General features: G+C 51.5%; 40 protein-coding genes (2 of these 40 only partly in view). 23 read left to right on the forward strand and 17 right to left on the reverse strand.

The window, feature by feature from the left end; translation table 11 throughout:
• A protein-coding gene (locus MKY86_RS02200) for a restriction endonuclease (RefSeq protein ID WP_083685334.1) crosses the window boundary here: on the forward strand, nucleotides 1-711 show its 3' portion. The gene continues 312 nt to the left of window position 1, outside the view; only the last 711 of its 1,023 coding nucleotides appear in the window; its start codon lies beyond the left edge, outside the window; its stop codon occupies nucleotides 709-711.
• 61 nt (nucleotides 712-772) lie between these two features.
• Here MKY86_RS02200 and MKY86_RS02205 read toward each other — a convergent pair whose 3' ends face one another.
• From MKY86_RS02205 to MKY86_RS02215, 3 genes are all read right to left on the reverse strand, one after another.
• On the reverse strand, nucleotides 773-3,664 hold the full coding sequence (locus tag MKY86_RS02205; RefSeq protein ID WP_076080325.1) for a DUF3427 domain-containing protein: 2,892 nt from the start codon (nucleotides 3,662-3,664) through the stop codon (nucleotides 773-775).
• A 1-nt stretch (nucleotide 3,665) separates the two neighbouring features.
• Nucleotides 3,666-4,064 (reverse strand): (deoxy)nucleoside triphosphate pyrophosphohydrolase, encoded by a 399-nt coding sequence (locus tag MKY86_RS02210; RefSeq protein WP_076080327.1) that lies wholly within the window; start codon nucleotides 4,062-4,064, stop codon nucleotides 3,666-3,668.
• A gap of 385 nt (nucleotides 4,065-4,449) precedes the next feature.
• A complete protein-coding gene (locus tag MKY86_RS02215) occupies nucleotides 4,450-4,533 on the reverse strand; it encodes a putative holin-like toxin (protein WP_219214875.1) in 84 nt (27 codons plus the stop codon).
• A gap of 1,024 nt (nucleotides 4,534-5,557) precedes the next feature.
• Between MKY86_RS02215 and MKY86_RS02220 the strand changes: the two genes are divergently transcribed.
• Both MKY86_RS02220 and MKY86_RS02225 read left to right on the forward strand, forming a co-directional pair.
• Nucleotides 5,558-6,661, forward strand: coding sequence for a slipin family protein (locus MKY86_RS02220; protein WP_076080349.1), 1,104 nt, complete (start codon nucleotides 5,558-5,560; stop codon nucleotides 6,659-6,661).
• Nucleotides 6,662-6,808: 147 nt separating this feature from the next.
• Nucleotides 6,809-8,260, forward strand: coding sequence for an IS1182 family transposase (locus tag MKY86_RS02225; protein ID WP_340825929.1), 1,452 nt, complete (start codon nucleotides 6,809-6,811; stop codon nucleotides 8,258-8,260).
• 150 nt (nucleotides 8,261-8,410) lie between these two features.
• Here MKY86_RS02225 and MKY86_RS02230 read toward each other — a convergent pair whose 3' ends face one another.
• The 5 genes from MKY86_RS02230 to MKY86_RS02250 all read right to left on the reverse strand — a co-directional run bounded on the left by MKY86_RS02230 (nucleotide 8,411) and on the right by MKY86_RS02250 (nucleotide 15,627).
• Nucleotides 8,411-10,168: a hypothetical protein gene (locus tag MKY86_RS02230; RefSeq protein ID WP_076085414.1), complete on the reverse strand. Its 1,758-nt coding sequence runs from the start codon at nucleotides 10,166-10,168 to the stop codon at nucleotides 8,411-8,413.
• 57 nt (nucleotides 10,169-10,225) lie between these two features.
• A complete protein-coding gene (locus MKY86_RS02235; protein ID WP_076085417.1) occupies nucleotides 10,226-11,116 on the reverse strand; it encodes a carbohydrate ABC transporter permease in 891 nt (296 codons plus the stop codon).
• An 11-nt stretch (nucleotides 11,117-11,127) separates the two neighbouring features.
• Entirely contained in the window at nucleotides 11,128-12,090 is a 963-nt protein-coding gene (locus MKY86_RS02240) for an ABC transporter permease (RefSeq protein WP_076085420.1), read from the reverse strand.
• Nucleotides 12,091-12,282: 192 nt separating this feature from the next.
• A complete protein-coding gene (locus MKY86_RS02245; protein ID WP_076085423.1) occupies nucleotides 12,283-13,848 on the reverse strand; it encodes a response regulator in 1,566 nt (521 codons plus the stop codon).
• A 12-nt stretch (nucleotides 13,849-13,860) separates the two neighbouring features.
• Nucleotides 13,861-15,627 (reverse strand): sensor histidine kinase, encoded by a 1,767-nt coding sequence (locus MKY86_RS02250; protein ID WP_076085426.1) that lies wholly within the window; start codon nucleotides 15,625-15,627, stop codon nucleotides 13,861-13,863.
• Nucleotides 15,628-15,842: 215 nt separating this feature from the next.
• Between MKY86_RS02250 and galA the strand changes: the two genes are divergently transcribed.
• Complete coding sequence (gene galA, locus MKY86_RS02255) at nucleotides 15,843-18,614, forward strand: beta-galactosidase GalA (protein WP_083685740.1); 2,772 nt, start codon at nucleotides 15,843-15,845, stop codon at nucleotides 18,612-18,614.
• Between the two features lie 181 nt (nucleotides 18,615-18,795).
• On the opposite strand, the gene msrAB is transcribed toward galA, so the two are convergent.
• From msrAB to MKY86_RS02280, 5 genes are all read right to left on the reverse strand, one after another.
• On the reverse strand, nucleotides 18,796-20,349 hold the full coding sequence (msrAB, locus tag MKY86_RS02260; RefSeq protein WP_340825935.1) for a bifunctional peptide-methionine (S)-S-oxide reductase MsrA/peptide-methionine (R)-S-oxide reductase MsrB: 1,554 nt from the start codon (nucleotides 20,347-20,349) through the stop codon (nucleotides 18,796-18,798).
• Nucleotides 20,350-20,367: 18 nt separating this feature from the next.
• The gene (locus MKY86_RS02265; RefSeq protein WP_076085432.1) at nucleotides 20,368-21,084 is read right to left on the reverse strand and encodes a cytochrome c biogenesis CcdA family protein; all 717 of its coding nucleotides are present in this window, start codon (nucleotides 21,082-21,084) and stop codon (nucleotides 20,368-20,370) included.
• A gap of 45 nt (nucleotides 21,085-21,129) precedes the next feature.
• Nucleotides 21,130-22,170 (reverse strand): sensor histidine kinase, encoded by a 1,041-nt coding sequence (locus MKY86_RS02270; protein WP_076085453.1) that lies wholly within the window; start codon nucleotides 22,168-22,170, stop codon nucleotides 21,130-21,132.
• Nucleotides 22,170-22,874, reverse strand: a complete 705-nt coding sequence (locus MKY86_RS02275; RefSeq protein ID WP_076085456.1) for a response regulator transcription factor — start codon at nucleotides 22,872-22,874, stop codon at nucleotides 22,170-22,172. Before MKY86_RS02275 ends, MKY86_RS02270 begins: the two co-directional genes overlap by 1 nt.
• A 75-nt stretch (nucleotides 22,875-22,949) precedes the next feature.
• Complete coding sequence (locus tag MKY86_RS02280; protein WP_076085459.1) at nucleotides 22,950-23,510, reverse strand: hypothetical protein; 561 nt, start codon at nucleotides 23,508-23,510, stop codon at nucleotides 22,950-22,952.
• A gap of 223 nt (nucleotides 23,511-23,733) precedes the next feature.
• On the opposite strand from MKY86_RS02280, the gene MKY86_RS02285 reads away from it, so the two are divergent.
• From MKY86_RS02285 to MKY86_RS02300, 4 genes are all read left to right on the forward strand, one after another.
• Nucleotides 23,734-24,891 (forward strand): 5-methyltetrahydropteroyltriglutamate--homocysteine methyltransferase, encoded by a 1,158-nt coding sequence (locus MKY86_RS02285; protein WP_076085462.1) that lies wholly within the window; start codon nucleotides 23,734-23,736, stop codon nucleotides 24,889-24,891.
• 872 nt (nucleotides 24,892-25,763) lie between these two features.
• Nucleotides 25,764-26,813 (forward strand): ABC transporter substrate-binding protein, encoded by a 1,050-nt coding sequence (locus MKY86_RS02290; RefSeq protein ID WP_076085465.1) that lies wholly within the window; start codon nucleotides 25,764-25,766, stop codon nucleotides 26,811-26,813.
• Nucleotide 26,814: 1 nt separating this feature from the next.
• On the forward strand, nucleotides 26,815-27,582 hold the full coding sequence (locus MKY86_RS02295; RefSeq protein ID WP_076085468.1) for a (2Fe-2S)-binding protein: 768 nt from the start codon (nucleotides 26,815-26,817) through the stop codon (nucleotides 27,580-27,582).
• A 51-nt stretch (nucleotides 27,583-27,633) separates the two neighbouring features.
• Nucleotides 27,634-29,355, forward strand: coding sequence for an AraC family transcriptional regulator (locus tag MKY86_RS02300; protein ID WP_076085471.1), 1,722 nt, complete (start codon nucleotides 27,634-27,636; stop codon nucleotides 29,353-29,355).
• A gap of 31 nt (nucleotides 29,356-29,386) precedes the next feature.
• Here the strand turns inward: MKY86_RS02300 and MKY86_RS02305 are convergent, their stop codons facing one another.
• Complete coding sequence (locus MKY86_RS02305; protein ID WP_076085474.1) at nucleotides 29,387-29,818, reverse strand: hypothetical protein; 432 nt, start codon at nucleotides 29,816-29,818, stop codon at nucleotides 29,387-29,389.
• Nucleotides 29,818-30,021 (reverse strand): helix-turn-helix transcriptional regulator, encoded by a 204-nt coding sequence (locus MKY86_RS02310; protein ID WP_036730779.1) that lies wholly within the window; start codon nucleotides 30,019-30,021, stop codon nucleotides 29,818-29,820. Before MKY86_RS02310 ends, MKY86_RS02305 begins: the two co-directional genes overlap by 1 nt.
• Before the next feature lie 169 nt (nucleotides 30,022-30,190).
• Between MKY86_RS02310 and MKY86_RS02315 the strand changes: the two genes are divergently transcribed.
• The 6 genes from MKY86_RS02315 (at nucleotide 30,191) to MKY86_RS02340 (ending at nucleotide 38,491) form a co-directional block, all read left to right on the forward strand.
• Nucleotides 30,191-31,924 (forward strand): ABC transporter ATP-binding protein, encoded by a 1,734-nt coding sequence (locus MKY86_RS02315; RefSeq protein WP_340825949.1) that lies wholly within the window; start codon nucleotides 30,191-30,193, stop codon nucleotides 31,922-31,924.
• On the forward strand, nucleotides 31,921-33,675 hold the full coding sequence (locus MKY86_RS02320; protein ID WP_076085480.1) for an ABC transporter ATP-binding protein: 1,755 nt from the start codon (nucleotides 31,921-31,923) through the stop codon (nucleotides 33,673-33,675). The genes MKY86_RS02315 and MKY86_RS02320 overlap by 4 nt, the downstream gene beginning before the upstream one ends.
• Nucleotides 33,676-33,748: 73 nt before the next feature.
• Nucleotides 33,749-35,296: a sensor domain-containing diguanylate cyclase gene (locus MKY86_RS02325; protein ID WP_076085483.1), complete on the forward strand. Its 1,548-nt coding sequence runs from the start codon at nucleotides 33,749-33,751 to the stop codon at nucleotides 35,294-35,296.
• A gap of 341 nt (nucleotides 35,297-35,637) precedes the next feature.
• Nucleotides 35,638-36,495, forward strand: coding sequence for a hypothetical protein (locus MKY86_RS02330; RefSeq protein ID WP_076085486.1), 858 nt, complete (start codon nucleotides 35,638-35,640; stop codon nucleotides 36,493-36,495).
• A 145-nt stretch (nucleotides 36,496-36,640) separates the two neighbouring features.
• Nucleotides 36,641-37,141, forward strand: a complete 501-nt coding sequence (locus MKY86_RS02335) for a hypothetical protein (RefSeq protein WP_340756915.1) — start codon at nucleotides 36,641-36,643, stop codon at nucleotides 37,139-37,141.
• Nucleotides 37,142-37,321: 180 nt separating this feature from the next.
• Complete coding sequence (locus MKY86_RS02340) at nucleotides 37,322-38,491, forward strand: DUF4317 domain-containing protein (RefSeq protein WP_036730773.1); 1,170 nt, start codon at nucleotides 37,322-37,324, stop codon at nucleotides 38,489-38,491.
• An 86-nt stretch (nucleotides 38,492-38,577) separates the two neighbouring features.
• Here MKY86_RS02340 and MKY86_RS02345 read toward each other — a convergent pair whose 3' ends face one another.
• Nucleotides 38,578-39,180, reverse strand: coding sequence for a DUF4304 domain-containing protein (locus tag MKY86_RS02345; RefSeq protein WP_083685744.1), 603 nt, complete (start codon nucleotides 39,178-39,180; stop codon nucleotides 38,578-38,580).
• 152 nt (nucleotides 39,181-39,332) lie between these two features.
• Between MKY86_RS02345 and MKY86_RS02350 the strand changes: the two genes are divergently transcribed.
• The 3 genes from MKY86_RS02350 (at nucleotide 39,333) to MKY86_RS02360 (ending at nucleotide 48,322) form a co-directional block, all read left to right on the forward strand.
• The gene (locus MKY86_RS02350; protein ID WP_143803892.1) at nucleotides 39,333-40,067 is read left to right on the forward strand and encodes a hypothetical protein; all 735 of its coding nucleotides are present in this window, start codon (nucleotides 39,333-39,335) and stop codon (nucleotides 40,065-40,067) included.
• A 298-nt stretch (nucleotides 40,068-40,365) separates the two neighbouring features.
• Complete coding sequence (locus MKY86_RS02355) at nucleotides 40,366-47,469, forward strand: S-layer homology domain-containing protein (protein ID WP_340825959.1); 7,104 nt, start codon at nucleotides 40,366-40,368, stop codon at nucleotides 47,467-47,469.
• A gap of 430 nt (nucleotides 47,470-47,899) precedes the next feature.
• The gene (locus tag MKY86_RS02360; RefSeq protein ID WP_076081971.1) at nucleotides 47,900-48,322 is read left to right on the forward strand and encodes an NUDIX domain-containing protein; all 423 of its coding nucleotides are present in this window, start codon (nucleotides 47,900-47,902) and stop codon (nucleotides 48,320-48,322) included.
• Between the two features lie 7 nt (nucleotides 48,323-48,329).
• On the opposite strand, the gene MKY86_RS02365 is transcribed toward MKY86_RS02360, so the two are convergent.
• On the reverse strand, nucleotides 48,330-49,271 hold the full coding sequence (locus MKY86_RS02365) for an AraC family transcriptional regulator (protein ID WP_076081970.1): 942 nt from the start codon (nucleotides 49,269-49,271) through the stop codon (nucleotides 48,330-48,332).
• Nucleotides 49,272-49,465: 194 nt separating this feature from the next.
• Here MKY86_RS02365 and MKY86_RS02370 point away from each other — a divergent pair, with 194 nt between their 5' ends.
• The 6 genes from MKY86_RS02370 to MKY86_RS02395 all read left to right on the forward strand — a co-directional run.
• Nucleotides 49,466-50,485, forward strand: a complete 1,020-nt coding sequence (locus tag MKY86_RS02370; protein WP_076081969.1) for a glycoside hydrolase family 88/105 protein — start codon at nucleotides 49,466-49,468, stop codon at nucleotides 50,483-50,485.
• Nucleotides 50,486-50,497: 12 nt separating this feature from the next.
• Nucleotides 50,498-52,672 (forward strand): 1,3-beta-galactosyl-N-acetylhexosamine phosphorylase, encoded by a 2,175-nt coding sequence (gene gnpA / locus MKY86_RS02375; RefSeq protein ID WP_076081968.1) that lies wholly within the window; start codon nucleotides 50,498-50,500, stop codon nucleotides 52,670-52,672.
• Nucleotides 52,673-52,719: 47 nt separating this feature from the next.
• The gene (locus MKY86_RS02380; protein ID WP_076081967.1) at nucleotides 52,720-52,995 is read left to right on the forward strand and encodes a type II toxin-antitoxin system Phd/YefM family antitoxin; all 276 of its coding nucleotides are present in this window, start codon (nucleotides 52,720-52,722) and stop codon (nucleotides 52,993-52,995) included.
• Between the two features lie 83 nt (nucleotides 52,996-53,078).
• Complete coding sequence (locus MKY86_RS02385; RefSeq protein ID WP_076081966.1) at nucleotides 53,079-54,926, forward strand: N-6 DNA methylase; 1,848 nt, start codon at nucleotides 53,079-53,081, stop codon at nucleotides 54,924-54,926.
• A gap of 216 nt (nucleotides 54,927-55,142) precedes the next feature.
• A complete protein-coding gene (gene yaaA / locus MKY86_RS02390) occupies nucleotides 55,143-55,901 on the forward strand; it encodes a peroxide stress protein YaaA (RefSeq protein WP_076081965.1) in 759 nt (252 codons plus the stop codon).
• A gap of 240 nt (nucleotides 55,902-56,141) precedes the next feature.
• Nucleotides 56,142-57,671, forward strand: partial view of a HEAT repeat domain-containing protein gene (locus MKY86_RS02395; protein ID WP_076081964.1) — the 5' portion only. The gene runs 1,854 nt beyond the window's last position; 1,530 of the gene's 3,384 nt are visible here — the first part of the coding sequence; its start codon is at nucleotides 56,142-56,144; the stop codon falls past the right edge of the window.

The following is a 57,671-nucleotide window of genomic DNA, read 5'->3' on the forward strand; positions in this document are numbered from 1 at the left end:
TATATTACGGATAAGCCGCAAATTCGCAGAGTAAATTGGGAGGGGACGGTATCTAGAGATGTTTTGTCAGCCAGTGCTCGGAATACGCTTGGTTCTATTATGACTATTATTGCTATACCCAATGAAGTTCAGAAGGAATTGCTCAAGCAAATGGCAGCTGGTCAGTCAGTTATTAATTCATCGGATCAAATAAAAGAGCCTGTGAAAGCTGAGACAGAGGAGGAGGCTGAAGAATTAGAGATTATCAAGGACGATGTCATTGAGAAGTCCAACGAGTTTATTAAGGATAAGATTGCTAAGTTAGACTGGGAGCAAATGCAGGAACTCGTGGCAGGCGTACTCCGAGGAATGGGGTACAAGACGCGAATCTCTCCTAAAGGGCCGGATCGAGGAAGAGACATTTTTGCATCTCCAGATGGTCTAGGGCTTGAAGAACCCAGAATTATAGTGGAAGTAAAGCACCGTTCAGGCAGTATGGGATCTAGTCACATACGTAGTTTTACCGGAGGATTAAGAATAGGGGATCGGGGGATTTATGTATCTACTGGTGGATTTACCAAAGAAGCCAAATATGAAGCAGAACGATCAAATATCCCTTTATCGTTAATAGACTTGGATCTACTAGCGGAGTTAGTAACGCAATATTATGATCAATTTGATTCAGAGACACGGACGTTAATACCGTTAAGGAAGATATATTGGCCGTTATAAGTTTGGGGTTTTTAGATAACTAAGGATGTGGTGTATCCACATCCTTAGTTATTGATACATTCTAAGATTTAGTCAAATACCCGTACAACTTACTCTCAACAGCATTCTCTAATAGCAGATTCATATGCACTACCGATATAGACTCATTATTCTTGTCCAGCATAGATGCTTGTACAGCGCTCGATTGATCGGGATGTGCTTTACCTAAGTAGTAGAATTCGGTTCCTTCGGCATCATCTTTTTTAACGAAAACATGAAGGTCGATCTTTAAGCGGTCTGCCTCAAGAATCGTTTTAACCTCCTCTGATTCAAGTGTTCGTCTACTTCTAGTTGACCACGTTAGTACCTCTGCGTTGATGAAGTTTTCTTGATATTTCGTACTTGCTTCGATTTCATCCTGTTTGTGATAGGTCACAAAGATTGGGCAAGTCTGATGTTTTGTTTTATAGCCATAAATAGTTGAGCCCTCATCATTACTCCAATTCAAAAGTTTACAAGAATCTTTTCTGGAATACTTCTTGTATAAAGTTAAGGGTTCGCTACAATCGTACTGTTCATTTTTATGAAATGCAGTCTGAATAATATCAATGACCATTTCTCTAAAATACATGTTATTCTTTAGCGAATTAGCCAACATTGGGTGGAAAACATAATTTTGAGATGGATCAAATTGCACTACAGCTGTTTCTCCATATTTTTTTCTTGTAGGTTCAGTGAAAAAAGATAGGTTGAGTACACGAGTGACAGAATCAATAGTTCTGGAATCTGCTGGGCATCCATCATCTATAAGGGCATTCATATACTCGATCGGAGTAACACTATCTCCAGAGAGAAGTAAGTTTATTAATATAATTTCATGCCTGCGTTTTCCATTTAGAATCTCTTCCGATAGCATCGCTATATAACTTTTCTCGTGCTCTGATAAGATGGGAATATTTTCTTTAATCTTTTGTAGAAAGTGATAATAGCTTGAATGCTCATCAGTGAATATAAGCGGATCAATTGAGTTCGCTTCAATGAAATCCATTAGTTTGGGTATTCGATTAAGGCGATTTTTAAGTTGAGAGTAAGATTCTTTAAGAATCTTGAGTGCTGTTAGATTGCTATTACTAATCGAGCGATAAATTTGTTGAAGGGCAATTTCTTCGAAGTTAATGGTTGAGATGCCCTTAATATAACTGGTGTCCTTCATATGACGACGAATATTATCCTTGTTTTGAGTCTTGTCTCCAGACAGGGCTACAGGAATCAAATAATTATTTTTGTAGTTACCAATAAAGTCGATAATCGTGACGAACTCTTTATTAGGATGCTTACGTAAGCCACGTCCTAGCTGCTGAACAAACACTATACTGGACTGAGTTTGACGAAGCATCACAACTTGGTTAATACAAGGGATATCTATCCCTTCGTTGAAAATATCTACAGTTAAAATATAGTCTAGGTCACCTGATTCAAGATCAGTTACACAGCGCTCCCGTGTTTCTTGACTATCACTCCCAGTCAAAGCTACTGTACGATAACCGTTCATATTTAGAATGTTAGACAGCTCGATAGCTTCTTCTCTGCGACTACAAAAGATTAAGCCCTTTATGGCTTCCCCTGAGTAACCGTAATATTCAATCTTTTCAATTAAATAAGATACTCTTTCATCTGTGACTAACTGGGAGAATAGAGTGGTATCATCAACGATTTGGCCATTGTATTCAAAGTCAGTAACGCCAAAATAGTGAAATGGACACAACATATCTTCTTCCAAAGCTTCTTGAAGGCGGATTTCGTAAGCAATGTTGTAGTCGAATAGTTCATATATATTAAATTCATCAGTGCGTTCTGGAGTTGCTGTCATGCCCAGTAGGAACTTAGGTTTGAAATATTCGATAACTTTAAGGTAGGAACGTGCTCCGGCTTTATGAACCTCGTCAATCAAAATATAATCAAACGCCTCAGGATTAAAATTACTTAATGAGGAGTCCTGAGAGATGGTTTGAATTGTAGCAAAGAGGTACTTGGCCTCTGTTTCTTTACTGTTTCCAGATAAAATACCAAAATCACTGTCCGTACCGCCTAGAATTCGCTGATAATCGGCCAAAGCTTTATGCAAAATTTGTTCTCGGTGTACTACAAATAGCATTCTACTTGGAGCAAAGTTCTTCACGTCAAATGCAGAGAGATAGGTTTTTCCTGTCCCAGTAGCTGAAATAATAAGTCCTTTTACTGCTCCAGTTGAGCGCAACTCTTTTAGATTTTGTAGAGCGTTCTCCTGCATTCTATTAGGTGAGACTAAAGCAGATGCAGTTTGAGGAAACATTTCAGGAGTTAAGGGCGCTGCTAGTCGATCATTACGAGTAACCTTTTGAACCTCTTCATAAAGGATTTGATATAATTCGATCCATCTATCGGTAAGTAGAACAGCATTAAGCCATACTTTTTCAAACTCACTATGGAACTGCCCAAGAAGGCCCCCATGTTTAAATGAGGTTAATTTCACATTCCATTCATAGTTGGCTTTTAATGCAGCGGCAGTCAAATTAGAGCTTCCCATAATGATTGTTGAATGATCTTCATGTTGAAAAACGTAACCTTTAGCATGAAAACCACTTAAATCGGTCAACCGAACTTCTACATTCGTTATTTTTAACAACTCTCTATATATTTTTGGTTTGTTAAAGTTTAGATAATTGGAGGTTAGGATTTTACCACTAATCCCTCTTGATTTCAGATCAGCTAAATGCGACTTAAGGGTGGCTAAGCCACTCTCCGTAATAAAGGCAACAGAAATAATGAAAGAGGAACAACGGTCTAGTTCCTCTAACAAAGGCGTAAGAACATAATCATTAGTGTCCTTATTATTGACTAACAGTTTTGGCTTATATTTATCTGGCGAATCCTGTTGATGGTCAATAAAAGCCCAGCTTAATGAACTGTTTAAATGTAGAAGGGGATTGTCCATTTCATTTCCCCAGTGCTTCTTGAATTTTTTTTACAGCAGGAATATCGGCAGGCGCCCATTCTAAAGACATCAATTCATTAGCAGCTAACCATTGTATGGCAACATGTTCAGTTAAGGTTGGTGTACCTTTTAATAGATTACAATAAAAAGTAGTGAGATGAACAAAACCAAAGTCATATTCGTACACAGTGGTCTCGATTGCTTCACCAATTTCGATTGTGCAGTTCATTTCTTCATCGATTTCTCGTTTTAGTGCAGACTGTGGTGTTTCACCGTCCTCAATTTTCCCGCCTGGGAATTCCCACATGTAGGCCAATGCTTTGCTGGCTCCCCGCTGTGCACAAAGTATCTTTTCATTTTCAATGATCACAGCACCAACAACATGGATATGTTTTTTCATTAGTTAGTTCCCTCCGGTTATGCAGCTTAATGAGAAAGATATGGATTCTGCATTGATAATACTATTTTAGTATACTTTCATGAATGTTTACATACTGCATATAAGGAAGAGTCCGACCGGCAGAATACCCTATGGAGGCAGTACAATTTTGCGGGACTGGAGTAAGTTGCTTCTTTTCGATTGCTTGGACATTTTTTCTGTAACAGAACTGAGATTTTTTTACTTTATGAAATGATTTGTGGTATAGTAAAGGCAGAAAAAACGTAGAATACAAAGAGAGCCGTGCAGCGAACACGACTCTCGGAGCAATAGCCGCTTCTAAGGGCGGCGGCTTCAGATGAGTAAGACAGTTAAAGAATAGACCGCTACCCTTCAGAAGGGCGGTCTATTTCTTTTTGAGGTAATTTAGCAGCGCGATAATGAACATGCCGAACATGAACATCAGGGACAATGCTTGATAAACCTCCATTGGCTTCACCTAAAAGCTTTCGCAGAAAGCTACTTCGTAAGCATCAGCTTTTCCGGGAGATTAGCCGACCGCCCATATAAGCCTTTCTATTGCTTCAGCGATTATACCATGAATGGAAATATTTGAATATACGAACAGCGCAGACTCTTCCAATGGATCTCGCCGGAGGAGTGGGCTCAGGCTAATGAGAAGTTTTGAGAGAGTGGTGCAATAGGCAGAAGAAAGTATAATGAAAAAAGAGAGCCGTGCTGCTAACACGACTCTCGGGGCAATATCCACTTTTAAGGGCGGTGGCTTCAAGAGGTAAACCAGTCAAAGAATAGACCGATTCCTTTGGTGAGGGCGGTCTATTTTTTTGTAGTAATTTTTAATATACAAACGCAATCGCCATACCCAAGCTCAAAAGCAGGCTCCCCACCTGCTTTTGGGCTTTTTCCTGTGCCTCTTAAAATCCCCCTCTGGAAATTTATTCTCCCATCGTAATACTTCCGCCATGTTCGCCACGCTGGATATCAGCGATGATAGAGCCTGTAAGGTAACGCCAAGCGCGTTCATCCTACATCCGGTTCTTATCCGGGCGGGCGTAACGAGGCGGGGATCTCTGGTGATCCCGCAGTGCCGGCATGTATGTTACGGTATCCTGTACGGTCCGTCTTAGGTAAGAGCAACCAAGGGGTTCGATTCCCCGATCGCCTTCACAGCGACGTTGGTTACACTCGATTTCCATCGAGCCATAATTGAAGCACAATCTGAGTAAGGAAACCAATGGACAGAATCCCTGGCGGCTGGCATAGCGCTACTGTGGCAGGGCTTTGTAATCCGTGGATACCGGCAGCAGAGAAGCAGGGTAGAGTGGGGCAAGGACAGAAGGGAACGAAGGCTTACTGAAGTATAGGTTAGCTTCGGACCTCAGGCAGTCCTCCCGGATCTCCCGGCAGACTGCCTGTCTCAAACGTGATTCCGTCCGGATCCGCAGCGGGATTCTGTCATCCATTGGTCAATCATGAAGGGGGTAATACATATGATGTTGAAGCCAATCACGATTCAAGCGGACCAGCGCGGTCTGCTCTTTCATAAGGGAAGCTATGTGAGGCGGCTGCTGCCGGGAACGTATCGTTATTTCTCATGGACGCAGCATACGGTGGTGGTACTGGATATTGCCAAGCCTTTTAACGCCGGGGGCAAGGACCTGCAGCTGTTCTTACAGGATGATGAGCTCCTGCGGGAGCTGGAGGTGGTGCGCGTACAGGATCATGAGAACGTGCTGCACTATGAGGATGGTCAATTCATGCAGCTGCTGAAGCCGGGGGTGTATGCGTATTGGAATCTGCTGAGGAAGCACACCTTCGTACACACGGACATCCGTGTGCCGGAGCTGCCAGCGGGGATCGACCGCTCGATCATCGCGCGGCTGACACCGTATGTGCAGAGCTGCGAAATCGCCAGCTACGAGCAGGGATTCCTGTTCTATGATCATACACTACAGCGGGAGCTTACGCCGGGGAAGTATTATTTCTGGAAGGGACCGGTCTCGGTGCTGACCAAGAAGGTCGATCTGAGACAGCAGCAGATGGACCTGCTCGGCCAGGAGATGATGACCGAAGATAAGGTGACGCTGCGCCTGAACTTCGTCTGCCAGTACCGGATCGTAAGCCCGCACCGCGTGCTGGAGATGAAGGATTTCGATGAGCAGATCCACATCCAGCTTCAGCTCCTGCTGCGGGAGTATGTCGGGACGCTGAGATTGGACGATCTGCTGAAGCGAAAAGAGGATGTTGCCTCCTTCATCCTGGACCGTATCCGGGAGAAGGAGGAAGAGTTCGGGGTGCGCTTCCTTGGGGCGGGGGTGAAGGATGTGATTCTGCCGGGAGACATGAAGGACATTCTGAACACTGTGCTGCTCGCAGAAAAGAAGGCCCAGGCCAACCTGCTGACCCGCCGGGAAGAGACAGCCTCCACGCGCAGCCTGCTGAATACGGCGAAGCTGATGGACGAGAATCAGACGCTGTTCCGGCTCAAGGAGCTGGAATTCCTGGAGAAAATCTGCGACAGAATCGGTTCCATCTCGGTTACGGGCGGCGGCGATCTGCTGGAGCGGTTAAGCTCGCTCATCGGCAGCAATAAGTAGACCACTTAAGTTATAAGTAAAAGACGCCCGGGAATGTCTCCGAGGCCACTGAAAAAGTCCATAAAGAACTGAAAGAGACATTCGACACAAAGAATGTCTCTTTTTTTCGATACAATTAAAGAATTAAATCAAAGGCTGGTGGTCTTCATGCTTCCTAAGCAGCAAAGTTTTATCTTGAGCCCGTATATCGAACTTTACAATATACTCATTCCAAAAGATAACTTGTTGCGGCGCATGGACGAGTTGGTGGACTTCAGCTTTGTTTATGAGGAACTAAACGAAAGGTATTGCCAAGATAATGGACGAACCGCGGTAGACCCGGTCCGAATGTTTAAATATCTACTGCTTAAATCCATTTATGACTTGTCTGACGGCGATCTTGTGGAACGCACCAAAACCGATTTGTCGTTCAAGTTTTTTCTACATATGGCGCCAGAGGAAGAGGTTATTGATTCTAGTTTACTGAGCAAATTTCGTAAGTTGCGGCTGAAAGATATGAAGTTGCTCGATATACTCATTGGTAAAACGGTGGAGATTGCCATTCAGCAAGGAATCATTCGCAGCAAATCCATTATTGTCGATGCTACCCACACCAAAGCCCGCTATACCCAAAAAAGTCCGCAAGAGTTGCTGCGAGAACGTTCCAAAAAGGTACGAAAAGCAATCTATGCCTTAGATGAATCTATGAAAAGTTCCTTTCCAGTGAAGCCCGTTACGAATGTACTGGAAGATGAAATCGGGTACTGCCAAGATCTCATTGAGGTCATTGAAAAGGACGGACGTTTTACCGGACTCCCCAAGGTCAAAGAACCCTTCAATCTATTGAAAGAAACCGTCGCTGACGATGTTGAACAGTTGCAGACTTCTACTGATCCAGATGCCAAAGTAGGCCACAAAAGCGCAGATTCCTCATTTTTCGGGTACAAGACCCATATCGCGATGAGTGAAGAGCGAATCATTACGGCAGCGACCATTACCACGGGAGAACGAAACGACGGGAAGGAATTGCAAACTCTTATTGAAAAGAGCAAAGCTGCGGGCATGAGCGTAGAGACAGTCATTGGAGACAAGGCCTATTCAGAAAAAGACAATATTGCTTACAGTACGGAGCAGGGCATTGAACTTGTGGCCAAATTACATCCACAGATTACGCAAGGAAACCGAAGAAAAGAAGACGAATTCGATTTTAATAAAGATGCGGGTATGTATGTCTGCAGAGCCGGGCATCTGGCCATTCGAAGAGCACGGCAAGGCAAAAAGGGACAGGGCAAAAACCAAAAGGATACCTACTTTTATAATATTGAAAAGTGTAAGCGATGTCCTTTAAAGGAAGGGTGCTACACAGAAGGCGCTCGGAGTAAGACCTACTCGGTAAGTATAAAGAGCAACGAACATGCCAAGCAAGCTGTGTTTCAGGAAAGTGAACCCTTTAAGGTCAAAGCGAAAGAGCGCTACAAAATAGAAGCCAAGAATAGCGAACTCAAACACAGACACGGGTACGATGTTGCATCTTCCACGGGTTTAGTTGGCATGGAGATTCAAGGAGCCATGGCGATATTCACTGTTAATTTAAAACGAATATTGAAACTCATGGAGTAACCAAAGTTGAAGAAATAGGTAAGAAAAAGACGACGTCCATTCGGAGAAACCGAATAACGTCGTCTTTTAAATACGTTTTTTTACTTTTTCTAAGAAAGGCTAGTTTTTCAGTGGCCTCAATGTCTCCCCGCAGCGTCTTTATTTGTTGACTTATTGATAAGTTCCAGTATACTTCGGCGATACCAGCTTAGTGCCGGTGGCTTCTTTGAGTTCCTGGACGCGGGTGTTCTTCGCGGCTTCGATATCCTTCAGGCCCAGCTTGTCAAGGGTGGCGAGGGCTTCGGTGTAGACGGATTCGAATTCGGCTTCACTTTTGGCGAAAATGATTTTGGGAACGATTTGTGCCCAGTAGACATTGATCTTCGCTTCAGCATTGGCTTCCTTGGAGCCGGGCTCATAGGCATCGAAAAGGTTGCCGGAATCCATAACGTCATTGCTGAACATATATTTGGCTGTGCCGGAGAAGAGCTTGTCCATATATTCGGTCTGCTCGGTCTTTTCGGCTTCTTTGACATCCTTCAGCCATACCTCATTAACCATCCACCAGATGGAGTCGAAGCCCCATTTCTTGGAGGCGGCGTTCCAGTCCTTATTGATCGCTTCCTCAATCTCGGGGTTCAGCTTGTATTTGCCGTCTGCCGTTACCGTGAAGGTCTCGCCTTCCTTACCGAAGCTGTTGACGGTCTGTCCATGCTCGCTGTACAGATACTCCAGGAACTGAATTGCGCGGTCCTGCTGCTTGGACTTTTTGTTAATGAAGGTCAGGGTCCAGCCCTTGTTGAGCGATCTGCCGTATTGCGGCAGCGTGCCTTCCTTGGACTGAATCGCGTCAACGGTTACATATTTCGCTTCCTTATCCGCTTGATAGAGATTGTTGACCGGGTCTTTGTAGTCGGCATAGCTGCCGATCTTCATGAAGATCGAGCCCTGCGTCATTTTCTCCGCAATCTGGTTGTGGTCGCTTGTGAAGTTCTCCAGCGACAGCAGATCTTCCGAATACAGCCGGTTGACGAACTTCAGCACGTTCTTGAATTCGCTGGTGCGGCGGACATCCGAATAAGAGCCATCCTCTGTCTCGCTAACGGCGCCGAAGGAGCCGCTCAGCACACTCAGGGAGTCGTTGATATATTTATCCTTATCGTCCAGATAGACTGGAATGACATCCATGCCGTTATATTTCACCCCGGCGGCCTTCACCTTCTTCAGCGCTGCAATCAGGGAATCCTCCTGCTGCAGGTCTTCCATAGTAATGCCAAGATCGTTCATGATGTCCTGGCGGACCAGAATCTGGCCGTTGGAGCGTTCATTGTAGAACTTCTTCACCCCGGGATACTGATCCAGCATCTCCGGGGATACATAGTAGTTCGGAATGGAGTAGAGATTGCCGTCCGGCTGGGTGTACCAGTCTACCATGGATGGCGGCAGAATGGTGGTCAGGTACGGATCATACTCCTCCATCAGCTTGTTAAGGGGAGCCACCGTGCCGCTGCTCATCAGCGTCTGGATCAGCGAGTTGCTGTTCCAGCGGTCCAGCGTGATAATGTCGGGCAGATTGCCGGTTGCCATCATCACGTTGAATTCGGAGTTCACATCATTCCCTGCGAGTACATAATCTACGCTGACGCCGGTCTCCCCGGTAATAAGCTTGTCTACATAGTTGTTCTGCGCATCCCATTTCTTGGAGTACCCCGGTACGCCTACATACCAGGACAAGGTGGCAGGCGCCGTGTTGGATTTCCAGCCGGGATCTGAGGCTGTTGCTGTATTTGCGCCTGTGTCCCCGCTGCCGGCAGTCGCTGTAGGCGACGGGGTGGTTTCGTTATTGGCGTTGCCCGCTTTGGAGCAGCCGGTTAATACGAGTGTCAGACTGAGACAGATGGATAATAAGGCCGTTGCTGTTTTCTTCATTTTTTTACCCCCAAGTTATCATCGTAAGCTATATGTTCATCCCACCTTAAGGCGGATTTATCCTTTGACAGAGCCAATGAGCATGCCCTTGATGAAATACTTCTGTACAAAAGGATAGATCAGCACAATCGGGAGCGATGCGGCGACCATGGCGGCCAATTGCAGGGTCGTTGTCGTAACGGTGCTATGCGACGTGCCGACGGTGCCCGACATATTAGCCAGCAGTAAAGCGGCTTCCGTGCTTTGAACCAATTTCAGGATATAGAGCTGGACCGTCTGCAGATGATCGCCGAACGTATAGATCATGGCGTCATAATAAGCATTCCAGTGGCCGACGGCCGTGAAGAGCGAGACCGCGGCGATCACGGGCTTGGACAAAGGCAGGATAAACTTGAAAAAGATCGTGTATTCCCCGGCGCCGTCGATTTTGGCCGATTCGATCAGCGCTTCCGGCAGCTCGGCGAAATAGGAGCGGAACAGTATCACGTTCCAGAAGCTGAACAAGGCCGGAATAATGAACACCAGGAAGTGATTATACAGCCCCAGCGAGTTGATCAGAATGAAGAACGGAATCATTCCGCCGCTGAGGTACATGCTGCTTAGTCCCAGCATGGAGTAGAATTTCCGGTATTTGAGGTTCCGGCGGGAGAAGGCGTAAGCGAACATAGCTGTAAACACAATATGGGTGAACGTACCGATCACCGTCCGGGCCACCGTAACCCCGAAGGCCCGGATCAGAGCGCTGTCGCTGAACAAAGCGCTGTAGTTGTCCCAGGTGAACTTCCGGGTGAACAGGTACACGCCGCCTCTGGCGTAGTCTGCGCCTTCGTTGAAGGAGCCGATCACGGAATACCAGAACGGATAGAGCGTAAATACAATCAGAATGAGCATAATCAGAACATTGCATGCATTGAACAGATGTTCCCGCCATGAGCGATCCTTAACCACGAGCGTACCCCCTAGAAGATTCCTCTTTTTGTTATTTTTTTGGCCGTGAGGTTGGCAAGATAGAGCAGGACGAGCGCAATGACCGTCTTCATTAAGCCAACAGCCGTAGCGTATTCCATACGGAACTCCCTGAGCCCCACCTTGTAGACATAAGTGTCAATGACCTCGCTGCTATCAATATTCAGAGGATTCTGAAGCACGAAGAACTGGTCGAAGCCGCTATTCAGGATATTACTAATGGAGAATACGAGTAAAATGACAATCGTGCCGGTAATGGACGGCAGCGTAATATGCCAGATGCGCTGGAAGCGTGTGGCCCCGTCCATGTAGGCCGCTTCATACATTTCCTGATCGATGCCCGCAATGGCGGCGAGATAGAGTATGGCCCCCCAGCCCAGCTCCTTCACGAGGTTCGTCAGCACCGCAAGCAGCCAGAAGTAATCCTTTTCCCCAAGGAAATGGATCGGCTCGGAAATGATCCCAAGCTGCAGCAGCACATAGTTAACGACACCGCTGCTCGGCGACAGAATGTTGATAATTAATCCGCCGAAGATGCTCCAGGAGATGAAGTGGGGCAGGTAAGTGACCGTCTGCGTCAGCTTCTTGAAATGCTGGGAGGTCAGTTCGTTGAGCATCAGCGCGAACAGGATGGTCAGGGGGAAGTTGATGAGCAGCCCCAATAAATTGATGCCCAGCGTATTGCGCAGCATATTCCAGAAGTTGATATCGTTCACGAACTCCTTGAAGTTAGCCAAGCCGACCCACTCTGCCGTAAAGATGCCTCTGATCCCTGTGACGATGTTGTATTCCTTGAAGGCAATCAGTACACCGTAGAGCGGAATAAATGTAAAGACGAGAATGAATATAATACCGGGAAGAATCATGGTCTGAAGCGACAGCTGATCCTTGTTCCGGAAGTTCCTGCCTGTGCCCGGGGATTTGCGCGCCGCGAGCGTAGCCTCTGAATCTGTCATCTGGCAACCTCTTTTCTCTTGTGCTTCATCAATTGTAAGCGGATTAAGAAAGCGATAACAGGATTGGAGGTTATGAAAAGGTATCATTATTCATCCTGAACAGACAAAAAGCCCCTCCTTTCGCGTGAGCGAAGCGGGGAGCCTGCGGTCATGAGACAGAGTGGGGCGGAGGAAGCACCGCTTAGGCTGAATTCACCGGGATTGCTTCTGGAATTCCTTCGGGCTGACCCCAAAATAGCTTTTGAAGACACGGGAGAAGTTCTTGGGGTTGCTGTAGCCGAGCTGCTCGGATACTGTATGGATTTTGACATTGAGGCCGCTGAGGGCCTGCCTGGCGTATTCCATCCGCTTCATCGTGACATAATCCTGGAAGTTGACCCCGGTGCTGTCCTTGAACATTTTACTGAAATAGTTATAGCTCATATTACAATAATTAGCGATAAAAGCCATGTTGATGCCGTTCAGCAGCTGCTCCTGCACATAGGTCTTGGCAATCTCCACTACATCGCCGGTGTGCACCAGACTCTCGCGGGCTTCGATCATGTGCAGGATGCAGGACTTGAGGTACAGCCGCAGGGCCTCGCTTCGTTCGAAGGTAGAGAAGTCGCGCTTCTGGCCGGGAATCCAGCCGATCGTGTGCAGAATGATATCGTAATTGTGGCGAATGCTGCTCATGCTGCTGCTCTTCAGGGCCTCTTCGTTAAAATAATGCTGGATCAGCGGGAGCACCTGCTCCCGGCGCCCCATATCGATCAGCTCCACCAGCGTTCTCAGATGCTCCGGCTTGATCCGATTGTCTTCCTTGTTCAGTGTGTCCTCGTACACAATAAGGCTATGCCGGGAGGCGGTCAGCTTGTACTGAAGCGTGTCCAGTGCGCTCTGGTAGGCAAAGGCCAAGCCGTTGGTGCGGCAACCGGACTCAACAGCACCGGCTGTCGCTCCCTGTGCTGCACCATCTGCGCAGTAGACCGCAGCACCGACAGCTACCGCGGCGGTGCCATCCGCCAAGAACGGCTGGAGCAGCTTGTGTATGCCGCCAGCATCATACAGCTGATCATTATAGTTGAGCCAGAGGACCAGGTCATTATGGCGGTTATAGAAGGGGAGCAGCGTAAGATGGGGCTGATCCCAATTGGCGGCCAGCAGGATATGCTCCCAGTTGCCGCTGGCGGAAGGCTCGTGCGGAGCCGATTGGTTCACGGAGACGATGGCCGCCGCAGTGACAGGATGAGGGAAGCGGCAGCCCAGCTCATCCAGTACGGCCTGGATGGCGTCATGGTCATCCGGGGCAGTGTGCAGAACCTGATTCATGCCCCGGCTGGCTTTCTCCAGCAGGGCCAGCTTGTTCTCGGAATGGCCTTCGAGGTCCTGCTGCTGCTCCTGCTGAAGCTCGTGCACCGTCTTGTTCAGCACCTCGGCAAGGTCGCCGGAATGAACGGGCTTCAGCAGATAGTCGCGCACGCCCAGCTTGAAGCTCTCCTTCACCAGATGGAAATCATCGTATCCGCTGATGACGATGATCTTATGGCGCTGATGCCGTTCCTTAAGCGTACCGATCATCTCCAGCCCGCCCATGCCGGGCATATTGAGATCCGTCAGCACGATCGGCGGCTCTTCCCGCGCGATCAGCTCCAGCGCATCCGCGCCATCGCGCGCAGTTAGCAGCGGGCCGATATGAGGCACCTTCAGGTACTCGATAATATCCTGAAGGCCCTCGCGCACGATTTTCTCATCATCTACGATCAACAGCTTGTACATCCCTGTGCCCTCTCATTCATAAGGAATTCTAATCTGAACCTTCGTATAGTCATTGCTCTTGCCCTCCATGGTAATGGGGTAGGCGTCGCCGTAATACAGGCGCAGTCTGGAGTTGATATTGTGCAGGCCGATGGAGCGGCGGGGCGGCTCGGCCGCAGGGTCCTCGTAATGGAGCGGGGCGCGGAACTGTTCATTCAGGCCGGCAATCTGCTCTTCCTCCATGCCCCACCCGTTATCGGTGATGTCGATGATAAGCTGCTGCTGTTCGGCGTAGGCCCGCACCTGGATATGCAGCAGCTCCCGCCGGGCGGTCTGTCCGTATTTAATACTATTCTCCACGATCGGCTGGAGCAGGAACTTGATCACCGGAAATGCTTTTAACGATTCATCGATCTCAATGTCCAGCCTAATTACCTTGCTGCTGCTCAGCGATTGCAGACTGACGTACTTGCGGATTAAGCCGATCTCCTCGTTCAGCGTCGTATGCAGGGTATTGTCGCTCAGGTTGTAGCGCAGGATCTGCCCGAAATCCGCCAGCCGGTCCGCCGTGTCGAAGATCTTGGCCTTAATCAGCTGCATCCGGAAGATATCGAGTGTATTGTAGATAAAATGCGGGTTGATCTGATATTGCAGCGCCTTGATCTGAGCTTCCTTCCGCAGCCGCTCCTTCATGACTACCCGATGGATCAGCTCGTTATTGCGCTCGATGAGGTCGTTGAAATCATGCGCGAGCTGTCCCAGCTCATCCGGTCTGTTATCGGGAATGCGGAGCGAAGTGTTGCCGGTAATGACCTGGCGCATAACAGACACAATTTTGTTCAACCGCAGAAAAATCATTTTGAACATGAAATAACAAGTGATGATCAGCAGCAGAATACTGAACACGATCAGCAGGATCTGATTCCACACATTTTTGCGGACAGAGGCATTGAGCTGCTCCAGCGACACCTTGTACACCAGGCTCTGGCCGATGGAATCGAGGTTGCGATGCAAATATAAATATTCTCCCTGGATAAAATAAGCTCGCTTATCGCCGATATGCTGCTGCAGGATGGCTGCTTCCTCTGCTTCGTCCAGCTCAGCGGTAGACAGACCAATATGGCCGCCGGCATAGAGGAATTGGGCGTTCGACAGATTGGCGGGCTCCTCCTCGATGCTGAACAGGCTGTCCTCGGCCAGCGTAACCACGGCAAGTCCCAGCATGCCGCGGGCAGGCGAATACAGCTTGGTAAGCAGCGTATACTTCCTGCGCTCATCGTGTAAGCTGGCGGGGCCCAGCTCACGGTCATCCGGCAGCAGCCACAGCCGGGTCTCCGAATCCTTTTGCACAAATTGCTGTAGCTTGGGATGAGAAGAGTAGTTGCTCAGATGAAAGAAATAAGGCCACGACTCCGGGATGGCGTCATTCCCCATATAGACACGGATGGAATAATCGTCACTCTCCGAGAAGGCGGTCGCATATTTGATAATGGGCGTGACGGTGTCCAGATATTCCTTCAGAAATTCCGATTGATCCCCCAGATAGGGGTCATTGATGAATTCGAGCATTTTGTTGTTCCGGCTGACCATGGAGGTCAGATCCGATGCCACCTGGATGCGGCCATCAATATCCCGATAGGATTGGTCAAAGGCATGGGACATATTGGTGATGAAGCTGTCCTGGATGTTGCGTGTGGTATGGGTGCTGTTCCACACGAGCAGGACGGAGAGCAGAATAAAGGGAATGGTATAGAACACTATCATTTTGACCATAATGCTGTTTCTTCGTTTGGATATCATGGCTTTGTCACCTTCTGCGGCAGATCTTTACGGGTCCGGGAAGCCGGTCGCCGTATGGGTATTTATGATCTACTATGAATGCTGCCGTCCAAAAGAACAATCGAAAATGCATTAATGTTCATTTTGTGCGATTGGTTCCCTCCCTTTGTACTAACGTCTTTCGTTCCGCTTTTCTACAATAGAAGTATTACAACGATAGAGAGGTATTGACCTATATGAGAGAACGGTTAAGCATGGACAAGGATTGGTTGTTTCATCATGGGGATGTAGCCATCCCGGTGGAGAACAGCCACAAAGCGGTATACGGCAACGCCAAAGCAGGCGGCATCATGGGAGCAGCCAGCATTGAATGGAACGATAATGAGTGGGAGACGGTGGGGCTGCCGCATGACTGGTCTTACCGCCAGCCGTTCGACCGCGAAGGCGGGGTGCCGGACTTCGGCTACAAGCCGCGCGGCATTGGCTGGTACCGCAAGAAGTTCAAGCTGGAGCCGTCCGACAACGGCAGGCAATTGCTGCTGGAGTTCGACGGGATCGCCACGTATGCGACGATTTATTTGAACGGCAGCGTGCTGGGGCGGAACTTCTGCGGCTATACCAGCTTTGTGGTGGATATAACGGACCATGTCTTTTATGGCGACCGCCCTAATCTGCTGGTGGTGAAGGTGGACGCCTCGGTGTCCGAGGGCTGGTGGTATGAAGGCGCGGGCATCTACCGCCATGTGTGGCTTACGAAGAAAGACCCGCTGTCCATCGCCGATCGCGGCATTTGGGTCAATCCGGTGAAGCAGGACGGGGACAAGTGGCTGACGAACGTGGAGACGAGAATTACGAATGAGCGGGAGACGGCAGCGGAGGTTGAACTCCTCTCCCGTGTGGTGCATGCCGATGGGGCGGTAGTGGCGGAGGAGCGGACCGCAGGCCGCGCGGAAGCGGGGGAAGCCGCCGTTCTGAAGCAGGAGCTGCCGCTTAGCTCGCCGCTGCTGTGGGATGTGGAGGCTCCCCACCTGTACAAGCTGTACTCCACTCTGCTCGTGGACGGAGAAGAGCGGGACAAGGTCACGACAACTTATGGTTACCGCAGCATTCGGATCTGCCCCGATACCGGATTCTATCTTAATGAACGCCCGCTCAAGATCAAAGGCACCTGCAACCATCAGGACCACGCCGGGGTTGGCGTAGCGTTGCCGGACTCGCTGCATGAATACCGGATACAGCGGCTGAAGGAAATGGGGAGCAACGCTTACCGCTGCGCCCATCACAATCCTGCGCCGGAGCTGCTGGAGGCCTGCGACCGTCTCGGTATGCTGGTGATGGACGAGAACCGCAATTTCGACAGCTCGCCGGAAGGGCTGCGCCAGGTGGAGAATATGGTGACGCGCGACCGCAATCACCCGTCTGTTGTGTTCTACAGCCTGTTCAATGAAGAACCGTTGCAAGGCACACCGGTCGGGCGCAAAATGTTCAAGCGGATGAAGCAGGCGATCCTGCGTCTGGACGATACCCGCCCGGTGCTGGGGGCCATGAACGGCGGCGTCATGGAAGACGGAGGTACCGTCGATGTGATGGATATTGCCGGATTCAACTATATGCATGGAGGCTATGACCGCTTCCATGAGAAGCATCCCGGCCAGCCGATGATCGGGTCCGAGACGGTCAGCGCTTTTGCCACAAGAGGGACTTACGTCAGTGATACCGCGCTGCAGTTTTTTGACAGCTTCGACCGGGAACGGGCGAATTGGGGCAATACCGCAAGAGAGTCGTGGCAAGCCATTAATACCCGCGACTACATGATGGGCACCTTTGTCTGGACAGGCTTCGATTACCGCGGCGAGCCGACGCCTTATGAATGGCCCAGCGTCAGCACGCATTTCGGTATTCTGGATACCTGCGGTTTCCCGAAGGATTCCTATTATCTGTACCAGGCGTTCTGGCTGGACGAGCCGGTGGCGCATATCGCAGGCGGCTGGAACTGGCCGGGGAAGGAAGGGCAGCCGGTGACCGTCATGACGCATACCAACTGCGATGAAGTGGAGCTGTATGTCAACGGGGAGCTGCGGTACCGGCAGGCTGTCGATATTTATGAGCAATGCCAATGGGAAATTCCTTACGAGCCTGGAACGCTAAGGCTGGAGGGGTATCGTCAGGGCAAGCGGGTTGCTGTGGATGAGAAAATAACACCCGGGGCTGCTTGCGCGCTGCGCGTGGAGACGAGCAAGCCTGCCCTGCTTGGTGACGGGCGGGACGCGGTAGTTGTCAATGTCTACGCCATCGACGCCGAAGGGCGGTTTGTGGAGACAGCGGGGCAGCAGGTCTCCTTCTCGTTAACCGGCAGCGGCATTATTCTGGGAGCGGGCAACGGCAATCCCAACTCCCACGAGCCGGATCATCTTATGGAGCGTTGCCTGTTCAATGGCTGTCTCCAGCTGATTGTTGGCAGCGTTGGCAGCGATGCGGGGCATACCGCCATTGAACTGACGCTTCAGGGGGAAGGCTTGCAGCCTCTGGTGCAGGTCATCCCGGTAGAAGCGGTGGACGAGCCTCCCTATGTGTTATCCGTTCACGAGCGGTATATCAACAATTGGCTGCTGACACAGGAGCTCTCTCCGGAGCGTCCGGACCCGAATGTGGAGATCCATCCTACGGACATGAATTCATGGGAAAAGGTTGACGTCAGCTTCGGGCCGCAGCAGCTGCTCCAGGGAGCGGACGGCTATGTGATTTACCGCAGCTCCATCGCCCTGACGGAACGGGAGAAGGGCAGCAGCCCGTATCTATATTTCCACGCGCTTAGCGGGGATACCGAAATCTATGTCAATGGCCGGCTGCTGGCCAAGCAGTCCTCTCCATGGCCTTCGTCCCTGGAGGTTGCACTTGACGATGTGGAGCTTGGCGACCAGACGGTATTGTCCGTGCTGGTCGGCATTCAGCCGGATGTGTATAAGCCGGGCATTAACGGTGCGGTCTCGATGGGGTTGAGGGGGTAGAGGCAACTTGAATCCCAAGATGCCATGGGTTCATGAGGCTTGTTGCCACAAATTGCAACAATAATAAACAGAGGAATGTTATAAAAGAAACAAGAATCGCCCTCCACACAGCTCAGCTTATGAGCTAGTGGAGGGCGATTCTTGGTTGAGAAGTTTCTTCCTCTGTACGATTCCACCTATTCTACTCCACCAGCCCGAGCAAATACCCGTAATGCTCCGCTTCCATCTGGTCCTGGGGGATGAAGCGGATGGAGGCGCTATTGATGCAGTAGCGCTTGCCGCCACGGTCAGTGGGACCGTCATCGAAGACATGGCCCAGGTGGATGTCACCGGATTGGCTGCGGACCTCGGTGCGTTCCATGCCGAAGCTGGTATCCGTATCATAGGTGACGACCTGCGGGGCAATGGGCCTCGTGAAGCTGGGCCAGCCGCAGCCGGAATCGTATTTATCCTTGCTGGAGAAGAGGGGCTGACCCGTGGCGATATCGACATACAGGCCAGGCTCATAGTTATCCCAGTACTCGTTGCTGAAGGCACGCTCCGTGTCATTCTTGACGGCTACCGCGTATTGGTCGGCGGTTAATCGCTCCTTCAGTTCTGCGTCGGAAGGGCGCGGGTACTGGGCCGGATCGATAACCGGCTCTTGCTCATCAAGGATGCTTAAGTCAATGTGGCAATACCCGTTCGGGTTCTTCTCTAAGTAGTCCTGATGATATTCCTCCGCCAGATAGTAGTTCTCCAGAGGAAGGACTTCCGTTACAATCTTCTTGTCATACTTGGTCTGCTCCTGGGCTACGGCCTGCTGGATAACCGCTGCATCCTCCGGGGACGAATAGTAGATTCCTGTCCGGTATTGAATGCCCCTGTCATTGCCTTGCTTGTTGAGGCTGGTCGGGTCAACGACCTTGAAGTAAGCCTCCATGAGCTGCTTCAGGGTGACCTGCTTCGGATCATACTTCACATGCACAGTCTCCGCGAATCCCCGGTCCCCGCGAATGACATCCTCGTAGGTCGGATTCTCGCCTTTCCCGTTGGCGTAACCGGAGGTGACATCCTGAACTCCTTGAATGCGAGCCATATACGCCTCAACGCCCCAGAAGCAACCGCCCGCCAGGTACAGGTCACGCAGATCCTTCTCGGCTATAGCTGCGGTCTTGACCGCTGGAACCGGAGCGGCTGCTGAGGCGGAGCTCATTCCCGCGAAGGTGTCCTTAATCTGCTCGTTGGAGGCATGACCCGGGAGGGACTTCACCAGCAACCCTTCTTCATCGATATAAAAAGAGCTTGGATACGCCCGTACCTGAAACTCCTTGGCCCATGTCCCATCTTCATCGAGCAGCACGGTCAGATTGTCATACGACTGCTTGTTGAACCATTCCGTGAACTCCTTGGCGGATTTCTCGCCTTTGTAGCCCGGAGTTACAATCGAGACCACCTGGAAATCCTTCTCCTGTCCGGCCAGCGTATTCAGTTCCTCCAGACCGGCAAGACAGATGGAGCACCAGGAGGCCCAGTATTTCACATACACGTTCTTGCCTTTCAGATCCTCCAGCTTCATAGGGTTGCCCTTCAGATCATTTAATGCGAATGCGGGTGCAGGCTTCCCCTTGTTCATGGCTGCCGGGGAGTCCGTCTTGCCGGATGCTGTATCGGGCTTCGCACCGCATGCAGCCAGGATCGACAGCAGGCCGCCAATCACCAGCATATATCCCATCCACTTCCATATCTTTTTCATACCAGATTCCTCCACCGGTTATTGAATCCAGCTCACAATCGTATTCAGCTGGTCTGTCATTAGCAGCAGCCCCATGGCGATCAGCATACAGCCGGAGGCGATCTTGATCCCTCCCATGAACCGGTACAAGCGGCGAATCCGCTGCACCAGAACCTCCGAGAAGACGGATAGTACGAGAAAAGGAATCGCCAGACCCAGCGTATACAGCAGCATGAGGAATCCGCCGTAAGCAGGGGAGCCTTCCCCGGCAGCGATACTGAGAATGCCCGCGAGTACCGGGCCGATGCACGGCGTCCACCCGAAGCTGAACGTCAGGCCGAGCAGGAAGGCCCCGATATAGCCGCCGCGTGCAGCGCGGGGACTGGACAGCTTTTTTTCCCGTTCCAGCCAGGAGATCTTGATCAGTCCGGTCTGGTAGATTCCGAATAAGATGACAATCGCTCCGCAGACGGCAATGAACCTGGAGCTTGAAATGACATTGCCAAGAATACCGGAGCCGAAGCCCAGGGTGATGAAGACCACAGACAGTCCAAGCACGAAGATTAGGGTCCGCAGCATGAATACCGAACGGAACCGCAAGGAGCCAGTGTCCACCCCGCCCTGATTCACATTGCCCGCCAGGCTTCCGGACAGATACGAGACATAGACCGGAAGCAGCGGCAGAATACAGGGTGCAAAAAACGATAATACCCCTGCGCCGAAGACGCCGAACAGGAATACAAAATCACCAGCCATCTCTGTCACCACCTATATGAGTACTGCTTCTCTAAACGCTAAGGCTTACCGGCTGGTGTAGATGGGAACCGTGAACCAGAAGCAGCTTCCTGAACCCTTATTGCTCTCTACACCAATCTTGCCGCCATGCAGCTCCACAATGGATTGTGCGATGGCAAGACCCAGTCCGGCGCCTCCGCTATTCTTACTGCGCGATTTATCTATCCGGTAGAACCGTTCGAAAATCCGTGCGGTCTCTGCCGCTTCAATTCCCTGCCCCTCATCGCTCACGGCGATCCGCAGGAACGGGCCTTCCTCGGCGGCAGACAGCACGATATGGCCTTCTTCAGGAGAATGTTGAATGGCATTCTGCACAAGATTGGACAGTACCCGCTTGATCTGCGTGGGCATCATCAGGGCCGCGGGCAGCTTATCCGGCAGCTCAATCTCGACCTTCAGCCGCTTCTCCGCCAGATGGAAGGAGAAGCTCTCAAGCGTGCTAATCAACAGCTCATCTGCATGGCAGGGCTGCGGGTCGAAGGTTCCGCCGCTGGCCTCCAGACTGGATAGTTCAAAGAGGTCCTGGATCAGCCCGGCCAGCCGTTTCGTCTCCAGCCGGATCGTATTCAGATACCGCTGGAAGGTCTCTTCGTCCTTGATCACATCATCCTCCAGCGCTTCCACGAATGACTGAATGGAGGCAAGAGGGGTCCGCAGATCGTGGGAGACATTCGCGATCAGCTCCCGCCGGGCGGACTCGGACTGGTGGAGATGGTCGAAGCTCTCTTTTAGCTTACTGCTCATCTCATTGAATTGCCGGGCCAGTAGCTTGAACTCGTGCGGGCCGATCGTGGGGACTTCGGTGTGGAAATCCCCCTCGGCAATCCGTACCGTCTGCTCCGTAATCCGGGCAATGGACTTCTCCACCGGCCGCGTCAGCAGATGCTGAACGATGAAGGAGAACACGCCGATCCCGGCTGTGATTCCGGACAGATAATATAGCTGATCGATGGTCAGCAGCATTTTGGAATAGCTGACGAATAGACAGACTAGCAATACGCCGATCCCCGTGAGACTGGACAATAGTAGATAGGTACGCAGCTTCATCAGATGCCATCACCCGCAAACTTATAGCCGATACCCCAGACCGTCTTGATGTATTTCGGGTCGGAGGGCGTCTGTTCGATCTTCTCGCGTAATCTCCTAATATGCACCGTAACGGTAGTCGTATCTCCTTCATAGCTGAAATCCCAGATCTTGCTCAGCATCTGCGTCCGGGAGAACACCTGCCCCGGATGGCTCGCCAGCAGATAGAGCATTTCGAATTCGGTCACCGTCAAGTCAATCGCCTGCCCGCTGATCTCCACGGTACGCTTCCCGACATCGAGGGTCAGTCCTTCGTACTTGATCGTGTGCTCAGCGGCGGTAACCGGCGATACCTGGACATATCTCATTCTGCGCAGAATCGCCTGCACCCGCAGGACGAGCTCCCTGGGACTGAAGGGCTTGGTCAGATAATCATCCGCTCCCATCGTCAGCCCCATCAGCCGGTCCTGCTCCTCGCCGCGCGCCGTCAGCATGATGATCGGGAGATCTTCGGTCTGCCGGATCTCACTGCACACCTCCCAGCCATTCTTATGCGGCATCATGAGGTCGAGCACAATCAGGCTTGGAGACTGGCTGCGCCATAGCTCTAGCGCTTCCAAGCCGTCCTTGGCGGTGGTGACCAGATACCCCTCCCGTTCCAGATACCTGCGGCAGACATCGGTAATATTCGGATCATCATCCGCGACCAGTACTCGTTCATTCATCCTAACCCACCCCATATCCGGAAAAATCCATTTGATTCCATCATATCACAGGGTGAGGGCATCGCTCATCCCGTCTTATTTCATGGCCTTGGCAGGCTTCATGTACATGGTCACTACCGTATCCGCCACATAAGTGCTTCCATCGTACAGGGCAGGGGCCATGCTCAGATTGACGGTCTTACCGTCGACCATCATTTTTTTCGAACCGATCATAACCTTGATCATCTTGCCCATCGGCATCATGCCATCGTCCATCATCTTGCCATCGTCCATCATCTTGCCGTCGTCCATCATCTTACCGTCGTCCATCATCTTGCTATCGTCCATCATCTTGCCATCATCCATCATCTTGCCGTCGTCCATCATCTTGCCGTCGTCCATCATCTTGCCGTCGTCCATCATCTTGTCGTCATCCATCATCTTGTCCATGTACATCAGCGATACGGAGCGGTCCTTGCTGTTCCATTCAATGCTGTAGCCGTACATCATGGCGGCCTGTCTTAGGTTCATCAGCTCCATGCCGTCTTTCTTCATCGTCTTGATGCCTGCCGCTGCGCCGGCGATGCCGGACACCGCCAGAGAGAGTACCAATACTGCCGCCATCATGAACCGTTTGCCTGCTTTGCTGTTACCCATGCTTATCACGCTCCATATCTTTTTAGTGGTTTACATGGAACAGCATAAGCGGCAGAGCTTACGATTCTCTAAGCGAAACCTTACGATTGTATTACGGCAGCGCAAAGAGCGTATAACTTCTCCCTATAGCCAGGTATCAGTTATAAGTGTTACTCCTAAGGCCGCACTCCATGCTAGAATTTATACACAAAGACAGAACAGTGGAATTAGAGGAGGGCTAATCATGTGTGATAGATTTCAGATCGTAGGCAGCCTGCTGCGTCCGGCGGAGCTATTAGAATATAAGCAGCAAATCGAACACCGGGACGATATCCAGTATCCTTTTTACGAGGATTTCCAGGGCTATGAGCAGTGTGAGGCGAAGGCGATTCAGTCGGTAGTCGAGCAAGCGAGCGAGAATGGGCTGAGCATTCTGACGGATGGGGAGTACTCCAAGTCGATGTGGCATCTGGACTTCGTGTGGGGCTTCCAGGGGATTCAGCGCTATATTGCGCCTCACGGGTATTTCTTCAGAGACATTGACGGCACCTCCAAATACGAGACGCGAAAAGACATCGGTCTGCGCATCACAGGTGAACTCGGCGGGAAGAATCACCACTTCCTTCAGGCCTACCGCCAGCTTCAGGAGCATGCGGGAGACCGGGAGACGAAGCTGTGCGTGCCTTCACCGTCCCATATCTTCGGAGAGCTGTCCTGGTCGGATAACCTTGGCGGCGAGGGTGCAGTGTACCAGAACCGTGATGAGCTGAAGGCGGGTCTGGTGACGGCGTATAAGGATTTCGTAGGGGAATTCGCAGCCGCTGGCGGTAAGATTCTGCAATTCGACGACTGCCTCTGGGAGCTGTTCGCGGACGATAATCCGAATTCGCCATTTACCGGTGAGAAAATCAACCACGAGGAAGTACAGAGTCTCGCCACAGAGTTCATCGATATTAACAACACCATTATTGATTACGGACATAGCCTGGGGCTGCTCATGTGGACCCATAACTGCCGCGGTAATTATGATTCCCGGAATATGGGCGGCGGCTCTTATGTGAAGATTGCTAACCTGTTCCTGAAGCAGCTGAAGTACGACCGCTTCTTCCTGGAGTGGGACGACGAACGCGCGGGCTCGCTGGAGGCACTTGCCGTGTTCAAGGATAGACCGGAGACGGAAATTGTACTTGGCTTGCTGTCTTCCAAAACCAGTACGCTTGACGATGAGACCCGTGTCCTCCGCATGCTGGATGAAGCGTCCACGATCATTCCGAAGGAGAGATTACTGCTCTCCCACCAATGCGGCTTCGCGTCCTGCGACGGCGGCAACGAATTGACGGAAGCGGAGCAATGGGCGAAGATCAGACAGGGGCAAAAGATTGCCCAGCAATACTGGGCTTAACTTCATTAATAGGTAGCAGCTGTTCATAAAAGCAAGCCCGCATCTGGCAACAGGATGCGGGCTTGCTGCTGTTTATGAAACTAAGTAGTCTTTGAAACATCTGAATGAGGAGCAGATGGAATGTATATGAAAAACCGAACACAATATGCTACCACGAAGGTAAGTTGCCTAATGTATACGGAAATCCGAATACATTGGGTGCTGCTGCGATGAAGCGTCGCGCTATGCTCCACAGCCAGTAACATTTATAGAGAAATCCTGCAGGAAGTGCAACAATACTGCCCCATAGATGCGGTCTATGCTGAAATCCTGTAAGAAATGCAACAAATTCAGCGCTAATCTGCTCTAAACACCGAAATTTGTGCAAATAATGCAACATTGTACTTCAGCCAGTAATAGGTAAGGAGGAATCCTGCAAGAAGTGCAGCAATTCTCTATACAAGCGGCTGGTGAAAGAAGGCATAAGCATCCTTCACCCGGTAGGGTGATTTCCTAATGTTTCCTTCTATATCACCTGCTATATAGATTAAACTTGAAAATTTAAGTTAAGGGAAAAGTGGCGGAGGGGAATTTTGGAACTGTAGGAGCGGTAGCGTCCGCCTTTGTGTTTGAATTTCCACCGTGCGCAGCAGTTTTAATCAAGAAATTCAAACACAACAGCGGCCGGAAGTCCAAAACTTCTCTGGAGTTACGGCCATCCCAAAACAAAAAAATCATTAGTTCAATTTATATAGCTAAACACCATGTCGCATTTATCCGGCTGCAATGTCGCAAAAGTACATGGAAACAGAGGCGGCAGATCGGCTATACTCGCTGTAACAATTATGATAATGAAAATCATTATCACATAATACATAACAGGGGGAGTCAGCGTGAACAGAGCAACACAGAAACAAGGGGCCGGCAGGAAGAAATTCGCCGCTGGGCAATCAGGATTATTCATGGTATGGATGCTGGCGCTGGTACTGGTACTTACAGCTTGCGGTTCTGGGGGAGGCACGAATGCAGGTACAGCCGCACAGCCGTCTGCATCGCCTGAAGCACAGACGCAGGCAACACCGGAGGCACAGGCTACAGCAGCCTACCCGGTTACCTTCAAACATATCAAGGGCGAATATACGCTTACGGAGAAGCCGAAGGTGATCGCTGTGCTTGACGTGAAATTCGCCGATCAGCTGATCGCGCTTGGAGAGAAGCCGACAGGCAGCGTAGTTGCCGGAACCAAGGACGAGTTCCCGGAATATTTGAGTGCTCAGATGGACGGGGTGAAGGTCCTGGGTACACGCGATGAGCCCAATCTGGAAGCCATTGTGGCGCTGAACCCGGATCTGATCTTGATGACCGATTTTCAGGAAGAAGCTTATGAGAGTGTGAGTAAAATTGCGCCTACTATCGTCTTGGACTTCTACGAGGATTGGCGGGATACACTGGCTACCATCGGTACAATAACAGGCAAGCAGGCAGAGGCTGAAGTGGTGAAGAAGGCCTATGAGGACAAACTCACCGGACTGCGTGAGCAGCTGTCGGCGAAGCTGGGCGACGAGACGGTGGCGCTGATTCGTCCAAGACCGGAAGGGATTCGGGTGCATGGTCCCGAGCACCGGACAGGAAGCATTCTGTATGAGGATCTCGGATTAAATGCACCTGCGTTCGTTCAGGCGATCAAAGATGATACCTCGGTTGAAATATCGATGGAGACTGTCTCTGACATCGGGGCAGATCACTATTTCCTGCTCTCGGATGATCTGTTCGCCAAAGAGGCAGAGGCTCTGGCCAGCAGTCCGATCTGGAAATCCCTTGATGCCGTTAAGAATAACCGTGCCTATGATGTGAATTCAACGCTCTGGATTGCGTACTATGGTCCCCTTGCGATCAATATTATTGTAGATCAGGCCTCGGAAGCGCTGCTTGGAGCTAACTGAGATGGACCAATATCTGTCGTCGGCCCTCTGGAGGGAACTGGCGGAGGATTACCGGATGAGGCTGGGGGAGCCGCCTGCGGGCAGCGTTCGTACCATCGCTCTGAGTGAGCTGCAGGATGAAGCGGTATGCCGCGAATATGTTAGCTGGCTTAAGGATTATATCGGTGCGCCGGACCTGCAGGTTGCGGCTTCCATGCTGGCCAAGCGGATCGGCTATCTGTGGATCGCGCCAATACTGACCGCCATGACCGTTCATAATCGTGAAGTCTTCTTCCCGCTGAACAGAAGCTTCCTCTATCATCCGGCTTCTACAGAAGAGACGACATTCCCATTCCTGGCGCTGGACGGGCTTCAGTCAGCCTCACCACAGAAGGATAGGGCCGTGTGGCGCGAAGCTGTTATTGAGGAGAATTTTGCGGCACGGCTTGCGCCGATGCTGCAGACGCTTGCCACCGTGGGCCCCGTCTCCATGGCCGTGCTGTGGGAGAATATTATGGTGCGTATTGCCCCGCTCTATGCCCTTGGAGCAGACTCATCCGGCGAAGAGAGGCTGCGGATGCAAGAGGATTTTGTGTATCTGACCCGGACGGCTCCCGGCGCATTGTTCGGCGCAAGACGCAATCCATTCACCCGGTTCACCGAGGGGAATGACGAGGCTCCGGTTGCGAAGAGCAAGCGCATTACCTGTTGCTTTTACTACCGGATGTCCGGGGAATATTGCAGAAAGTGTCCGAAAATTGACAATGAGAATGAATCTCAATTAAAATGACAGCAGGTCTATCCGTTAAGCAAAGGATACTGTTGTCAGGAGATGAGAGAAATGCCGCAACAAGAACAGGCAAGTCTATGGAGTGATACGGCGGTCAAGATGCTTGATGTGCGCAGCGGTACTGTGCCGCCCGGCGGTGTGCTTAGCGAAACGGGACTGGCGGCAAGTCAGCTGCTGCTGGCCATCGGCGGGCAGGGAGGGCTTGTGATGAATGGTGAAGGCTGCCATGTCCAGGCCTCTTTTGTTTGTCATGCCGCCAAGGGATCAGCCTACACTCTGAGTGCGGAATCAGACAACATTCATTATACAGCTATTAGCTACAAGGCCATTCCTGTGGCGGGAGCTGCACATGTCCTCTTCCCGCAGCGCAATCACCCGCTGCGCACTTCGTTCATTCACCATTCCGGGTCCCCGGCGGAGCTGCATATGGCGGCGGAGAGAATTGCCGCCAAATGGAGCCGGGGAGAAGGGCTGGAACGCTTCCATGCCAATGCGCTGCTGCAAGGTATGCTCTACGAGCTTATTATGGAGCATGAACGCGGTCAGGGCGGGGTAGAGCCCGATATGGTGGAGGTTGTTGCCGCCTATATCGAGGGGCACTATCGTCAGGAGCTGGGGCTTAAAGAGCTGGCCGCGCTGGCCGGATGCGGCGTGCGGCAGCTCCAGCGGCGGTTCAAGCAGGAGAAGCGGCTCGGGCCCATGGAATACGTAATCCGGCTGCGGATGGAGAGCGCAGAGCGGATGCTGCGTTATACGGATGCTTCCATCGGCGAGATCGCTGAGCGGACAGGCTACCGCGACATGTATTATTTCAGCAGGGCGTTCAAGAAGCATTATGGAGTTCCCCCGCAGCTCTTTAGGCGCACTGCCGCTTCAGATCCAACTGCGCTCTCCGCTCCTTCGGGACGGTCAGAGCGCTTGGCCTTCCCGCACGAGTCACCACAGGGTCCGGTGATCTTCCATCTGCGGGGCGAATATCGAGTTACCGCTGCTCCGCAGCGGATCGCCGTACTCGACGTCCAATATGCTGACCATTTGCATGCGCTGGGGATTTCCCCCGCAGGAAGCGTAGGCTTCGGAAGCGGGGCGCTGAATTTCCCCGCTTATTTCCGGGAGAGGCTTGTGGCAACGGAAATGCTCGGAACCTACGAGTACCCGGACCTGCTGGCTGTTGAACGGCTGTGCCCGGATCTGATTATCTGCACCGAGGTGCATGCTCCGCACTATGAACGCTTAAGCCGGGTAGCGCCAACGGTCATGTTCAAGCGTAATGAGAGCTGGCAGACGATTCTGCGCCTGTTCGGCCAACTGACCGGCAAGCAGGGGGAGGCAGAGCATATGATTGCCGATTATCTGCGCCGTACGGCATTGCTGTCCGCAGAGCTGGCTCCGGTACTCGCGGGTAAGAGTGTGGCTCTGATCCGTCCGCGCGAGTCCATCGTCCGGGTACACACGGCTTCTCACCGCACAGGTGCTGTACTGTACCGCGACCTTGGCCTGCCTGCCCCGTTATTTGTGGCGGACACCACCTCTGACACGGCCTATCATATCTCCGTGGACAGACTTCCGGCTGTGCAGGCCAATTATTATTTTCTGCTCAGCAACGAGAAGATGCAGGAGGGGATATCGAGTACAGAGTGCAGCGTGAGAGGCATGCTGGGTACAGACCAGCAGCGTATATACCCGGTAGATGCGGCTACCTGGATCGGCTGCTATGGACCTACAGGCATCAACTGCATTCTGGATCAGGTGGCCCAGGCGTTACTGGCTTGAGCGGACTAGCGGCAGACGGAACCGCTGCCAATTACATCTCCCGATCATACTTGAACCGGTAATAGATGCCGTATCCAATCGTGAACAGGTAGGCGAATACCAGTAACAGCACCACGGTGAGGTCAGCCTCCATTAAGGCAAAGGCGAGCATTAAAGCCCCGAATACAAAAACCATCATATCATAGGCCTTCGCCTTCGCCCGGGTTGCAATGGCGATATTGCGTTCATCGTGCTTGTTAATCTCCATCTGCTTGGCGATGGCGGGGCTATTCTTCAATGCGCGCCGTCCGAGGAGTTCCCCCATCCCGCTGCCGAACAGGCCAGAGCCCAGTCCGATACAGATAAAGGGCAGTGTCCGCAGCACCCCTTCCGGCTCTTGAACTGTTCTAATGAAGTACAGACTGCCTGCCAGCAGGACTACACCTGCAATAACCAGAAGATAAGCCGAGACGGATTTCTTCATCAATTCTCTTCCTCCTCATAAATAAAAATCTCCTCAATGCTGAGTCCGAAATAGCGTGCGATCTTGAACGCGAGCAGGATGGACGGGTTATAGCGACCGTTCTCCAGTGAACCAATCGTCTGCCTGGACACCTCAAGCGCCGCTGCTAATTCCTCCTGCCTGATTCCGCGCTGCTTGCGTAACTCTTCCAAACGGTTATTCATGGAATCCCTCTCTTTATGGAAAGTTAACTTTACATGGAGAGTGTATCGCATGATGATCCAAATGTAAAGTTGACTTTCCATTTTAGAAAAATGGAGAATTTACTCACTCCTCATATACGAACGCCCGTGCTACAATACTCATTGTGAATATATGGAAGGCGGTGGGGCAGTGACTGCAAGACGGTGGGTAATGACGTTCATACGGATGCACAAGCTGGTATTTGTATGCGGTTTCTTTGTGACTACGTTAATGACCCTGGTGAATCTGATATATCCGTTCCTAGGCGGACGGCTGATTAATATCGCTTTTTATGACCAGAATCTGAAGGCCTTCCTGAAGCTGTGCCTGATCTATGCCGGAATTCTCCTGTTCAATCAGTTCATTGTGGCGACGCTGAACAATCTGATCTCCTCCCAGATGATGACGGGGTTCGTGTTCGATATCCGGCGGGCGCTATTCCGCAAGATTCTGCATCAGAAGGGGAAGGATCTCTCCGGGATGTACAGCGGCGATCTGATCAGCCGGATGAACCGCGATGCTAAGGACATTATGAATCTCCTCTTCTGGAGCGGACTGTGGGGGTATTCCAATCTGCTGCATATTGTGTTCGCCGTGGGCTTCATGTTCTATTATCATGTCCTGCTGGGCGTGTTCACGGTGGTGCTGGTTCCTGTGGTGTTCATGGCCTCCAGATATTTCAAGCAGAGAGCGCTCCGGGTCAACCGGGATCTGGCGGCAGAGCAGGGGAGGCTGTCCTCGTACTTATTTGAAATTGTGGCCAATATGCGGGAGATCAAGCTGCTGAATGCCGGGAGGCTGGTAACCCGTACCTTTCTCAGGCGGACAGTCTCTATCCATCACAAGAATGTGGATAATGGAAGAATTGAGGTATCCACCGAGCGGGTGAATGCATTCATCACACTTGCCGCACAGCTGCTGCTGTTCATTATCTGCGCCCGGCTCATTGTGAAGGGGCAGATGCAGCTTGGTGTTTTTGTGGCTGCCGCCAGCTATTTCAATATGGCGGTGACCTACTTCAGCTCGATCAATAGCAAGATTACCGATACCTGGGGCCAGAATGTATCCCTGCAGCGTGTTGCGGAGCTTCTGAATGAAGAGGAAGAGGACTACAGGGAAGCCCGTCTGCCCACACTGATTAAGGAGGGGACGATTGAATTTCGTAATGTCAGCTTCGGATATACGGAGGAGAGGCCGGTACTGGACGGGTTCAATCTCCGTGTCGAGGGAGGAAGCACCGTGGGCATTGCCGGAAGGAGCGGAGCCGGGAAAACAACGCTAGGAAGCCTGCTCTGTAGCCTGTATCCCGTTGACGGCGGCGAGCTTCTGATCGATGGCCGCAACGTGAATGAATATAACCTGCACAGCTTGCGGAGTCAGGTGGGCGTGGTCCATCAGGAGACGGTTCTGTACGATAACACGCTGCGGTATAATCTGTCTTTTACGAATAACCGTGATCAGGATAGCCTGTTACTCGAAGCACTTAAGAGAGCTGCGCTGTATGAGCTGGTCCTGAATCTGCCGGACGGGCTGGACACGGTGCTGGGGACTTCCGGGCAGGAATTATCGGGCGGCCAAAAGCAGCGTCTGGCTATTGCGCGAATCCTGGTCAAGAATCCGAAAATTCTGGTCTTCGATGAAGCGACTTCGTCCCTCGACAGCAAGAATGAAGCGCTGATCCGGCAGATGACCGGTGAGCTTGCGCAAGACCGGACGCTGATCATCATCGCCCATCGGCTGTCCACGCTTAGAGGCTGTGACCGGATTGCAGTGCTGGAGGATGGCCGGGTCACAGGCTACGATACTCACGATGTATTGATCAGAAGCAACAAAACGTATATAGATCTATTCAGCGAACAGCGTGCAGGAGGCGAAGCGGTATGACTATGACAAGATGGGCCGCCTATAAAGCGCTGACTCAGGGAATTGAAGGTGTCCGTAAGCCGCTGCTGGCGCTCGTGCTGTTCAAGCTGTGGAATCTGGTCTGCGGACTGCTTCCGTTATTCCTGTACTCTCTGCTCGTCAACCGCGTGCTGGTGGAGAAGCAGCTGAGTGGGCTATGGCCGGTTATCGCGGGTTATCTGGGAGTATTCGTGCTTACGACGGCCGGGATTGCGGTCAGCAAGCGCTACTACAACCAGCTGCTTCTGAAGTATGACCTCAGGCTTAAGCGCAAACTGCTGAATAGAGTGCACAGCCTGGATTATGAGGAGTATAGCGGGTACAGCATTGGTGATCTGAAAAGCCGGATCGAGCAGGATTCAGCTGCAGCCGGGCGGTTCTTCACGGTACATCTGTTAGATTTCAGCTACGCTGTCCTGTATGCTGCTGTGCTGGCTGCGATTCTTGTAAGCTATGACTGGCGGATCGCCCTCCTCAGCTTCGTCTTCGTTCCGGTCTCCCTGCTGACCGTGAATCTCCTGGGCGAGAAGACGAGGAAGGCGGGGGAGGAGCTCTGGAGGCTGCAGAACAGATACGAATCTTTTTTACATGCGAGTCTGCAGAACTGGAAGGATATTAAGACCAATAACCTGGAGGTGGCCCAGCTAGAGGAATTGAACGGGCATTATGCGGCTATTCGTCCGGTGTGGTTCCGCAGCCAGCTCTACCAGCACCTGGGCGTTACGTATTCGTTCTTCACCAAGAACTTCATTACCCAGCTGTTCATCTATTTCATTGGCGGACTCTTCGTGATTAAGGGCTACTCGGAGGTCGGTGTGCTGCTGGTGTTCATCAGCTTCTACGGGCAGTTCTTCGGGTTCATCGAGACGATCAGCAATGGCCTGATGAATTACAAGAATGATTCGGTGAATATCAGTAAAGTGATCGGACTGTTACAGGCAGAGGCGGACCAGCGGCCTTACAAACGCATTAGCGGACAAAAGATTGAGGTTCAGAATTTGTGGTTCCGCTATGAGGGGAAGGATGCCTTCGCACTGGACGGGATTTCGTTCTCGGTGGGGAAGGGGGAACATCTAGCCATCGTAGGGCAGAGCGGCAGCGGCAAGTCTACCCTTGCCAGGCTGCTGACCGGACAGATGAAGCCTCAGGGAGGGAGCGTCAGCATCGGCGGCACGGATCTGCATGCGGTGAACAGCGGGAGTGTGGCGGCCAAGATAAGCATCGTGGTGCAGGAGCCTGTTCTGTTCAATATGACGATCCGGGAGAACCTGCTGCTGGCGAGGGACGGGGCAACGGAAGCAGAGCTGATTGCCTGCTGCCGCAGCGCCAATATCTATGACTATATTACATCCTTGGAGGAGGGGCTGGATACGGTTATCGGGGAGAAGGGGGTGAAGCTCTCTGGGGGCCAGAAGCAGCGGCTGTCGATTGCGCGGGCGCTGCTGCAGAAGCGGGACATTATTATTTTCGATGAAAGTACAAGCGCCCTGGACCCTGAGAATGAGAGTGACATTAGGAATGAGCTGAAGCGTCTGTCTGCCGGCACAACCATGATCTCGATCGCGCACCGCCTCTCTACGATTCAAGACTGTGATAAGGTGCTGGTTCTGCAAGCCGGGAAGGTGGCAGCCTGCGATACCCATGCTAACCTGCGTGGCCGGAATGAAGCCTATGATCTGCTGTTCCACAGCCAATACGCCGCCTTAAGCCATACCACAGAACTTGTTCATTGACGGCGTCTCCGCCCGGTAATATATTAAAATTAAGATTAACTATGTCCGTGACAGACTGTAGAGGAGAAGAGAAATGAGCCCGACCCATGTATGGATACCTGTCGTATTTTATTGGCTGCCGATGCTCTTCTTTTTCTACATGGGAATGGATGTGCTGCTGCGCAACCCGCGGCAGATCGAACATCGTCTGGTAAGCGCTACAATTCTGTGCTATTTCCTGATGTTCCTGGAGGAGTACTTCCGGTATATGCTGCCCATGGAATATAGTCCGCTGCTGGCTGCGGTCTGGTTCGCCAATGTCGGTATCCTTATTCCAGGGCTGGGCTTCCATCTGATTGCCCGGTTAATCGGCTTACATAAGCGGATGTCCCGGCCGTGGTACCCCTATCTGTTCCATATCCTAACGCTGGCGATCCCGGCGGGACTCATTGGTCAACGTTCCTATACCTCCGTCCAGCTGTTCATGGTATCCGGGGTCTGGAAATGGCCGATAGCCAATGCAGCCTACTATGGGACCTTAACGGCAAGTCTGCTGCTTAGCTTCATCCCCATCGTCATGCTGCGAAGTAGGCGCAAGTGGAGTGCCGCCGATCCTGATTATCAGGAGCATGGCGGTATCTTCAAGCTGCTGGAGTATGGCTCCTGGGTGACATTCCTCTGGGTAGCGGTGTTCGGCTATTTCCGCTTCAATGAAGTGCTGCCGCCTTATACGTATATCTACGGAGGACTGATCTGGTGCTTCGTGCTGCGGCTGTCCATGCAGCGGTATGAGTTCCTTAATCATGCGGGGCAGCGCTACAAGAAGATGTTCCAGATCAATTCACAGGCTGCGCTGCTCGTCTCGTTGTCAGGCAGCATTAAGGAAGCGAATCCGAGTGCCGGTAAGATGTTTGACCGCCCAGCCCTAGGGAAGGCTAACCTTACCGATCTGGGCGGTGCAGAGATCGTGGCGAAGCTTAAGGCACAGGACGATATCGGTGAGCTGGAAATGGTTCTGCATAACGGGGAGAGTCCGGTCGAGGTGATGATTAACGGAGATTACGTGACCGTGGATCATGAGATTCATGCGGTGCTGCTCATCCGGGACATCCGGCTGCGCAATCAGCATGTACGGCAGATTGCCTTCATGGCCTACCATGATCCGCTCACAGGGCTGCCGAACCGCAGGCAATTCTATGATAAGCTGGAGGAGACTCTTGCAGAAGCAGAGCGCGGCGGCGGGGAAGTAGCCATCCTCCTACTTGATCTCGACCGGTTCAAGCAGGTGAACGACCGCTGGGGTCATGAGGCCGGAGACCAGATGTTATGCAAGGTAGCGGCCATGATCCATCAGGTGGTTCAGCCGGACGGGCTGGCGGCCCGCTTCGGCGGCGACGAATTCGTGCTGTTCTGCCCCGTGGGCCGGGATGGGCTGACCGCCGCAGAGCTGGAGCACCGGCTGCTGGCGGAGGCTGCACAGGCCACGCTGGATTATGAAGGCGAAGAGCTGAAGATCGATATGAGCATCGGCATCAGCTTGTATCCGCAGGACGGAACGGCTCCGGATGCTCTTTTGCGCCAAGCCGACAAGCGGATGTATGCGATCAAGCGGGGAGAGGCGGAGGGAAATCATGAGATTTGAGATTGGCGGAGGGATGGATTTAATTGAGGAGACTGTGCGGCAATTCCTGTCTGATAAGGCAAAGGTCCTTGATATCGTAAGCCCCCCGCTGCATTCGGATTAACAGGCGATAGTTGGATATGGTTATTGTGTAGTAGATATGTTTTGATGTCGGAGTGGCCTTTTCTGTTCAATGGCAGAAAAGGCTTTTTAGCATTCGCAGAAAATAAAAACATGGAATTTTTATGTAAATTATTACATTTTTTGATTTGTTATGTATGATTGTAATAGGAGGTGATTTTAATAGAGATGCTTGCTATTAGTTTTGTGTTTAAGTCAAATGAAAATTAGGAGGGATAGTTATGAAAAAAAGTTTGAAAATGCTCTCTGGGTTCTTGGTAATCATGTTGTTATTTGTCTTCGCATTCCCGGCAAATCAAGTGAATGCTGAGGCTAATCCATTAGCAATAGAGAGGCTTGCACAATTAAGCAGCGATAATTTACTGGATACCCTCGTTGATAACGGGCTGATCTTGCCTGAGGGATTAGAACAGAATGAATACACTGAGAATGCTGTGAAAACAATCGTTTCGGACATTGAGCGGGGAGTAGTAAATGAGGACCACATCCCATATAATTATACAGAACTAGCGGAGTTGGCTAGGAGGATTCTCGATGTCTCTTCCTCAAAAAGCTCTGCTAAAGCCAGCTATTCATTAATAAATAGCACAGTGATAGGATCATGGTCAAACAGCTATACCGGATATAATTGTTATGGATATTCTATTGGTGTGCATGTATTCCAAAATCCAGGCTATCATTCAGGTCAGGGTTTCAGTATGAGTTTACCTATAGCTAGTATGGCGGATTTAGTAGTTGATGATTTGAATACTCTTGGATATTGGGGTTATAAAACAACCACTAAACCTTCGCCACTAGCTAATTATCAAAAAGTAGTTGCTATTAGAAAAGGCAGCGTAGATTATCATTTCATGAAAGGTGATCTATCAGGTAGCGATTGGACACATAAACCTGGGGGGACCAATCCTTTAAGATGGAATTATTCGTCCCCAGGATATACCACCTGGACAAATGAATATTCTGTAAATAATATAAGTAACCCAGGGAACATAACATACGATAGCTCTATTTATTATATTATTTATTGGGCAAAAAACGGTCCTGGGCCCCAGCCTAACAAGATGGAGCCTGCAATCTGATCTTAATTTTCTAAATTGAATAGAGGAGGTGCTGAATATAAGATTTAACAAAATCAAAGGTGGCAGATTAAGGTGGGGATTTATCTGCGTAGTCCTTACTCTGGCACTGATTGGTACCGGGTGCTCGCTCAATACGGAGGAAAAAGTGAAGGAACTGAATGCTGTTGATGTGCCTGCTGACGAAATAGTTGATATATCCTGGAATGCTGGGTGGTCGCCAGCAATCAGCGTAACTCCAGGTATTCTGTTTGAGCTGCGTGGCAGTGATGATGTTATCTATGAATTATCTGGAGATACTGCTTACTTATGTGTTGATGCTGGGGGGAAGCTTGAAAGCCTCAGCAAAGGAGGAAACACTAAGAAATCCGGGGAACGCTTCTACTGGAACTACCTCTACGGAGACCCGCAGATACAGCCTGCCGATGTTGAAGATTCATGGATCAGCATTATCCGCAAGGAGGAAAATTATCGCACCGGATGGGTCTTAATTAAGATATCTTCAGGAACAGACAAGACAGTAGAGAGTGAGAATGGATTGTTCAAAGCTGAAGTTATGGCAAGTCTGGAATTTCCCCAACAGGCTGGTAATTACCAGGTAATCTCGGATAAGAATCTACTGGACCTTGAAGCCGCCTACAAAAAATGAATAGAACTGATAAATGAAACCCCTTCGCCGGAAGGGGTTTTATTATCACCAACGTTGAGAATTCACCTTCATTGAGGTGAGGAGCAAAATCGGAATTTTCACTGCATGGAGAACGTACGTGCTATAATTAAGGAGGCTACTGCCTAACCAATCAATTACTTAGGAGCTGTGTCACATACCATGATCAAGAAAGAAGCCGCACATATACGCAAGCAGTTCAAGATGGACCATGATCAGCTGAATCTGTACGATATTCTGAATGTCTATATTATGAAAGAAACGAATGAAATCTACCACTTCGAACGCCAGCCGTTCGCCATGCTGGAACGCGAGAAGCAGGAGCTGTATATGAGTAACTTCCGGAAGCTGCTGACGGGCGAGCTGGACCAGAAGCTGTTCGAGCTGAAGTTCCTGGAGGAAGCAGAGGAGCCGTCGCAAGTGATGCTGCACCAGGGGCTGATAACCGGTGACCCGGAGGAGTGGCAGGACCTGATGCTCATGCTGGTGGACAAAATGCTGGTGGATGCCAAGTATGAGAAGGATGCGGTCATCACCTTCGTGCGGGGACAATACTTCCGGCCGACCAAGGCGCGTAATGATGAGGCCGAGGAGACCGGGAAGGACGAGGTATTCGCGCATCCGTTCATTTTGTGCAGCGTGAATTCCACGGAGCAGCAGCGTAAGACGCTTTTGTTCGATTATGTGGAGCGGGAGTTCAAATACAATATCATGGTGGATCCCATCATCAAGCTCAGCACGCCGGAGCAGGGCTTCTTCTACCCGAGTGTGACCGACAACTATTCGGATATCAACCGGGTGCTGTACTGCACGGGAAGCGCGAATAATCCGAACCCGCAGTTCATCGAGCAGGTGCTGAATGCGGAGCGGTCGGTGACGGCGCTGGAGGAACGGTCTATTTTTGAGGATATCGTGAAGGAAGTGGCGGGCGAACAGATCGATGTGGCGACCATTGCTCAGGTGTACGAGGAGATTCACCAGGTCATTGAGGACAACGCGGAGGAGGAAGAACCGCCGAGACTTGATTACCGCGATGTGGAGCGTGTGCTGAAGGCCAGCGGTGTGGAGGATGTGACGGCGGAGAAGGTGGAGCGCGCGTTCGAGACCATCGTGGACAATAAGCATTATGAGCTGAAGGCCAGCAGCGTCATCCCTAAGTTCACCTCCAAGTCGATCAAGATCGATACGAAGGTTGCATCCATCACGATCAGCCCGCAGGACCTGAGATATGTGCGGCAGGTGAATTATCAGGGCAAGCGCTGCATCATGATTGAGATTGATGAAGATGCGGTGATTGAAGGCTTTACGCTGCTGACAGAGAACTTATCCTAACCTGTACACATGTATATTGAAAAAGGGCTATCCCGATGTCTCCTTACGAGAGCGGGAAGCCCTTTTATTTGTGGAGGGTGGTTGCGCTAGGAAGAGCTTCCGTATTTCTCCCAGACCGCCGCAAACTTCTTCTCCCAAATCGCCCAGCGCTTCTCGGCGCCGTATTTCGCTTGGAGCTGCTTCAGATATTGCTCCGCAGTCTCTGTATCCCCTGTATCCAGCAGGAACCCGAAGGTCTCCTCACTTAAATGCAGTGCTGTCCGCTGCATATAGTATTCAATAATGGCCCTGGCATCGTTTAGGGTGTACAAGAATTGAAGACCCTGATCCAAGTGGAGCAGCAGGTCTGCCGTGAACCTGTCCACATCTACCTCCGGCGTCAGGAAGTAGCGTTCCGGGGCGGCGGGGACGATGTTCCCGATCCGGGTATAGAAGTGAGCCAAGCCCAGAGACACAGCTGGCCTATATTGCGCAAGCTCTTCGGAATGAAGATTGTAATTCACATAGAAGCTGAGTTGCTTGTGTGTATTGTACTTGAATTTCTGGATATTGATTTTATAGCTGAGTTGGCCCTCTGTTTTGAAGAAATTCAAATCTTTTGTACGATAGCCCTGTGCGGAGAACAAAGGTTTGACGTCCTGCTTGATGATCTGCTTGAACAATTCCTTCATATCTAACAATTCATTCATAGTAAGTAAATCCTCCTTCACCTGGGTTAATTATAGGCTGCATATTATAACGTGTCGGCTGACAGCTATAATTGTACTATAAACAGGATCGCCTCAAATGACTTCATTCTGGGTAAATATAGGATAGGAGGCAGGAAAGGAGAATGCAGGAAGTGAAGAAGAATGTTAAGACTTTATTGTTTTTCTTTGGGTTTGCGGCTGTGATGGTGCTGCTGTTCGGATGGGGGCTGCCGGTAGTTTTTCAATTATTCCTACATAACGATTACATAAGAAGTCTGACTTTGCTGGTTGTGTTCAGTATGGTGGTGTTAGTCAAAAGGTTGAATTGGTCCACTTATTTGGTCTTTGCCGTCGCCCTCTTCTCGTTCTTGGGCATGATGATCGACACGGCCGGGAACCCCGTAACCAACAAGCCGCTGGAATGGATCGTCTCTCCTATAGGTCAATTGCAGCTGGACCAGGATGTCAATAATTATGCGCCAGGCCAGTACGTCATTTCGGATAACCTCTCCATTCTGAAGCCAGGCGGGGAAATGGTTACGCTAAGTACCGTATGGTTGTACTTGTACCGATGCGCCCAGTATTTGGTGCTCTACTCGATTGTAGGTACTTTGCTTGCAGCAATCCGGGGGAATAAGCCAGAACGCTGGCCGGTGCCTGCCGCGACGGTAGACGAGGTGTTGACGCCGGAGGTGGAGCAGCGGGTAGCGGCTGAACTGAAGCGCCGGGAGGCAGCAGGCACTACACTGAAGGTCGTTCCCGAAGAGGTCCAGGAGCATGTCCGGCAGTTAAAAAAGGATGGACAGCTCATTTTGGCCATCAAGCTGGTCCGCCAGCATACCGATCTTCCCCTTGGAGATGCCAAACGGTATGTGGAAGAAATGTAGAGGATATTTATCAGCCCGTTCTGTTCAATCGACAGAGCGGGCTTTTTTGAGCGTATGGTAACGCATCATGTTGCGAAGCTGGAGTTCTTTTGCAAGAGCGCCTTCCAAATCCAGCTAAAAAATATAATGATATATTTTAAATTTTAGCATAGTATTTTTGAAGGTTTATGGCGATTTTTGTCGAATCCAATGTGGAGAATTACATTCTGCTCATAGGAGGGCACTTTTACTAACAGGTTGAGGGCTGACTAACGGATAAATTGAACGGCACATTTAATGGACATAAGGGGACATGTGTATGAAAAGACCGTTGTTATGGAAAAAAGGCTCGATTTTCATTCTTATATTATTGCTGATATTCCCGAATATGAGCATTGCCGGAGCACAGGCTTCGGCGGATACTTTGACTGTTGCATCGGCGGTGGCAGAGAACCTGGATACGAATCTGAACAGTGTAATCTATGCGGGCGGAACTTATACCGCAGTAGGAGAGGGCGGGAGAATTGTACAATCGGCAGATGGGATGAGCTGGAGCAAGATTAGCACCCCGTCATCTAATGCCAAGATTTCTTGGAGGAGTATTGCATTTACTTCAAGTACTTATGTAGCGGTAGGTGTAGATTATTCAAACTCCACTGCAAAGGCTAAGGTCATTGTCTCTACGGACGGAGGCGGAACCTGGAGTGATAAATCCTCATCTGTAAATGCTGACATCCTGCAAAAGGTGCGTTACATTAACGGGACATTTTATGCTGTCGGCGGAAGGTGGAGTGCCACTAATCGGGCGCAAGACCTGGGGGTTATCTATTCTTCTGCAGACGGACAGAATTGGAGCCAGTGGAGTACGGTTCCTGCGCTCTGGCCAGCCCAATCGACCACCAGCAGTCCTTTTTTTCTAACAGACATTATTAATTTCAATGGAAAATATGTGATTACGGGCAATGTATTCGCCTCTTATGCCCACTCGGATGACGGGTCAAGCTGGACGTCTGCATTCTTGGGCGGAACGTTTGGACTGGATGCATTAGCTGTGTATAACGGTAAGCTCTATGTATCGAAAAACTGGGAGAACGGTTATGTAAGCAGCAATGGAATGACCTTTGCCGCAGACTCTTCTTATGATAATATGCTTGGCATTGTGCAGGCGGGATCCTTACTCTATCGATTTGGCAGGGAAGGTAAAATGTATACTTCGGCCAATAGTGGAGGGGCGTGGACAGCGGCGGAACCCGTAACGAATCATACCATTATATCGGCCGCTTCAAACGGCACAGGAATGGTTCTGATAACGAAGTCAGCACATAGTCTTGTCGTGACGCCAGATCAGACCCGCTGGGTCAGGTTCAGCGGGAACCTGCAAGGAAGCACGTATAATGGAAGCAAGTGGGTGGTAGCTGGAAACGTTCTGTCAGACTTTGGTACGGAGGTTCAGGATAATATATTCATGTCCTCTTCAAGCGGCTGGAATCAGTTGAGTGTGTCTAACCACCTGCCGCCTAATCTGGGATTCGCTGAAATTGCCTATGGAAACAATGTTTTCGTTGCAGCGGGGAAGAAGCTGGGTGTCTCTGGAGATGGAGAGAATTGGACGGTTACAGATCTTCCAGCCGGAGCTGCCGGTCTTGTAAAAGGATTAGCTTATGGCACTAACGGTTTTGTTGCTGTGACTGCCAATAATGTTCTACAATCTGCTGATGGAGTCTCATGGGCTGTTGTAGCAACCTTAAGCGGAGCTTCATTCAATCATGTGAAGGCTGTGAACGGGGGTTATGTGGCTTTTGGGGATGGAGGAATCTGGGCCTCTACGAATGGAACAAGCTGGAGCTCACTTGACTCATTGAAGAATTACGAGCCCTCCAGCTACTTCACTTTCTATGATATCACTTATGCAAATGGAAAATATGCCGTTATGGCTACGAATGGCAATGATGGAACTCCGCAGCTGCTGGAGACAAGCGGTGTGTTAAGCAGCAGCTCTGTCTGGACGGAACATGGGATTGATGCAGACTCAGCCTGGACGGAGCTGCGTTCCATAGATTATGGTAACGGTTATTATGTTGCTGCAGGTATGGTGTACAACGATCGGGAATCCCATGTGGCTTATTCTTCTAAAGATCTGGTTACCTGGACCCAATATGACGAGCAGGCGCTGGGAGTCAGCGGAAGCGGATTAAACCAGGTTAGGTTCCAGAATGATAAATTCTATATTGTAGGTAACGACAATACAAGAATTGTACTGGACAGTGGAGTGGGGGCAACGCCGGAAGCAACCCCGGCAGCTGTCATTGACTATACTGCCGAGCAACTGACTGGCCTGACGCCAGGCGGTGCGTATACCGTGAACAGTCAGCCTGTAACGGCAGACAGCAGCGGCAAGCTGGCTATAGTTAGCAACTGGCTGGGAACACCATTAAGCATCGTGAAAAAGGGAGACGGATCAGCGACTACAGACAGCGTGGCGCAGACCCTGAATGTCCCGTCCCGTCCGGCAGCGCCTACAGGTGTAACGGCGACCGATGAGACGGCGATCAATGCGGAAGATGGCGCGTTGGTGAATGTGGATTCGGGGATGGAATACAAGCGGGGGGCCGCAGGCGCTTGGGTGAATGTTGCGGGTACAAGCGTAACAACCCTTGAACCGGATACCTATTATGTCCGCACGAAGGCGACAGTAACTGCATTTGTGTCAGAAGCGCATAGTGTGACGGTGAATGCATTCACGGCAACGCCGGAAGCAACCCCGGCAGCTGTCATTGATTATACTGCCGAGCAACTGACTGGCCTGACGCCAGGCGGTGCGTATACCGTGAACAGTCAGCCTGTAACGGCAGACATTAACGGCAAGCTGGCTATAGTTAGCAGCTGGCTGGGAACACCATTAAGCATCGTGAAAAAGGGAGACGGATCGGCGACTACAGACAGCGTGGCGCAGACGCTGAATGTCCCGTCCCGCCCGGCAGCGCCTGCGGGTGTAGCGGCAACGGATGAAACCGCGATTAATGCGAAAGATGGCGCGTTGGTGAATGTGGATTCGGGGATGGAATACAAGCGGGGGGCCGCAGGCGCTTGGGTGAATGTTGCGGGTACAAGCGTAACAACCCTTGAACCGGATACCTATTATGTCCGCACGAAGGCGACAGTGACTGCATTTGTGTCAGAAGCGCATAGTGTGACGGTGAATGCATTCACGGCAACGCCGGAAGCAACCCCGGCAGCTGTCATTGACTATGCAGCCGAGCAACTGACTGGCCTGACGCCAGGCGGTGCTTATAGAGTGAATGGTCAGCCTGTAACGGTGGACGTTAACGGCAAGCTGGCTATAGATAGCGGCTGGCTGGGAACGTCATTAAGCATCGTGAAAAAGGGTGACGGTTCAGCGACTACAGACAGCGTGGCGCAGACGCTGAATGTCCTGTCCCGCCCGGCAGCGCCTGCGGGTGTAGCGGCGACAGATGAAACCGCGATTAATGCGAAAGATGGAACACTCACGAATGTGACAACAGGTATGGAATATAAGCGCGGCACAGCAGGTGCTTGGACAGATGTTGCGGGTACAAGCGTAACGTCACTTGAACCGGATACTTATTATGTTCGCACGAAGGCGACAGCAACTGCATTTGTGTCAGAAGCGCATAGTGTGACGGTGAATGCGTATGTGCCAACGGCAGAGGTTACCCCGGCAGCTGTCATTGACTACGCAGCCGAGCAACTGACTGGCCTGACGCCAGGCGGTGCGTATACCGTGAACAGTCAGCCTGTAACGGCAGACATTAACGGCAAGCTGGCTATAGCTAGCAGCTGGCTGGGAACACCATTAAGCATCGTGAAAAAGGGAGACGGATCAGCGACTACAGACAGCGTGGCGCAGACGCTGAATGTCCCGTCCCGCCCGGCAGCGCCTGCGGGTGTAGCGGCAACGGATGAAACCGCGATTAATGCGAAAGATGGCGCGTTGGTGAATGTGGATTCGGGGATGGAATACAAGCGGGGGGCCGCAGGCGCTTGGGTGAATGTTGCGGGTACAAGCGTAACGTCACTTGAACCGGATACCTATTATGTCCGCACGAAGGCGACAGTAACTGCATTTGTGTCAGAAGCGCATAGTGTGACGGTGAATGCATTCACGGCAACGCCGGAAGCAACCCCGGCAGCTGTCATTGACTATACTGCCGAGCAACTGACTGGCCTGACGCCAGGCGGTGCGTATACCGTGAACAGTCAGCCTGTAACGGCAGACATTAACGGCAAGCTGGCTATAGTTAGCAGCTGGCTGGGAACACCATTAAGCATCGTGAAAAAGGGAGACGGTTCGGCGACTACAGACAGCGTGGCGCAGATGCTGAATGTTCCTTCCCGCCCGGCAGCGCCTGCGGGTGTAGCGGCAACGGATGAAACCGCGATTAATGCGAAAGATGGCGCGTTGGTGAATGTGGATTCGGGGATGGAATACAAGCGGGGGGCCGCAGGCGCTTGGGTGAATGTTGCGGGTACAAGCGTAACGTCACTTGAACCGGATACTTATTATGTTCGCACGAAGGCGACAGTAACTGCATTTGTGTCAGAAGCGCATAGTGTGACGGTGAATGCGTATGTGCCAACGGCAGAGATTACCCCGGCAGCTGTCATTGACTATACTGCCGAGCAACTGACTGGCCTGACGCCAGGCGGTGCGTATACCGTGAACAGTCAGCCTGTAACGGCAGACAGCAGCGGCAAGCTGGCTATAGTTAGCAGCTGGCTGGGAACACCATTAAGCATCGTGAAAAAGGGAGACGGTTCAGCGACTACAGACAGCGTGGCGCAGACGCTGAATGTCCCGTCCCGCCCGGCAGCGCCTACAGGTGTAACGGCGACCGATGAAACCGCGATTAATGCGAAAGATGGCGCGTTGGTGAATGTGGATTCGGGGATGGAATACAAGCGGGGGGCCGCAGGCGCTTGGGTGAATGTTGCGGGTACAAGCGTAACGTCACTTGAACCGGATACTTATTATGTTCGCACGAAGGCGACAGCAACTGCCTTCACCTCAGCTTCGGTGCCATTGACGGTAACGTCATTCGCGGCAACGGCGGAAGTGACGCCTATTGGTATCATTGATTATGCCGCTGAGCTACTAACGGGACTGATACCGAACGCTTTATACACCGTGAACGGCTCGGCGATAACGACGACAGCAGACGGGGCGCTGGTTATAGACAGCAGTTGGCTGGGAAGCGTGCTGAATATCGTGAAGACGGGCGACGGGGTGACCACCACCGATAGTGCTGCGCAAATATTAAGTGTTCCCGCGCGCCAGGCCGCTCCGGTGGGTGTGAGTGTCACGGATGTGACCTATAACGGAGCCAATGACGGAACACTGCAGAATTTGACCGTCCAGATGGAATACCAGATGGGGAACACAGGGGCTTGGACAGAAGTTACAGACACTACGATTACCGGTCTTGCACCAGGCACGTATTATGTGCGGGTGAAAGCTACGTCAACGGACTTTGCTTCTGCTATTGCTCAGGTGACCGTTCATGACTCAGATGCCGTGATCCCGGCGGCTCCAGAAGTGGTGGCGGATGATCTGAACAATTCGATTGTGGGCCTGAACACCAGCATGGAATTCTCCGTGGATGACGGACCCTTCGTACGTTATGACGGAACGAACCTGCCGGACCTCAGCGGCGAGCATGCCGTAAAGGTACGGGTGGCGGCGAGCGGATCGGTTCCGGCGGGACCGGCAACTGCGCTGACTTTTACAACGAATGTCTTGATCCCTGCCGGGAACTTGGCTGTGAGTGCCAGTGATCCGGGTGGTGCAGAGAGTAACGGCTATACACAAATCAAGGTTACGCCTGCACCGGCTGATGGACATAAGCTGCTGTATAAGAACTTTGGTTCTGGCAGCATCATCGTGCCGAATGTGGGAGACCTTCTGACCGGATACACGCTTGTAGGCAGTGAAGGGCTGATTCCGGCAGCCGATGGGGATACAATTGGCATTGCTGAGATAGATGCTGAAGATATGGTGGTAAAATACGGCAGCGTCATTGCAGTAGTTGCAGTGACTACTCCGGTAACGCCGACTCCCGATCCGGTCAGCCCGGGCAGCGGAAGTAACCCGAACAGCGGGACCCCTTCCGGGAATGCGGCCAGTACGGTTACCGATGTGATTGTCCTTGTGAACGGCAAGGAGGAGAACGCGGGCAAAGCAACGACCACGATCTCCGGTAACCTTAGAACGACGACCATCGCGGTAGATCCGGCCAGACTGCAGGCGAAGCTGGATGCCGAGGGGAACGGAGCTGTAGTAACTATCCCGATGATGCTGGATTCGAATGTGATTGCCGGCGAATTGAGCGGCCAGATGATCAAGAATATGGAGAATGTGGCGGCCACCCTGGTGCTTCAGACCAGCAAGGGCAGCTATACGTTGCCTGCATCCGAGATTAACATCGGCGCATTGGCCGCAAGATTAGGTAACGGGGCTAAGCTGGAAGATATTACGCTGAGAATTACCATTGGTGATGCTTCGGCTGCCATGAATCAGGTGGTCACCGCTGCGGCAAGCAGGGGCGGCCTGACCCTTGCAGCGCCTATCCTGGATTTCACAGTTACTGCTTCTTTCGGAACCTCAACAGTAGAGGTGAGCCGGTTCAATGCATATGTATCGCGGACAGTAGCGCTTCCGCAGGGGGTTAACCCCAACCGGCTTACAACTGGTATCGTTGTTGATCCGGATGGAACGGTGCGTCATGTACCGACCAGAATCATCCAGAAGGATGGTAAATACTACGCAGAGATCAACAGTTTGACGAACAGCACCTATTCGGTGGTCTGGCATCCGCTGACGTTCGCGGATGTGGAGAAGCATTGGGCGAAGAATGCAGTGAATGACATGGGCTCCCGTCTGGTCATTAACGGGGTGAACGAATCCACGTTCAACCCGAACGCTGACATCACCCGTGCAGAATTCGCAGCGATCATCGTACGCGGTCTGGGCCTGAAGCTTGGAGAGGGAGCTGCGAGGTTCGCAGATGTTCCGGCGAATAGCTGGTATGCAGGAGCAGTCGGAACAGCCTCCGGGGCGGGTCTGATTACCGGCTTCGAGGATGGAAGCTTCCGTCCCGGTGACCGGATCACACGCGAGCAGGCCATGAACATCATCGCTAAGGCGATGAAGCTGACCGGTCTCGCAGAACAGACCGGCACAGTGGACACCGCTGGTGTGCTTGCCGCCTTTACGGATGCAAGCCGCACGGGAGCCTGGGCGAAGGACAGTCTGGCGCTCGCAGCATCCGCCGGCTTAATCACCGGCCGCGGCGGCAATAAGCTGGAGGCCAAAGCCAACGTTACCCGCGCAGAAGTGGCGGTGCTGATCCAGCGTCTGCTCCAGAAGTCGGAGTTGATTGATTAATGGTATGAATTAAACTGGGCAAACCAGAAAAAGCGGATTCAGTCATAGGCTGAATTCGCTTTTTTTTGGCGTTAGAATTTTGGCATTTAGCGTGTACCCAACAATAGGGGGATTTCGAGCTGGGAGGGGCGGGGTGCTGCGCGGAAGCAGTTGGATTTTATACACTTGCTGTAGAGCGGACGAGTCCTGAAGGGACAGTAGTTGGATAAATGTTACTTATTGAATCACAATTCAGCGGAATTGGCACAATCACTAGAATTAGTTGTTGTTTTTCCACCTGTTTGCGTACAATCGCCAGAAAGCGATAAATTAAGATACATTTGTCCACTTGCTGATTACCCGGGCGATTGGAAGCCTTGTATTTGCTATATGAGGTCTGGTATTTGCTATAATTGGCTTTAACAGAATTTTCAGGAGAGGGGCATGGCGTATGTTCATTGTTAACGTAGAAGCAGCAATCTGTAAGGAAGATAAGTGGCTTGTGATTACACGGAGTACCAAAGAAGAGCATGCAGGAGGGACTCTGGCTCTTGTAGGAGGGAAAGTGGATATTGAGGGCAACTCGCTCGAAATCCTCGAACGGACGGTGAAGCGCGAATGCGATGAGGAGGTTGGCATCGTGATCAAGGATGCGGTTACTTTTGTGTATAGCTCCTCCTTCGTGACAGAGGACGGACGCAATGTCATCAATATGGTCTTCCTATGTGAATATGACAGTGGTACAGCAACCACCCGGAGTCCTGATGAAGTGGAAGCCGTATATTGGATGACCCACGATGAAGTTATGGATCACCCCCTGGCTCCTCCCTGGACCAAAGAAAGTATAAGAAGAGTAGCACTGGCAAGAAAATAACCTGCACTCACACCCACCCCGTGAACTCCAGAATACTCGCCTTCGCCGATTGCGCCTCCGACTGCGCACCCTTGCGCCATTCCTTGGGCGGGACGCCCATCAGCTTGGAGAAGCAGCGGTTGAAGCTGGAGATGGAGTGGAAGCCGACCTTCTCCGAGATCTCCAGAATTGAATCCTCGGTGCTCTTAAGCTGCTTGCAGGCTTCCTCAATCCGGGTGCTGCTCAGGAAATCCAGGGGGGCGGTGCCCATCGTATCATGGAATTTGCGGCGGAAATGGGTGGTGCTCAAGTGGCACAGCCCGGCCAGGTCATCGATGGTCATCGGCGCCATATAGTTGCGGGTGATATACTCCAGCGCGGGGGCGATAGCGAAGTCACCGAGGAGCGTATGCCCGGCCTCCTGGCCGCTCAAGGCTTCGTTCGTAGAATGAATGCGGAGCAGCTCAATGTACAGGGACAGCAATAAGCCGTACGCACTCTCCTGATAGTAAGGCTTCTGCTGCTGTAATTCGAGGACGATGGAGGTGGCCAGCGTATAGACTAGGGGGTGCTTGTCTCTGCTCAGAATACAGTTCCTGCCCTGCACTGCCCAGAGATTCGGCTCGAAGCCAGCGTAGGCGCTCTTGAAGGAATGCTGAAACAGATCCTCCGGCGAGAAAAACAGATAGGACCACAGACTGGCCTCACCCGGAGAACTGTACGTCGTATGGGGCAGATACCGCGGCAGGAAGGTCACATCCCCGGCGGCAAAAGGCACGTTCTCGCCCTTAATCTCCATAATCCCGCTATCTGAATAGCAGATCCCGATCTCCAGGTGGTTGTGGAAATGCAGGTGCTCGCTCTTGATATCAGAGATCCTCCAGCGTTCGCCGCTGAGCAGCAGGACAGGGAAACGGATCGGCAGGCTGTAGTGGCGGTACTCAATGACGGGTTTCTTTTTTCTGGGCATCTTCAACAGCTCCTGTCCTTCTTGCGTTAGAATAGGAATGTAGAATAAAGGGTCGAAACTGCGCAGTTTTGATGTGAATGTGCTTAGATGTAGAACATTTTACTGCTTACAATAGATTCTGTAAAGCGCTTCCAAACGGATGGACGGATAATAGCTGCCTTCAGAGACGCAGGGAACAGGAGAGGGGAATACACATGCTTCAAGTCAACTATAACCGGGAAGAAATCTTAAGCGTAATCGATAAAGTGGCAAGGAAGACACTGGCGATGGATTTAACATGGGAGTGGCCTTGCGGCGTTGCCTATTATGGGGTGTCCAGAGCCTACCAGACCACGGGGAACCAGGAGTACCTGGACCAGCTGGTGAAGTGGGTAGATGAATATATTGAGCTGGGGCTGCCCGACTGGACGGTCAACACCTGTGCCATGGGCCATATGCTGATCACCTTGTACGAAGAGACCGGGGACCAGAAATACTGGGATATTGTCATGAGTAAAATCGGCTATATCCGGGGGAGCGCGCTGCGGTTCGGGGATCAGGTGCTGCAGCATACGGTCTCGGTGTCCAATGACTTCCCGGAGCAGGCTTGGGCGGATACGCTGTTCATGGCTGCGTTCTTCCTGCTGCGTGTGGGCAGTAAGCTGGAGGATCAGGAGCTGATCCAGGACGCGCTTAACCAGTATTACTGGCACATCAAATATTTACAGGACCCCAGCACCGGCCTCTGGTTCCACGGCTATAACCATGTGAAGCAGGACCATATGTCCGGGCTGTACTGGGGCCGGGCCAACGCCTGGGGAGCCTATACGATGTCGCAGGTGAAGCCGCTGCTTAAGGAGTGGTACCTGTACCCGCAGTGTATGGATGTGGAGTGCTCGCTCCGGGATCAGCTGGCGGCGTTGAAGCTGGTACAGACGGAGGACGGCCTGTGGCGTACGCTGCTGGACGATGAGGAGTCCTATGAAGAGGTATCGGCATCCTGCGGGATCGCTGCGGCCATGGTGAATAACGGAAATCCGCTGCATACCAAATATGTGCAAAAGGCCCTGAAGGGCATTCTGGAGAACATTACTGAAGACGGACGCGTATTGAACGTATCGGGCGGCACCGCCGTCATGAAGGACCGTGAAGGGTACCGCCATATTCCCAAGGACTGGACTCAAGGCTGGGGCCAGGGCCTCGCGCTTGCGTTCCTGTCGGATCTGCTGAAATAGGAGGAATTCCCGTTGCCGAAATTATCTACAGGCTCCACAGGAGCTTTTACCCTGCCGGGGGAAGCCGGTTATGAAGCACTGACGCTGAAGCTTGCCGAACGCTGGGGGGCCGATGTCATTCGTGACAGTGACGGTACGCAGTTGTCAGAAGAGATTATTAATGCCGGTTACGGCATCTATTCGACCCTGTGCATCATCCGCGACCATAACGGCTGGGCGGCGAGGAACCCGGACAAGCTGCAGCAGACCTTCCTGATTACAAGTCCGAAGGTGGCCGTGCAGGATTACATATCCATCTATCTGCTGGAGGATTTCTTCGCAGAGCAATTCAGGGTGAATGATTCCCCTGAGGCATTCAAGTACTGGCAGGTGTACGACCGGACAACCGGGAAGGAGGTGCCGGGGGAGCAGTGGAATTACGACCGGGAGTCCGGCAATGTGGTGCTAACCGGCATTACGCCTTGGCATAAATATACCGTCAGCTTCATGGCCTACCGGATCTGGGAAGAGATCTCCATGTACAACCACACGACGAATCACTGGGACAAAGAGCATCTGATGCAGATCGATCCGATGTATAAGGGGATCCGGCAGTACCTGCTGGACTGGATGGAGGACTGGTGCGGGGAGCATCAGGCGACGACAGTGGTCCGCTTCACCTCCCTGTTCTACAATTTCGCCTGGATCTGGGGCAGCAGCGGGCAGAACCGCCATCTGTTCTCGGACTGGGGGGCCTACGACTTCACGGTGAGTGCGCGGGGCCTGGATCTGTTCGCGGAGCAATACGGCTATCCGCTGACCGCAGAGGATTTCGTGAACGGCGGCAAATACCGTGTCAGTCATATTCCGGCAGAGCAGCGCAAGCTGGACTATATGGCTTTTATCAACGATTTCGTCATCGGGTTCGGCAAGCAGTTAATTGACATTGTCCATAAGCACGGCAAGCTGGCCTATGTCTTCTACGATGACAGCTGGGTGGGCGCTGAGCCCTACAATGACCGCTTCGGGGAGTTCGGCTTCGACGGGATGATCAAATGCGTGTTCTCGGGCTATGAAGCCAGACTCTGCTCAGGGGTGAAGGTAGAGACGCATGAGATCCGGCTGCATCCGTATCTGTTCCCGGTTGGCCTGGGCGGCGCACCCACCTTCATGGAAGGGGGCAATCCCACACTCGATGCGAAGCAATACTGGATTAACATCCGGCGCGCCTTGCTGCGTGAGCCGGTCGACCGGATCGGCCTGGGCGGCTATCTGCATCTGGTCGAGCCTTACCCGGATTTCTGTGCGTATATTGAGAAGATTGCGGATGAATTCAGGGAGATCAAGGAGCTGCACCGGCAGGGGCAGCCTTATCAGATCAAGACTAAGGTAGCTGTTCTGCACTCGTGGGGCAAGCTGCGGTCATGGACCCTGTCGGGCCACTTCCATGAGACATATATGCATGACCTGATTCATATCAATGAGGCCTTATCCGGCTTGCCGGTGGAGGTGCGGTTCATTGATTTCGAGGATATCCGTCAGGGTGCCTTGCAGCATGTGAATGTGGTGATCAATGCAGGCAGCGCCGGTTCAGCATGGAGCGGCGGGGACCACTGGAAGGACAGCCAGGCAGTGGACGCCTTGACAGAGTGGGTGTATAAGGGCGGCGCATTGATCGGGGTGAATCAACCCTCCGCCGTGGACGGCTACGATCATTACTTCCGGCTGGCGCATATTCTCGGGGTGGATGAGGATACGGGCGCAAGGGTAGCCCATGGCAAATGGGCCTATGAGGTTCAGCCGGTGCCAGGTCTGGTACCGGATGGCGTCAGCCTCACGCCGAAGAACGGGATTTATCTGACCGACGGGGCTGCTGCGGTGGTCCGTGAGGCAGAGGGCAAACTGGCCTTGACGGTGAATAGCTTCGGGAGAGGGAAGGGCATCTACCTGCCGTCCTTTGCCTTCAGCTGGGAGAATACCCGCCTGCTGCTGAATCTGATCCGCTATGCCGGCAATGAGCTGGAGGAGACCCGCTACCTCCCGGATAATCTCTACACCGAGTGCGCGTATTATCCGCAGAGCAAGCGCCTGGTTGTGATCAACAATAGCGGTCAGCCGCAGCTTACCACCATCGGGACGGACTATGGTCCGCAGGTTGTGGAGCTGGAAGCTTTTGATACGGTGATTCGGGTGATGGGGAGGATTTGAATCATTATCATAATTATGATATGATAGCGCAAAGAAGGAGGGGTTATATGCCACAGATCAGGCCTGTATCCGATTTGCGTAACCATTTCTCTGAAATCTCCCGGATTGTCCATGAGAGCAAGGAACCAGTCTTCCTTACCAAAAACGGTTATGGTGATATGGTAGTCATGAGTATTGAGCAATATGAGAATATTCAGCAGAATCAAGAAATTATAATGAAGCTTAAGGAAGCTGAACATGAAGCGGATACCTCAAAGGAACGCTATAGTCACTCCGAGGTAATCGATAATTTACGAATGCAGATTCGGAATAGGACCAAGTGAACAAGTGGAAACGCCTTTTTTAAGGCGTATTTTTTTGAAGAGTAATAATTAGGTATGGTCATACATAAAAGAGGTGCGGATTAATGAATAGCAGAGAAAATGAATTTATGTGCTTAATTGAATCGATAACGGGGGATTTGGAAGGTTTTTATAGAAATGAACAGATAGGCCGCATGATTTTGGTTCTTGTGACCATTGTTTATTTAAGAGAGTTCGGGGAAGGCGAAGAAGATCAAGGTGCCGGGGAAATGCTCTCAGAGTCAGACTCCATTGCTCATATCCTGGATAAAATCATGTTTGGGCTCGAGCATCGGCAGAAGGAATTTCAAGGAGTACTTACGGGCTTGGTCCCCTCTTTTCTCCAATGTAATATTCCTGATAGGGTCCTGCAAACGATGATTGGGAAGGTTGCCGGATTTCCGTTCAATGATCAAGAGGAGGTCTTAAGGTTCATTCATTTAATTGCTTTGAAATACAGCGGCAGTGAGGAAATGAATCAGACGCCGGAAACTATTCTTAAGCTGGTTATTGGGTTGATGGATTTCCAGAATATTGTGACGGTTGCTGATTATTGTTCAGGAATATCCAGCTTTGCCATTGAAATGTATGCGAATCTCCGGGCTCAGAGCTGGGGGGAGCCTGTTTCATATTATGGAGAAGAGCGGAATGCAGCCGACTATTTGATTTCAAAATTGCTGTTAAATCTTAATCGTATTCCCTCTTTTCAACTTGAAAATAAAGATGTGCTGGAGAGAATTCAATGGGAAGATGAACCTTCAAAGGCCGATTTTGTCTGGTCAGATGCTCCTTTCGGAATGCCGTGGAATCCACAGGAGAGTCAACATGATCCCAGATATGTATATGGTCTTCCTCCCAAGTCCTCTGCAGATTGGGCTTATTGTCAGAATGCGCTATTTCATTTAAATGAACGGGGACGGGCAGCCGTAACGGGAACCAAGGGAACGTTGGTTAGGCATGCCGAGGTACATATACGCAAAGCAATTATTGAAGAGGATTGGATAGAGGCGGTAATTACTCTGCCGGACAACCTGTATCTGAGAACTAGAGTAGGTACAGAACTCATTATATTTAATAAGTCTAAGCCGACAGATAGGCGGGGCAAGGTGTTGTTTATCGATGCCAGCAGGTATGCGGAGAGACTGAACAGGAACCAAGCCATGATTACCGGAGAGGGAATCACCAAGATTATTTCTGCATACTGGAACGGTACAGAAGAAGAGGGCTTCTGCAGATTTGTTGATCTGGCAAAGATCAGGGAGTACAACTATAGCCTTAACCCTAAGGAATATCTGGATTTTGATGTGCTGAAATATTCTCTGGGTCGAACTCTTAAGCTTGGCGATGTTGCTTCCATTAGACGCGGGGTGCAGTTAACCGCAGAGGAGTTATCGGAGCTATCGGTTACGGCCACCCACTGTCTATTGAATATTAAAAATATTGAGGATGGAAGAATCACCTATGATGAAGCGTTAAGAATCAGGTATAAAAAGAAGGAATGGCTCGATAAATATGCGATCCGTACACGGGATATTGTTATGACTTCCAAAGGGTCTGCAGTCAAATTTGCAATGGTAGATGAGCAGCACGAAGAAGCGTTTGTGAGCGGCAATCTATCCATTATTCGGGTGAATCCGGCTCGATATAATGCTTATGTGCTGTATGAATTTTTACAAAGTGAAGTAGGACGCAGGATGCTCGATGGTCTGCAGACAGGGACTACAATTAAATTAATGAATCCGTCCAAATTAGAGAAACTTGAAGTCCCTCTATTCCCGCTGGAATTGATGAACCATGTGGGAGCCGAACTTAGAGAGAATAGGCAGGAATATGAGGACCAGCTTCAAAAGACAGAGCAGAGATTCAGAACGGAAAGGGAGCGGTTGCTGGAGCAGATCGGTATGAATAAATAATCAGGGGAGGGACATATGGATAAAGAATATAAATTGCGGTATCTGAGATTGGCACTAACTGATTTGCAGGATATTATTGATTATGTGAGCAATGAGGGAAGCGCAAATATGAAGATCTGATGTAATATATCAATTCTTGGCCGGGGGCCGGCGTGGAGATAATATGATAGTATAGAGGTACATTTATTTTCCCGTAGGGGTAGAAAAGAGCGTATCATGAGAATCATCATTTCACCTGCCAAAAAGATGAAGACGGACACGGATTTCCTGGAATCCCGCCAGGCTCCGCAGTTCTTAAACGAGTCACAGACGCTCCTGGCCCTGCTTCGTAAGCTCAGTTACGCAGAAGCCAAGGCGCTGTGGAAATGCAATGACGCTATTGCTGCGCTGAATATGCAGCGGATTGAAGAGATGGATCTAACCCGGAATCTGACCCCGGCGATCTTCGCCTATGAGGGCATCCAGTACCAGTACATGGCGCCGGGGATTTTTCAGACGGAGGAGCTGGACTATCTGCAGCAGCATTTGCGGATACTGTCCGGGTTCTATGGCATCGTCCGGCCGTTCGACGGGGTGGTTCCTTACAGGCTGGAGATGCAGGCCAAGCTGGGCGGGCCGGGCTTCAGTACCCTCTATGAGTTCTGGAACAGAAGATTAGCGGACCAGCTGTTCGCAGAGAGTGACACGATTGTGAATCTGGCCTCCAAGGAATATAGCAAGTGCATCTCTCCGTACTTGAGCAGCCATGTCCGGATGGTTAGCGTTGTATTCGGACAGGAGATCGGCGGCAAGGTGGTGGAGCGGGCGACACTGGTCAAGATGGCCAGAGGCGAGATGGTCCGGTTCATGGCGGAGCAGCAGATTACCAGCGTCGAGGAGATTCAGGGCTTCAGCGGGTTTGATTTCAGGTATGAAGCGGCCTTGTCGGACGAGAACACGTATGTGTTCGTTCAGGCTAAGCAAGACAAAGAGTAGACTGATAGAGCAAGCAGTATAGAGGGTAATCTTGAAGATGGTGGAAGCACCGGATTCGGGGTTGCCCTTTTGTTTGAAATATAAGGATTTATATGTTTCACTCAATAACTTATCCTTATATTTCTCGCTGAAACGGTACCGTCCTGTAAAGGACGGCAAAGCCGTTTCCACTTGTTGCGGGCGGAAGCCCGCTTTTTGTAAAATAAGGAATAACTCAGAACAGATTCAAGAGGAGGACTTATGATTAGGAGACGAGACCCGCTTACCAAACAGCGCTTACTGAAGGAGCTGGATGCACTGGGGTATTCCGATAGAATCAAAGCAATCACAGGACTGGGCCGCGATCACCTGGGGTCCCCGGAATATTCACAGTTACTTACCTCCTTACTGGAGGACGGGGCTTATGAAGCGCGTCTGGCCCTGATGGGGGCGATCGCTACGCTGGATGCTTCTGTGATTCTGGCGGGGCTGAAGCACCCCATGGCAAGCATCCGGAATATGGCTGCAGGGCTGGCAGCTCAAATAGCCTCAGTGGAGGAAATCGAGCGCGAGCTTCCGCAGCTGTCACAGGATTGCCGCCGCAAGCTGCTGCGTACGGTAGCCCTGATGAACCGCCAGGAGCTGGCGGAACGGTTATTGCCTGTGGTACAGGCCCGGTGGGGCCCGGAGGAGGCAGCGATTGTGCTGCAGGCCTGCTCTGCGGCAACCGTCCGCGCCCGGCTTGTTGAGCTGGGGTACGCCATTAAGGATTGGAAAAAGCTGGCCAGCCGCCACCTGGAGGTGGTCGCGGAGTATTTCACCAGAGAGCTGGAAGCAGCTCCGCTTAGGGCCAAGGGGACGGTCTGGTCACGGTTCTCCTCCGCGCTGGAGCATCTATGCAATCACAAGCCTGACCTGGTGCTGGCTTATGCGGTGAACCATGGACCGGCAGACATGCTGCCGCCTGCGCTTAAGGCGAATCTCGGCACACTGATGCGCCTGAGACCAGGCGCGGTGTATGAGCTGCTGATCCGGACACAGACGCGTGGTGAGCTTATGGCTTACGGTGTGCCGGAAGCAATGCTTAAGCGGGCGAAGCTTCTCTCCATGGATCAGTGGGCGCAGCTTGCCAAGCTGCTGGCGGACGAGCCCTACCATGTGGCGCGGCTGCTGGAGCATCTTGCGCCGTCCAGGCGCCAGGAGATTTTTGATGCGGTGTATGAGGAGGAGAAGCGCGAGGAGTGGATTTTCCCGGAGGGGCTGCTATATGTATTGCCGCATGAGCTGCGTGAGCGGGAGGCCGCCCGGATGCTGGGCCTGCGTGAGATCAGGGAGAACCGGGAGCGCACCCTGCGCATCACCGCCGCCCGCCCGATTCTTCAGGTCAGAGAGCAGCTTGAGCAGGCCACCCGGGTATCGAATGCCGACGAACGCGCCACGGCGCTGATGCAGCTGATCCGCAGCACGGTTCTTGCAAGGCAGGGAATGGATGCCACACTGCTGACCTTAGGCCGCATCCGTAATGATCAGGACCCTGTGCGGAGCGCGGTGTTCAAGGAGCTGTCGGAGAGTCCGGCGTCTGTGTACGAGGCTGCTCATGTCCCTGCGCTTACTGTGCTTGTGGACAGTGTGATTGATGCTAGAGACACTTCCTACGGTACTAGGTACTCTGTGCAGCAATTGGCCTTCTCGATTCTGCGCCATCAGGCGGCGGAGCCGGGCGGGGAGCTGTTCAAGTTCGCGCTGAACACGCTCCAGAAGCTGGCGAAGCAGGACGGGCAGCTCTCTTTG

Source organism: Paenibacillus sp. FSL R7-0333 (assembly GCF_038000365.1).
In the GTDB taxonomy this organism is placed as follows: domain Bacteria; phylum Bacillota; class Bacilli; order Paenibacillales; family Paenibacillaceae; genus Paenibacillus_AQ; species Paenibacillus_AQ silagei.

Excerpts from the sequence above, each read along its gene's own strand:
- MKY86_RS02205 (WP_076080325.1), bottom strand. The coding sequence starts at position 3,664 with ATGGACAATCCCCTTCTACATTTAAACAGTTCATTAAGCTGGGCTTTT.
- MKY86_RS02210 (WP_076080327.1), bottom strand. The coding sequence starts at position 4,064 with ATGAAAAAACATATCCATGTTGTTGGTGCTGTGATCATTGAAAATGAA.
- MKY86_RS02215 (WP_219214875.1), bottom strand. The coding sequence starts at position 4,533 with ATGGAGGTTTATCAAGCATTGTCCCTGATGTTCATGTTCGGCATGTTC.
- MKY86_RS02220 (WP_076080349.1), top strand. The coding sequence starts at position 5,558 with ATGTTGAAGCCAATCACGATTCAAGCGGACCAGCGCGGTCTGCTCTTT.
- MKY86_RS02225 (WP_340825929.1), top strand. The coding sequence starts at position 6,809 with ATGCTTCCTAAGCAGCAAAGTTTTATCTTGAGCCCGTATATCGAACTT.
- MKY86_RS02230 (WP_076085414.1), bottom strand. The coding sequence starts at position 10,168 with ATGAAGAAAACAGCAACGGCCTTATTATCCATCTGTCTCAGTCTGACA.
- MKY86_RS02240 (WP_076085420.1), bottom strand. The coding sequence starts at position 12,090 with ATGACAGATTCAGAGGCTACGCTCGCGGCGCGCAAATCCCCGGGCACA.
- MKY86_RS02245 (WP_076085423.1), bottom strand. The coding sequence starts at position 13,848 with ATGTACAAGCTGTTGATCGTAGATGATGAGAAAATCGTGCGCGAGGGC.
- MKY86_RS02250 (WP_076085426.1), bottom strand. The coding sequence starts at position 15,627 with ATGATATCCAAACGAAGAAACAGCATTATGGTCAAAATGATAGTGTTC.
- galA (WP_083685740.1), top strand. The coding sequence starts at position 15,843 with ATGAGAGAACGGTTAAGCATGGACAAGGATTGGTTGTTTCATCATGGG.
- msrAB (WP_340825935.1), bottom strand. The coding sequence starts at position 20,349 with ATGAAAAAGATATGGAAGTGGATGGGATATATGCTGGTGATTGGCGGC.
- MKY86_RS02265 (WP_076085432.1), bottom strand. The coding sequence starts at position 21,084 with ATGGCTGGTGATTTTGTATTCCTGTTCGGCGTCTTCGGCGCAGGGGTA.
- MKY86_RS02270 (WP_076085453.1), bottom strand. The coding sequence starts at position 22,170 with ATGAAGCTGCGTACCTATCTACTATTGTCCAGTCTCACGGGGATCGGC.
- MKY86_RS02275 (WP_076085456.1), bottom strand. The coding sequence starts at position 22,874 with ATGAATGAACGAGTACTGGTCGCGGATGATGATCCGAATATTACCGAT.
- MKY86_RS02280 (WP_076085459.1), bottom strand. The coding sequence starts at position 23,510 with ATGGGTAACAGCAAAGCAGGCAAACGGTTCATGATGGCGGCAGTATTG.
- MKY86_RS02285 (WP_076085462.1), top strand. The coding sequence starts at position 23,734 with ATGTGTGATAGATTTCAGATCGTAGGCAGCCTGCTGCGTCCGGCGGAG.
- MKY86_RS02295 (WP_076085468.1), top strand. The coding sequence starts at position 26,815 with ATGGACCAATATCTGTCGTCGGCCCTCTGGAGGGAACTGGCGGAGGAT.
- MKY86_RS02300 (WP_076085471.1), top strand. The coding sequence starts at position 27,634 with ATGCCGCAACAAGAACAGGCAAGTCTATGGAGTGATACGGCGGTCAAG.
- MKY86_RS02305 (WP_076085474.1), bottom strand. The coding sequence starts at position 29,818 with ATGAAGAAATCCGTCTCGGCTTATCTTCTGGTTATTGCAGGTGTAGTC.
- MKY86_RS02310 (WP_036730779.1), bottom strand. The coding sequence starts at position 30,021 with ATGAATAACCGTTTGGAAGAGTTACGCAAGCAGCGCGGAATCAGGCAG.
- MKY86_RS02320 (WP_076085480.1), top strand. The coding sequence starts at position 31,921 with ATGACTATGACAAGATGGGCCGCCTATAAAGCGCTGACTCAGGGAATT.
- MKY86_RS02325 (WP_076085483.1), top strand. The coding sequence starts at position 33,749 with ATGAGCCCGACCCATGTATGGATACCTGTCGTATTTTATTGGCTGCCG.
- MKY86_RS02330 (WP_076085486.1), top strand. The coding sequence starts at position 35,638 with ATGAAAAAAAGTTTGAAAATGCTCTCTGGGTTCTTGGTAATCATGTTG.
- MKY86_RS02340 (WP_036730773.1), top strand. The coding sequence starts at position 37,322 with ATGATCAAGAAAGAAGCCGCACATATACGCAAGCAGTTCAAGATGGAC.
- MKY86_RS02345 (WP_083685744.1), bottom strand. The coding sequence starts at position 39,180 with ATGAATGAATTGTTAGATATGAAGGAATTGTTCAAGCAGATCATCAAG.
- MKY86_RS02355 (WP_340825959.1), top strand. The coding sequence starts at position 40,366 with ATGAAAAGACCGTTGTTATGGAAAAAAGGCTCGATTTTCATTCTTATA.
- MKY86_RS02360 (WP_076081971.1), top strand. The coding sequence starts at position 47,900 with ATGTTCATTGTTAACGTAGAAGCAGCAATCTGTAAGGAAGATAAGTGG.
- MKY86_RS02365 (WP_076081970.1), bottom strand. The coding sequence starts at position 49,271 with ATGCCCAGAAAAAAGAAACCCGTCATTGAGTACCGCCACTACAGCCTG.
- MKY86_RS02370 (WP_076081969.1), top strand. The coding sequence starts at position 49,466 with ATGCTTCAAGTCAACTATAACCGGGAAGAAATCTTAAGCGTAATCGAT.
- MKY86_RS02380 (WP_076081967.1), top strand. The coding sequence starts at position 52,720 with ATGCCACAGATCAGGCCTGTATCCGATTTGCGTAACCATTTCTCTGAA.
- MKY86_RS02385 (WP_076081966.1), top strand. The coding sequence starts at position 53,079 with ATGAATAGCAGAGAAAATGAATTTATGTGCTTAATTGAATCGATAACG.
- yaaA (WP_076081965.1), top strand. The coding sequence starts at position 55,143 with ATGAGAATCATCATTTCACCTGCCAAAAAGATGAAGACGGACACGGAT.